General features: G+C 64.6%; 52 protein-coding genes and 4 pseudogenes (1 of these 56 running past the window's edge). 24 read left to right on the forward strand and 32 right to left on the reverse strand.

The genetic code is table 11. The features are described 5' to 3' along the window. Positions 1-1,070, reverse strand: a pseudogene (locus J3476_RS02115) (SAM-dependent DNA methyltransferase); the annotation flags it as partial. Positions 1,071-1,347: 277 nt separating this feature from the next. On the opposite strand from J3476_RS02115, the gene J3476_RS02120 reads away from it, so the two are divergent. Together J3476_RS02120 and J3476_RS02125 are read left to right on the forward strand one after the other, a co-directional pair. Continuing rightward, complete coding sequence (locus tag J3476_RS02120) at positions 1,348-1,506, forward strand: hypothetical protein (protein WP_207064965.1); 159 nt, start codon at positions 1,348-1,350, stop codon at positions 1,504-1,506. Next, positions 1,503-3,953 (forward strand): ATP-binding protein, encoded by a 2,451-nt coding sequence (locus J3476_RS02125; RefSeq protein WP_207064966.1) that lies wholly within the window; start codon positions 1,503-1,505, stop codon positions 3,951-3,953. Before J3476_RS02120 ends, J3476_RS02125 begins: the two co-directional genes overlap by 4 nt. Before the next feature lie 635 nt (positions 3,954-4,588). Here J3476_RS02125 and J3476_RS02130 read toward each other — a convergent pair. Both J3476_RS02130 and J3476_RS02135 read right to left on the reverse strand, forming a co-directional pair. Continuing rightward, positions 4,589-7,711 (reverse strand): RND family transporter, encoded by a 3,123-nt coding sequence (locus J3476_RS02130; protein WP_011856887.1) that lies wholly within the window; start codon positions 7,709-7,711, stop codon positions 4,589-4,591. A 330-nt stretch (positions 7,712-8,041) separates the two neighbouring features. Continuing rightward, the gene (locus J3476_RS02135; protein ID WP_011856886.1) at positions 8,042-8,677 is read right to left on the reverse strand and encodes a TetR/AcrR family transcriptional regulator; all 636 of its coding nucleotides are present in this window, start codon (positions 8,675-8,677) and stop codon (positions 8,042-8,044) included. 104 nt (positions 8,678-8,781) lie between these two features. Here J3476_RS02135 and J3476_RS02140 point away from each other — a divergent pair, with 104 nt between their 5' ends. Then, positions 8,782-9,651, forward strand: coding sequence for a metal-dependent hydrolase (locus tag J3476_RS02140; RefSeq protein WP_011856885.1), 870 nt, complete (start codon positions 8,782-8,784; stop codon positions 9,649-9,651). Positions 9,652-9,784: 133 nt separating this feature from the next. Here the strand turns inward: J3476_RS02140 and J3476_RS02145 are convergent, their stop codons facing one another. The 4 genes from J3476_RS02145 to J3476_RS02160 are packed head-to-tail and all read right to left on the reverse strand — an operon-like array spanning position 9,785 to position 12,557. Continuing rightward, entirely contained in the window at positions 9,785-10,675 is an 891-nt protein-coding gene (locus tag J3476_RS02145; protein WP_011856884.1) for an alpha/beta fold hydrolase, read from the reverse strand. A gap of 58 nt (positions 10,676-10,733) precedes the next feature. Next, positions 10,734-11,186, reverse strand: a complete 453-nt coding sequence (locus J3476_RS02150; RefSeq protein ID WP_011856883.1) for a PaaI family thioesterase — start codon at positions 11,184-11,186, stop codon at positions 10,734-10,736. Then, positions 11,171-11,332: a hypothetical protein gene (locus tag J3476_RS02155; protein ID WP_156442342.1), complete on the reverse strand. Its 162-nt coding sequence runs from the start codon at positions 11,330-11,332 to the stop codon at positions 11,171-11,173. Before J3476_RS02155 ends, J3476_RS02150 begins: the two co-directional genes overlap by 16 nt. Before the next feature lie 28 nt (positions 11,333-11,360). Continuing rightward, the gene (locus J3476_RS02160) at positions 11,361-12,557 is read right to left on the reverse strand and encodes a cytochrome P450 (RefSeq protein ID WP_011856882.1); all 1,197 of its coding nucleotides are present in this window, start codon (positions 12,555-12,557) and stop codon (positions 11,361-11,363) included. A 73-nt stretch (positions 12,558-12,630) separates the two neighbouring features. On the opposite strand from J3476_RS02160, the gene J3476_RS02165 reads away from it, so the two are divergent. Both J3476_RS02165 and J3476_RS02170 read left to right on the forward strand, forming a co-directional pair. Further along, positions 12,631-13,227 (forward strand): TetR/AcrR family transcriptional regulator, encoded by a 597-nt coding sequence (locus tag J3476_RS02165; protein WP_011856881.1) that lies wholly within the window; start codon positions 12,631-12,633, stop codon positions 13,225-13,227. Continuing rightward, positions 13,224-14,273 carry an LLM class flavin-dependent oxidoreductase gene (locus J3476_RS02170; RefSeq protein ID WP_011856880.1) on the forward strand — a complete coding sequence of 350 codons (1,050 nt, stop codon included), beginning with the start codon at positions 13,224-13,226 and terminating at the stop codon, positions 14,271-14,273. The genes J3476_RS02165 and J3476_RS02170 overlap by 4 nt, the downstream gene beginning before the upstream one ends. A gap of 48 nt (positions 14,274-14,321) precedes the next feature. Here the strand turns inward: J3476_RS02170 and J3476_RS02175 are convergent, their stop codons facing one another. The 3 genes from J3476_RS02175 to J3476_RS02185 form a co-directional block, all read right to left on the reverse strand. Beyond that, positions 14,322-14,786: a DUF6188 family protein gene (locus tag J3476_RS02175; RefSeq protein ID WP_024449209.1), complete on the reverse strand. Its 465-nt coding sequence runs from the start codon at positions 14,784-14,786 to the stop codon at positions 14,322-14,324. Positions 14,787-14,864: 78 nt separating this feature from the next. Then, complete coding sequence (locus J3476_RS02180; RefSeq protein ID WP_011856878.1) at positions 14,865-15,536, reverse strand: TetR family transcriptional regulator; 672 nt, start codon at positions 15,534-15,536, stop codon at positions 14,865-14,867. Continuing rightward, positions 15,533-16,045: a PaaI family thioesterase gene (locus J3476_RS02185; protein WP_011856877.1), complete on the reverse strand. Its 513-nt coding sequence runs from the start codon at positions 16,043-16,045 to the stop codon at positions 15,533-15,535. The genes J3476_RS02180 and J3476_RS02185 overlap by 4 nt, the downstream gene beginning before the upstream one ends. A 102-nt stretch (positions 16,046-16,147) precedes the next feature. Between J3476_RS02185 and J3476_RS02190 the strand changes: the two genes are divergently transcribed. Further along, a complete protein-coding gene (locus tag J3476_RS02190; protein WP_011856876.1) occupies positions 16,148-16,840 on the forward strand; it encodes a TetR/AcrR family transcriptional regulator in 693 nt (230 codons plus the stop codon). Between the two features lie 349 nt (positions 16,841-17,189). Here J3476_RS02190 and J3476_RS02195 read toward each other — a convergent pair whose 3' ends face one another. The 3 genes from J3476_RS02195 to J3476_RS02205 all read right to left on the reverse strand — a co-directional run bounded on the left by J3476_RS02195 (position 17,190) and on the right by J3476_RS02205 (position 20,102). Beyond that, positions 17,190-18,320 (reverse strand): hypothetical protein, encoded by a 1,131-nt coding sequence (locus tag J3476_RS02195; RefSeq protein WP_286182518.1) that lies wholly within the window; start codon positions 18,318-18,320, stop codon positions 17,190-17,192. A gap of 332 nt (positions 18,321-18,652) precedes the next feature. Beyond that, positions 18,653-18,985, reverse strand: coding sequence for a helix-turn-helix transcriptional regulator (locus tag J3476_RS02200; protein WP_024449211.1), 333 nt, complete (start codon positions 18,983-18,985; stop codon positions 18,653-18,655). Continuing rightward, positions 18,975-20,102, reverse strand: a complete 1,128-nt coding sequence (locus J3476_RS02205; protein ID WP_046363131.1) for a tyrosine-type recombinase/integrase — start codon at positions 20,100-20,102, stop codon at positions 18,975-18,977. Before J3476_RS02205 ends, J3476_RS02200 begins: the two co-directional genes overlap by 11 nt. A gap of 398 nt (positions 20,103-20,500) precedes the next feature. On the opposite strand from J3476_RS02205, the gene J3476_RS02210 reads away from it, so the two are divergent. Next, positions 20,501-20,971: a hypothetical protein gene (locus J3476_RS02210; RefSeq protein WP_207064967.1), complete on the forward strand. Its 471-nt coding sequence runs from the start codon at positions 20,501-20,503 to the stop codon at positions 20,969-20,971. Between the two features lie 1,531 nt (positions 20,972-22,502). Further along, the gene (gene ripC / locus J3476_RS02215) at positions 22,503-23,594 is read left to right on the forward strand and encodes a peptidoglycan hydrolase RipC (protein ID WP_213449639.1); all 1,092 of its coding nucleotides are present in this window, start codon (positions 22,503-22,505) and stop codon (positions 23,592-23,594) included. A 20-nt stretch (positions 23,595-23,614) separates the two neighbouring features. Here ripC and J3476_RS02220 read toward each other — a convergent pair whose 3' ends face one another. Next, complete coding sequence (locus tag J3476_RS02220) at positions 23,615-24,412, reverse strand: alpha/beta fold hydrolase (RefSeq protein ID WP_083407547.1); 798 nt, start codon at positions 24,410-24,412, stop codon at positions 23,615-23,617. Positions 24,413-24,468: 56 nt separating this feature from the next. Further along, entirely contained in the window at positions 24,469-25,314 is an 846-nt protein-coding gene (locus tag J3476_RS02225) for a F510_1955 family glycosylhydrolase (RefSeq protein ID WP_073683295.1), read from the reverse strand. Positions 25,315-25,550: 236 nt separating this feature from the next. On the opposite strand from J3476_RS02225, the gene J3476_RS02230 reads away from it, so the two are divergent. Beyond that, complete coding sequence (locus J3476_RS02230; protein ID WP_073683356.1) at positions 25,551-26,246, forward strand: DUF305 domain-containing protein; 696 nt, start codon at positions 25,551-25,553, stop codon at positions 26,244-26,246. Between the two features lie 17 nt (positions 26,247-26,263). On the opposite strand, the gene J3476_RS02235 is transcribed toward J3476_RS02230, so the two are convergent. The 3 genes from J3476_RS02235 to ripA all read right to left on the reverse strand — a co-directional run bounded on the left by J3476_RS02235 (position 26,264) and on the right by ripA (position 29,962). Then, positions 26,264-27,448, reverse strand: a complete 1,185-nt coding sequence (locus J3476_RS02235; RefSeq protein WP_073683294.1) for a cell wall metabolism sensor histidine kinase WalK — start codon at positions 27,446-27,448, stop codon at positions 26,264-26,266. Then, positions 27,445-28,191, reverse strand: a complete 747-nt coding sequence (locus J3476_RS02240; RefSeq protein ID WP_067952909.1) for a response regulator transcription factor — start codon at positions 28,189-28,191, stop codon at positions 27,445-27,447. The genes J3476_RS02235 and J3476_RS02240 overlap by 4 nt, the downstream gene beginning before the upstream one ends. A 367-nt stretch (positions 28,192-28,558) precedes the next feature. Beyond that, positions 28,559-29,962, reverse strand: a complete 1,404-nt coding sequence (gene ripA, locus J3476_RS02245; protein ID WP_073683293.1) for an NlpC/P60 family peptidoglycan endopeptidase RipA — start codon at positions 29,960-29,962, stop codon at positions 28,559-28,561. A 340-nt stretch (positions 29,963-30,302) separates the two neighbouring features. On the opposite strand from ripA, the gene J3476_RS02250 reads away from it, so the two are divergent. The 6 genes from J3476_RS02250 to J3476_RS02275 all read left to right on the forward strand — a co-directional run bounded on the left by J3476_RS02250 (position 30,303) and on the right by J3476_RS02275 (position 35,675). After that, positions 30,303-30,665, forward strand: a complete 363-nt coding sequence (locus J3476_RS02250) for a BlaI/MecI/CopY family transcriptional regulator (RefSeq protein WP_024444607.1) — start codon at positions 30,303-30,305, stop codon at positions 30,663-30,665. After that, positions 30,665-31,585, forward strand: a complete 921-nt coding sequence (locus J3476_RS02255; RefSeq protein WP_073683292.1) for a M56 family metallopeptidase — start codon at positions 30,665-30,667, stop codon at positions 31,583-31,585. The genes J3476_RS02250 and J3476_RS02255 overlap by 1 nt, the downstream gene beginning before the upstream one ends. A gap of 333 nt (positions 31,586-31,918) precedes the next feature. Next, the gene (locus J3476_RS02260) at positions 31,919-32,335 is read left to right on the forward strand and encodes a hypothetical protein (protein WP_073683291.1); all 417 of its coding nucleotides are present in this window, start codon (positions 31,919-31,921) and stop codon (positions 32,333-32,335) included. Between the two features lie 102 nt (positions 32,336-32,437). Next, positions 32,438-33,556, forward strand: coding sequence for a PLP-dependent cysteine synthase family protein (locus J3476_RS02265; RefSeq protein ID WP_073683290.1), 1,119 nt, complete (start codon positions 32,438-32,440; stop codon positions 33,554-33,556). After that, on the forward strand, positions 33,553-34,818 hold the full coding sequence (locus J3476_RS02270) for an MFS transporter (RefSeq protein ID WP_011856854.1): 1,266 nt from the start codon (positions 33,553-33,555) through the stop codon (positions 34,816-34,818). The genes J3476_RS02265 and J3476_RS02270 overlap by 4 nt, the downstream gene beginning before the upstream one ends. A 242-nt stretch (positions 34,819-35,060) precedes the next feature. Continuing rightward, positions 35,061-35,675, forward strand: a complete 615-nt coding sequence (locus J3476_RS02275; RefSeq protein ID WP_073683289.1) for a response regulator transcription factor — start codon at positions 35,061-35,063, stop codon at positions 35,673-35,675. 62 nt (positions 35,676-35,737) lie between these two features. Here the strand turns inward: J3476_RS02275 and ripB are convergent, their stop codons facing one another. From ripB to merA, 8 genes and pseudogenes are all read right to left on the reverse strand, one after another. Then, positions 35,738-36,484: an NlpC/P60 family peptidoglycan endopeptidase RipB gene (ripB, locus tag J3476_RS02280; RefSeq protein WP_073683288.1), complete on the reverse strand. Its 747-nt coding sequence runs from the start codon at positions 36,482-36,484 to the stop codon at positions 35,738-35,740. Positions 36,485-36,970: 486 nt separating this feature from the next. Continuing rightward, the gene (locus J3476_RS02285; RefSeq protein WP_099961880.1) at positions 36,971-38,194 is read right to left on the reverse strand and encodes an Ig-like domain-containing protein; all 1,224 of its coding nucleotides are present in this window, start codon (positions 38,192-38,194) and stop codon (positions 36,971-36,973) included. Between the two features lie 366 nt (positions 38,195-38,560). After that, a pseudogene (locus J3476_RS02290) lies at positions 38,561-38,983 on the reverse strand (sterol desaturase family protein); the annotation flags it as partial. A gap of 939 nt (positions 38,984-39,922) precedes the next feature. Next, positions 39,923-40,771, reverse strand: a complete 849-nt coding sequence (locus J3476_RS02295; protein WP_024444598.1) for a cytochrome c biogenesis CcdA family protein — start codon at positions 40,769-40,771, stop codon at positions 39,923-39,925. After that, positions 40,768-41,322 carry a redoxin domain-containing protein gene (locus J3476_RS02300; protein ID WP_024444597.1) on the reverse strand — a complete coding sequence of 185 codons (555 nt, stop codon included), beginning with the start codon at positions 41,320-41,322 and terminating at the stop codon, positions 40,768-40,770. Before J3476_RS02300 ends, J3476_RS02295 begins: the two co-directional genes overlap by 4 nt. Next, positions 41,315-41,605: a hypothetical protein gene (locus J3476_RS02305; protein ID WP_005148657.1), complete on the reverse strand. Its 291-nt coding sequence runs from the start codon at positions 41,603-41,605 to the stop codon at positions 41,315-41,317. The genes J3476_RS02300 and J3476_RS02305 overlap by 8 nt, the downstream gene beginning before the upstream one ends. Before the next feature lie 32 nt (positions 41,606-41,637). Beyond that, positions 41,638-42,279, reverse strand: coding sequence for an organomercurial lyase MerB (merB, locus tag J3476_RS02310; RefSeq protein ID WP_005148656.1), 642 nt, complete (start codon positions 42,277-42,279; stop codon positions 41,638-41,640). Positions 42,280-42,305: 26 nt separating this feature from the next. Further along, a complete protein-coding gene (merA, locus tag J3476_RS02315) occupies positions 42,306-43,709 on the reverse strand; it encodes a mercury(II) reductase (RefSeq protein WP_005148655.1) in 1,404 nt (467 codons plus the stop codon). A gap of 56 nt (positions 43,710-43,765) precedes the next feature. On the opposite strand from merA, the gene J3476_RS02320 reads away from it, so the two are divergent. Continuing rightward, positions 43,766-44,155: a heavy metal-responsive transcriptional regulator gene (locus J3476_RS02320; protein WP_005148625.1), complete on the forward strand. Its 390-nt coding sequence runs from the start codon at positions 43,766-43,768 to the stop codon at positions 44,153-44,155. Between the two features lie 138 nt (positions 44,156-44,293). Further along, positions 44,294-44,935: a cadmium resistance transporter gene (locus J3476_RS02325; protein ID WP_079481877.1), complete on the forward strand. Its 642-nt coding sequence runs from the start codon at positions 44,294-44,296 to the stop codon at positions 44,933-44,935. Positions 44,936-45,347: 412 nt separating this feature from the next. Here the strand turns inward: J3476_RS02325 and J3476_RS02330 are convergent. After that, a pseudogene (locus J3476_RS02330) lies at positions 45,348-45,737 on the reverse strand (AraC family transcriptional regulator); the annotation flags it as partial. Between the two features lie 461 nt (positions 45,738-46,198). Further along, positions 46,199-47,023: an alpha/beta fold hydrolase gene (locus J3476_RS02335; RefSeq protein WP_024444594.1), complete on the reverse strand. Its 825-nt coding sequence runs from the start codon at positions 47,021-47,023 to the stop codon at positions 46,199-46,201. Between the two features lie 156 nt (positions 47,024-47,179). Between J3476_RS02335 and J3476_RS02340 the strand changes: the two genes are divergently transcribed. The 7 genes from J3476_RS02340 (at position 47,180) to J3476_RS02370 (ending at position 54,301) form a co-directional block, all read left to right on the forward strand. After that, the gene (locus J3476_RS02340; protein WP_011856847.1) at positions 47,180-47,392 is read left to right on the forward strand and encodes a heavy-metal-associated domain-containing protein; all 213 of its coding nucleotides are present in this window, start codon (positions 47,180-47,182) and stop codon (positions 47,390-47,392) included. Further along, on the forward strand, positions 47,389-48,360 hold the full coding sequence (locus tag J3476_RS02345) for a hypothetical protein (RefSeq protein WP_024444593.1): 972 nt from the start codon (positions 47,389-47,391) through the stop codon (positions 48,358-48,360). The genes J3476_RS02340 and J3476_RS02345 overlap by 4 nt, the downstream gene beginning before the upstream one ends. 40 nt (positions 48,361-48,400) lie before the next feature. Then, positions 48,401-50,686 (forward strand): cation-translocating P-type ATPase, encoded by a 2,286-nt coding sequence (locus J3476_RS02350; RefSeq protein ID WP_073683355.1) that lies wholly within the window; start codon positions 48,401-48,403, stop codon positions 50,684-50,686. Between the two features lie 26 nt (positions 50,687-50,712). Next, entirely contained in the window at positions 50,713-50,991 is a 279-nt protein-coding gene (locus tag J3476_RS02355) for a YHS domain-containing protein (RefSeq protein ID WP_024444591.1), read from the forward strand. A gap of 70 nt (positions 50,992-51,061) precedes the next feature. After that, positions 51,062-51,391, forward strand: a complete 330-nt coding sequence (locus J3476_RS02360; protein ID WP_011856766.1) for a metal-sensitive transcriptional regulator — start codon at positions 51,062-51,064, stop codon at positions 51,389-51,391. 55 nt (positions 51,392-51,446) lie between these two features. Continuing rightward, on the forward strand, positions 51,447-53,579 hold the full coding sequence (locus tag J3476_RS02365) for a heavy metal translocating P-type ATPase (RefSeq protein ID WP_024444590.1): 2,133 nt from the start codon (positions 51,447-51,449) through the stop codon (positions 53,577-53,579). A gap of 215 nt (positions 53,580-53,794) precedes the next feature. Then, the gene (locus J3476_RS02370) at positions 53,795-54,301 is read left to right on the forward strand and encodes a pyridoxamine 5'-phosphate oxidase family protein (protein WP_064280685.1); all 507 of its coding nucleotides are present in this window, start codon (positions 53,795-53,797) and stop codon (positions 54,299-54,301) included. Between the two features lie 34 nt (positions 54,302-54,335). On the opposite strand, the gene J3476_RS27790 is transcribed toward J3476_RS02370, so the two are convergent. The 4 genes and pseudogenes from J3476_RS27790 to J3476_RS02385 all read right to left on the reverse strand — a co-directional run. Further along, complete coding sequence (locus tag J3476_RS27790) at positions 54,336-55,220, reverse strand: hypothetical protein (RefSeq protein ID WP_082909142.1); 885 nt, start codon at positions 55,218-55,220, stop codon at positions 54,336-54,338. Between the two features lie 234 nt (positions 55,221-55,454). After that, entirely contained in the window at positions 55,455-56,417 is a 963-nt protein-coding gene (locus tag J3476_RS02375) for an AAA family ATPase (RefSeq protein ID WP_064280684.1), read from the reverse strand. Between the two features lie 878 nt (positions 56,418-57,295). Continuing rightward, positions 57,296-57,628, reverse strand: a pseudogene (locus J3476_RS02380) (DUF3703 domain-containing protein); the annotation flags it as partial. Positions 57,629-57,665: 37 nt separating this feature from the next. Next, positions 57,666-57,671 carry the end of a cation-translocating P-type ATPase gene (locus tag J3476_RS02385; protein WP_064280683.1) on the reverse strand. 2,130 nt of this gene lie beyond the right edge of the window, so 6 of the gene's 2,136 nt are visible here — the last part of the coding sequence; its start codon lies beyond the right edge, outside the window; it ends in the stop codon at positions 57,666-57,668.

Consider the following 57,671-nt stretch of genomic DNA (forward strand, 5'->3'; position numbering starts at 1 on the left):
ACGCCAAAATTTCGCATAAAACACGGGTCTGCCACCCGAGAGCCTAGGGGGTCGGTCACGGTCGCTTCGACGACACGGTCGGCGAGCCAGTCCGGCGTGTAGTACTCGCCCAGCCGGCGGCGCTCGGTGGGGGCGATTACCGATTCGTAGAGGATCTTCAGCACGTCGTGTTCAACCTTTGTCCAGTCGAACCGTGCGATGCGCCTGCCGAGTTCGACGACGAACTCCTGCCCGCCCTTGACTTGCACCACCCAGTCAAAAAAGTCTGCCTCGACGACGCCGTGGATTTGAGCCTGTTGAAACTCCGACCCGGATGTCAGTTGCATCGGCGACAGGCCACCGCTGGGAGATACGTCCCAGCCGACCGCTGCGTGGGCGATCAACTCAGCGGTGATCACCAGCAGTGTGTGGTTGATGAATAGGTTTGGGTCGTCGACGAAGTTCTTGCCGAACGCGGTGCGCAGCAGCTTTGCCCACAGTTCTCGCTTGAGCTTCACCTCCGGGTCGTCGACGTTAGCCTCGAAAAGCGCGGCCAGAGAAGCGTGGTCGAGCCGGTGGCCCGGGGAGTCGGCACCCAACCGGTCCTGGATCTCCTGCGGGGTTGGTTTGATCTGCTCCCGTGTCGCCATCACCGATTCCAGCCAGACAAGAAGCTGAGCGACGTCGGGTGCGCTGGGGTTCAGGACCAGCTCGGAGACGAAGACGAGAGCGTCGCCTTCCAGGTTGTAGAGCATCCAACCGGTGCCGTCGGTGAGAATGCCGACGTAGCGTGTGCCCAGCTCTTTGTGCCGCTGTTGAACGTAGCCGGCGAGCTGCTGTTCGTAGTCAGCGAGGTTGCCGACGGTGAGGTCCTTCTTCACCTCGATCACGACGTGCCCGGCCTCGATATCGATACGCCGTCGTGTGCCGTCAGCGACCTGGGATTCGATCTTCACAACGTCGTCCGGATCGAGTCCGAGACCGGCGGTGGTCAGCAGCATGTAGATGTCCGCCTGGGTCTCGGCCTCCGCGCGGATCGGCTTGCGGCGGGCGAGGCGGCCGACGGTTTCGTTCACGAGTTCGCTGGGCACGTGACGACCATATGCAGTGGTACCGACACCCGTGTTGATAGTCGACTCCCGGCGTGGCAAACCCCGGCGCGCCTTCTTTAAGCAATGCAGACTGCCGCACAGGCGGAAGGTCTGTTGCGTCGTATCTAAACCGGCCGGCAAGCAGGGAGATCCTCCCGAGGTTTGCTGTTAGCGAACACGCTGCATGTTTGCTGAAATTGACGCTACGGTGATCGAACCGCTGGGGAGGCGGGGTAAACCGTTGGCAGGGGGTCGAGTGTCTCGAATCGAGTCTGAGGTGCTGCGCACCTTTACGCAGCGCCTGAACGAGGTCGACGAGGTGGTGCCCGCGGCGGTCGCAGCACAGCTGGGCGCGTTACTCGGTGCCGACAAGTTGCCCAAGGCTGACGTACTGGTCGCGTTGTTTGCCGAAGAGACCGGCGACCGACGCGCGTGATCCAGATTAAAGCCATTCACGTTGAAGAGTTTCGCGGCATCCGGTTGCTGGATTTGCGACTAGATGGCCAGTCGTTCGTCGTTGCCGGGCCAAATGGCTCTGGCAAGAGTGGCGTCGTCGACGCGATCGACTTCGCGCTAACAGGCTCCGTTGCTCGACTGAGCGGCGCGGGCACCGGTGGAGTCAGCTTGGCCAAACACGGCCCGCACGTGCACCAACGCGACAACCCTGCCGCCGCATCGGTGGCACTGACGATCGTGGACAGCGCGAGTGGCCAGACCGGCGTGCTGACGAGGTGCGTGAAGACTGCCGCAACCTACAAGCTGGAGCCCGACACCCCCGAACTGCATTCCGCAGTGGATTGGGCTGCCCAGCATCCCGAGCTGATTTTGTCGCGGCGCGAGGTCATCAAGTATGTGTACACCGAGCCGGGTAAGCGCGCTCAGGAAGTGCAAGCGCTGCTGAAGCTCGACCGCATCGACGAGACTCGCCGGCTCTTGCGGACCGCGATGGCTAGGTCCGCCAGTGACGAAAAACAGGCGACAACCGAGGTTGGCAACGCTGAGGACGCCTTGCGCCGTCATCTCGATCTCACAACGCTGCTGGAATCGCAGGTCCTCGGCGCAGTCAATCAGCATCGTCAGGTCCTCGGGATTGCGCCGCTGGACTCGCTGCAGCCCGACACCGACTTAACCGTCGGGGCTCAGGTTGCCGGTGAGCATTCCTCCTTCAACAAAGCTTCCGCACTCCAAGATGTCAACGAGCTGAGCGCCTTCGCTACGGATCACCCAGAGTTAGATAACGCCGCCCTGGACCTGGCGCAGGCTTTGGCCGAACTGGAGGACGACCCGAGCATTCTCCACGCCCTCACCCATCGCGAGCTCATCGAGGCTGGGCTGCCCCTGGTCACCGAGGCCGCGTGCCCATTGTGCGATCAGCCATGGGAGGACGCCGAGACGCTCCGGCTGCACCTGCAGGGCAAGCTGTCGCGCTCGGAGGCGGCCAAGACGCTGGAGCGTCGGATTCTGCTTGCGGCAGCGCGGTTGAAGGGGCAGGTGCAACGGGCAGAGGCGTTGATTCGCGCCGCCCAACCCCATGCGCTGAAGGTGGGACGTAACGACGACCAAGCTGTGCTTGTCGACTGGCTAGCCGATCTGGCCGCTTTCGCCGCCGTACTGGACCATCTAACGACCATCCGTGAACAGGCGACGCGAGTCGGCGCCAACCCATTAGCCCTTCCCCCTGGGTTGACGGCCCTGCTTGCCGGGGTGCGGCAAGATATCGAGGCGCTGCCAGACCAGAGCGCCACCGCCAACGCTCGCAGTGCCCTGACAGTCGCTCATGAACGGTGGACCCGGCTGCGCCAGGCCCGGGCCACACACATCAAAGCAAGCGCAGCCCACAGCACCGCCAAGGCGGTCTACGAAATTTACAACGACGTGGCAGACACCGAGCTGACCAGGCTTTACACCACCGTGGAACACGACTTCAGTGACTATTACCGCCGCATCAACGCAGACGATGAGTCGTCGTTCAAGGCTGGTTTGGCTCCGTCGGCCGGGAAGCTGGATCTCGAAGTCGATTTCTACGGACTGGGCATGTTTCCTCCAATGGCCTATCACAGCGAGGGCCATCAAGACGGTATGGGAGTGTGTCTGTATCTGGCACTCATCAGGCAGCTACTGCACGACGACTTCCGCTTAGCCGTACTGGATGACGTAGTTACCTCCGTCGACACCAATCACCGACGCCAGTTCTGCAGTCTGCTCAAGGACGTTTTTCCGGACGTTCAGTTCATCCTGACCACCCACGACGAAGTCTGGGCCAGGCAAATGCAGTCCTCAGGGCTCATCGGGTCAAAGGCCCACGCCCGATTCCACGGCTGGACCGTCGATCGCGGTCCGGTGTATGGCCAGGGCGAAGATCTCTGGACGCAGATTGACGCTGACCTCGCTGACGATGATGTGCCCGGTGCAGCTCATAAGCTCCGCCGTAACCTCGAAGCGTCGATGGCAGATATCGTCGCCGCGCTGCAGGGCAAGGTGATCTACCGACCCGATAACAATTACGAACTTGGCGCCTTGTTTTCGGCGGCCAAGGGTCGCCATGGAGACCTGCTCAAGAAAGCTGGGAGTTCGGCCGATAAATGGAACAACCAAGCTGGCAAGCAACAAGTTGAAGACCTCAAAGCGGCCCGCCAACAGGCGATGCTTGCGCAGGATGAAGAGAATTGGGCTATCAACGCCTTGGTGCATAACAATGATTGGGCCTCGATGTCGAAGGCGGACTTCGCTCCGGTGGTCGCGGCCTGCAAAGACTTTCTGAAACTGTTCAAATGTACGAACAGCGCTTGTGGCGGGTGGCTCTACGTCAGCGGTTCACCAGGCCGTGAAGACGCTCTGCGCTGCCCGTGCGGGGCGTTGAATCTGAACCTGCGGACGAAGTAGCGGAGAACTTCCGTCTGGGGAGTCAGTTTCGCGGCGCAACGCTTCGTAGCGATGGTCTCCCCGCAACAACTTTCGCTATCCGAGCCACAGTCTTTAGCGGCCCAATTTTGGCGCGTTATTGGAGCAGGGCGAGCCCGAATGGTGTCATCACGCTCAGTTCCGCAGCCCCGCGCGCACGCGTCGAGGTGTTCGAGGTTTGGCCACCGTCGCCAAGGAAACGGAGCCTTCCAACGGCCCGCCAGGCTGCTTCGCTTCTCGGCTTCTTCCACCGAAAAGCGGCGCGTCGAGCATGAGCGTCGGAGGCTGAGCATGATTCAGACGCCAACGCCACCACCGGTTTTTGAATATGTCAGACAGCGGACGCCTTGAGGTGCACCGGCAGGTATAGAACATCGACTGCCAGTGTGCGCCTTTCGCGATGGCAAATCGAGCGTCTCCTACCAAAGATGTCTGACGTCGGGGGTCCTCGCCATCCTCGCGCCGTGGGGAGGCCGCGACGCGCCGGCTTGGCGGCGTTCCGAATATCGTCCGTCGATAACCGGCCGACTGTACCGGCGCAGGGGTCGTATTCATTCGGGGTGAATACGCCTTCACGCTGGTCGGCATGTAGCGCCGGGTATTGCTCTGTTCGCTTTTCACCTCTCCTGGACCAGCACGTGAGGTGCGTCCTTAATGCCTCCTGGGTTGGTCTGACCGGGTCGCGGGTTTGTTGCTTTGGTGGGCCACCAGCTGGCTTCGCGTAGGAGTGTGGCGATGGCGGGCACGGTGAGGGTGCGCACGAGGAAGGTGTCGAGCAGCAGCCCGAAGCCGATGATGAGGCCGGCTTGGATCATGATGGCGACTGAGCCGACCATGAGGCCGAACATGCTGGCGGCGAATATGAGGCCAGCGGAGGTGATGACGGCTCCGGTGTTTGCCACGGTGCGCAGGACGCCGACGCGGATGTTGGTTCCGGATTCTTCGCGGAGCCGTGAGACGAGCAGCATGTTGTAGTCGGCGCCGACGGCGACGAGGATGATGAACGCCAGCAGCGGTACGGGCCAGGCGATTTCGTGGCCCAGTCCCCATTGGAAGACTACGACGCCGATGCCGAGTGATGCGAGGTAGTTGAGCACGACGGTGCCTAGTAGGTAGAGCGGTGCTAGGAGTGCGCGCAGTAGTAGGACCAGGATGACGCCGACGATGATGATGGTGGCGATGGCTAGTTGTGCGAAGTCGGCCCAGAGGAGTCGTTGGATATCGGAGTTGACGGCGGGGAAGCCGGCTACGGACACGGTGGCGTCGGCGAGTGACGTGTTGGGTCGTGCGGTGTTGGCGGTGTCGGTGATGCGGCTGGCGAGGTCCATGGCTTCAACGCTGTATGGGTCGTGGCTGCTTTCGATCATGAACCGCGCTGTTTTGCCGTCCGGTGAGAGGAATTGTTCGGCGACGTCGGTGAATTGCCGGTTCTCGAATGCGTTGGCGGGCAGGTAGAAACCGCTCGAGGAGTCGGAGTCGGCCGCTGCGCGCGAGGAGTTCTGTAGTTGGGTGGCGATCTGGCTCATGCCGGACAGCATTTCGATGTTGCTGTCGGCGAGGGTGCGGACGCCGGTGGCGAGTGCTTGGGCGCCGGAGGCCAGCTGTCCGATTCCGTCCTGCAATCGGCGGAGATTTGTGGTCAGGTCGGCGGGGTCACCCAGGGCTCCGAATGCCTTGTCCAGTGAGGCGACTGCGTTCTGGACGTTGGCGAGGGTGCCACCAACGGTGGCATTGGTGGCGGGATCGTAGCGGTCCCCGAGGTCGGCGATTTGGTTGAAGAATCCGTTGTCGCGCAGAGTGACCAGGATCTGGACCTGGTTGCGGATTTGGGCGCATTGTGGGGTGGTGGCGCACCAGGGTGAGGTGTTGAGGGCGCCGACGAGTGGGTCGAGTTGAGTGATTGCGTTTTGGGCTTGGTTGGCCAGCGGTCGTAGTCCTGGGCCGGATTGGATGGCTTGGTCGACGGCGGGGGCAGTGGCGGAAAGTTGTTGCAGCAGCGGCCGGAATTGGTTGACCTGAGTTCCTGCGGATTGGGCTTGGGTGAGGATTCCGGCTAGTGGTGTGAAGGCGGTGCGCACGGTGCTGTCGAGTTGGGCGAGGCCGTCGGCGAGCTGGTCGGCGCCGTCGGTGAGTTTGGTGAGGTCGTCCTTGCGGGAGTTGCCCTCGGCGACGGCGCCGGCCATTTTGTCGCCGATCTGGCCGTTCTGCCAGGCCAGTTCTGCTTGGTCGAGGCGCTCTCCGGTGGGGCGGGTGACTCCGGAAACCTTGGTGACGCCGGGGATCTGGGAGACGCGGGAGGCCATCTCGTCAAGATCGGCCAGTCCTTTGCCGGTCCGCATGTCGGTCGGATTTTCCACGACGAGGAATTCGCTGATGACGACGTCTTTGCGGAAGTGGCGGTCCAGCAGGTGGTAGCCCAGGTTGCTGGCCGTGGTGTCTGGTTGGCCCTTGCGGTCGTCGTAGCTGATTTTGATGGTTGCTGCCGCTGCCGACAGGGCGAGCAAGATGACCAGGCTGACGATGAGTAGTGGCACGGGACGGCGGACCACGGCGACGGCGACGCTGTTCCAGTAGCGGCGGGTGCGATCGGGTTTGGGTTCACCGATGCCGCGTTTGGCGGCTAGCGACAGCACCGGTGGCAGCAGGGTTACGGTGGCCAGAAATCCGAACAGTACGGCGATGGCACACGCGGGGCCAAGGGCGGCGAAGACGCTGAGCCGCGCGAAGACCATGGCCAGGAACGCGAGTGCGACGGTGGCGGCGGAGGCGAGGATGACGCGCCCGATGCTGGCGGTGGCGTGGATGACGGCCTGATCGGCGGGTACTTGGGCGCGGCGCTGTTCGTGGTATCGGCTGATCAGAAATACGGTGTAGTCGGTTCCCGCGCCGAGCAGGATCGCAGTCATGAAGGCGACGGTGAACTGGGAGACGGGCATGCCCATCTCGCCGAGGGCGGACAGCACGCCGCGCCCGACTGCCAGGCTCAACCCGATTACTAGCAGCGGTAACAGCGCGGTGAACACCGACCGGTAGACGATCAGCAGGATCAGGGCGATCACGCCCGCGGTAGCGATTGAGATCAGCAGCAGGTCGTGCTCGGCGGATGCGATCATGTCGCTGAAGGTTGCCGGTGGTCCCGTCACTTGCACAGTCGTGGTCGAGCCGGTGAAGACCTCGGCGGCGATGTTGCGCACCGCGTTTACCGATTCGGCGGCCGTGGGGTCTCCGAGGGTGCCGGTGACACCTACGGGCAGGTACCAAGCTTTGCGGTCGGCGCTGACTGCCTGGGCTTCGGTAATCGGATCGGACAGTAGGTCCTGCACCAGCAGGACGTGGTTGCCTTCGCCCTGCAACCGGCGCACGAGTTCGCCGTAGCGCTGCCGTGCAGTCGGAGTCAAGCCATTGGGGTCTTCCATGGCGACGAACACCATGGTTTTTGAGCCTTCTTCGCCGAAAGCGGCGCTCATGCGGTCAACCGTCTGCAAGGACGGCGCATCGCGAGGGATGAGGTCCACCGACTGTTGGCGCACCACGGTTTCTAGCTGGGGGAACAGCAACGCGAGGACGACCGCGGCGCCTAGCCATACCCCGATGACCAGCGCTTTGTGTCGGAGGGTGAATCGGGCTAGCGCTGCCAACCGTTCGCTGTACTCGCGGGTTTCGGCCGGGTTGGGGGATCCGTTGTCCCGCTGGCCACGGCGCGTGGCCTGGCCTGGGGAATCTGCAGTGCCGTCGGTCACTGGGCCTCCACTAGTAGCGAATCGTAGCGATACTATCGGTATCGCTACGCTACCGCATGTAGTGCAAGTGGTGGCGGGGCCGTCGTCGCCAGGCCGCGCAAAGCGCGCGGCTGGCGAAGGGGCCGGCGACCGCTATCGAGTCGGGACCGGGCCGACGGTCGCAGTGGGCAGAGGAATGATCGAACACTCAGTGGGTTTCTGGAAGCCAGGGCTGACGCTGTAAGTCGACGACACTGGCCTTGGATGCCGTTCAGGGTCTTGCTGTTGCTGTTCTCGGACGTTGGTCGTCGGGCGCACGCACGGCCACATCGCGTAGCGGGGCCGCTAGCTCTAGGTTTGCGCTTCGGTTGTGGCCGACTGGCCCGTGTTCTGCAGCAGCACGTAATTGCCTAGGCTGCCCAGGAAACCTGCGCAGTGCTGAACGAGTTCATCTGTGGTGAATTCCAGTTCTCCGTCGAGTCGGCGGCGCAAGACTTCGAATAGCCCTCCCACGCCCAAGGTCGAAGCCAAATGGGCAACCCCCACGGCAGAGTCGGCGATGTCGAGGTGAAGTCTGGCTTCGCGCAAGACAAGGTCGGTGAAACCTGCCATTAGTTCGCTGCGTAGCTCTCGGAGCAGCGGCTCGGTTGCAGATTCCACGAACAGGATCCGACCCAGCCGCGGGTCGTTGTCGATCATGCCGACCAGCCTGCGGATTGGCGCGTACGCCAATACCTCCGGTGGCTCGCCGGCATCGGGGATCGCGTCGACTATCACCTCCTGGAAGGTGGCATAGAGCTGCTGGTAGACAGCCCGCAGGAGTGCGTCTCGGTCGGAGAAGTGCTGGTAGAAGTACCGTGACGTGACACCCGATTCAGCGCAGACGGCAGTCACAGTGGCGGCGGCAACGCCGCGCGTGCCGATCAACTCCGTTGCGGCCTCGATGAGACGGGTGCGCCGGTTCCGGTGACGCTCCTCGGCGGACATTCCGCTATACACCCGCGCCGAAACCACGTGGATAGCTTGCCATCTAATTCTGACAAGGCTTAGAGTCAGATTGACCGCGCGTCCTTGGCGAATGGGAGAACAACATGAGCGACGATTCGTCCACACGGCCCACCGCACGGGTCGTCCCGAAGCCCCGCCGTGTTCGATTCGATATGCCTGCTGGGACCAGTCGGCAGCACTTCGTTGATGGCGACTTGGTGATGAGCCACTTTGTGTCCACCTTGTCGGCCACGTTCCCCGAAGGCGAAGACTTCTTTATCCGGTCAGTCCGCGAGTACCGGGACCACATCAGCGACGCTGACCTCAAGGAGGCGGTCAAGGGGTTTATCGCACAAGAGGCCACCCACCGACACCAGCATCGGCTGCTCAACGATCGGCTTCAAGCAATGGGCTATCCCACCGAGGGGATCGATCGGCATGTCAAGAAGCTGGTTGGCCGACTTGAGAAGCGTTTTTCTCCCAAGATGCGCCTGGCTGTGACGGCCGCCCTCGAGCACTACACGGCGACATTCGCCGAGATCATTCTCACCAGCGACGAAGCTCAAGAACTGATCGGCGACACCGAAGTGCGGCCTATTCTGCTCTGGCACGCACTGGAAGAATGCGAGCATAAGGCCGTTGCTTTCGATGTCTACGAGACGGTCGGTGGAAGCGAACGCACCAGGGTCTGGGGGATGCGGATCGCCAGCCTCCTCTTGTTCAGCGAGTTGGTCATCCAGACCACCCGCTCTCTGGCTGGTGACCGTTCCGCCTACAACCCGGTGCGCTTGCTGCGCAGCCTTCGAGCCTTCCGTCATAACCCGCTATTCAGCCCAGCAGCAATTGCGCGCTTTCGCTCCTACACCCGCGCCGGATTTCATCCCGACGACTGGGACAGCGCAGAAATCCTCGAACGCTGGACCAAGGAACTCTTCGACGCCGATGGTGGCCAGCAAGTGCGTAGTGGCGTCTAGCTCGACCAGAGCCCGGCACAGTTCAAAGTCGGCCTTAACCGAAGAACACTTCATGGGCTCCGCTTCGCGCGCTGTGAAGTCAAGATCGGTTCTGACTACTGGCCGATCGATGGTGCTCGACCAACGTCGCGACCTACAGGAGGTTCCGGCCGAGGAACTCGGTGACGGCGCAGCCGAAGGCGTCGTTGTCGTCGCCGGCGATCATGTGTCCGGTGCCGGATACGTCGACGGTCTCGGCGTGGGGAACCAGTTGCTTGAACTCGTCGACGGTGGCTTGGGAGACCACGTCGGACAAGAGGCCCCTTACGAGAAGTGTTGGGGCATTGACCCGTCGGGCTCCGTCGATCAGCAGGTGGCTGATTGCGTCGAATTGCTCCGTTCCCGTGGTCGATTCGTCGCGGAGAAAGTCGAAGTTGGAGTGAATGAATGCCGGGTCCCACCGCCAGATCCAGCGGCCGTCGTGACGCTGCCGTAGCACCTTGCGCAGGCCGTCGACGTTGGCCGGGCGCGAGCGATGGGGGTTGTACGCGGCGATCACCTCTGCGGCGTCAGAGAGGGTGCTAAAGCCATCGGGATGTGCGGCCATGAACGTCACCACGCGACGGGCGCCCTGGAATTCAAGTCGCGGGGTGACGTCGACCAGGACGACCGCCGCCCACGACGCCCCGGATGTCAACAGATGCGTGCCGAGCACGGTCATGCCCCCAAGGGATGCACCTACGACCGCAGGGGCGGTATAGGCGCTGAAGTGCTCGCGCACGGCGAGAAGATCGGTCGCGAGTCGCTCGATGTCGTACCTGCCGGCTGGGTCCCAGTCGCTGTCGCCGTGACCGCGGGTGTCGTAGGCGACGACTGTGTATCCGCATGCGTGGAGGCGACGCGCTGAAGTGCTCCACGCGTGCCGGTTCTGGCCGCCGCCGTGCAGGAGCAGCACGACGGGACGGGCGTCATCGTGGCCGTAGCAGTCCGCAGCCAGGGCGATCCCGTCCTGGGTTCGGACCCGATGCTGCACGGCGGAGGTCATGACACCTTCCTGGCGAGATCGTCGTCCGCCCGAAGCGTGGGCCCGGCAGCAAGCGCCTTCATAGTGCGTTGCCCGCGGCGTTCACGATCGTGACCGTGCCCTGGGCTACGCAGACGGCTTTGTCGCCGTTGCTAATGTCGATGCGCGCCACTCCACTGCGCTTGCCCAGCGACACGATGTCGGTGACGGCGACACACACACCGGTGGACACGGGTCGCAGCAGGTTTAGCTTGAATTCGGTGGTGGCGACCCATGATCCGGCCGGAATGACGGGGTAGAACACGACTCCGAGACAGTGGTCGACCATCGCCGATAGACATCCGCCGTGCAGGGTGCCGAAGGGTGTGAGCAGTTCGGCACGGGTTTCCATCTCTGCCACCAGCCGACCGGCGGCGAGTTCGGTGTGCCGAAAGCTCAGAAACCTCGACAGTCCACCTGCTGTGTTCGGCGATCTGAGCAGCTGGTCGGCGATCTGCTCATCGAAGTGCGCGAATGTCACTGCCACCACCATGCCCCTTTCTCCTGTCCGGTCATGGGTCGATCACCGTTCGAGCCCGCGAATCGTTTGAGCATGTCGCCGAATGCGCCGAGGTCGCCGTGCGCGGCGGAGTGCTCGATATCGACGGCGATGAAGAACCTGGCCGCGCGGTGATGCACACGACGCGTCGTCGAGGAGGGGCACGGGCTAGACCGGTGTGGTCCAAGTGATGGGCAGCGATGTGTAGCCGCGGATCGGTCCGGACCGCAGCCGCCGCGCCGATTCAAGATCGACCTCCCAGTCGGGCACCTTGTCCAACAGAGCATCCAGAGCGATGCGGGCCTCCATCCGCGCCAGTGCCGCGCCCAGACAGAAGTGGATGCCGCGACCGAAGGCGACCTGGTGCTCACTGGTGCGCTCGATGTCGAACACGTCAGGATCGGGGAAGGCGCGCTCGTCGCGGTTGGCCGACCCGAACAGCAGCAGCACCTTCTCACCTTGACGCATGGTCGTGTCGTGCAGTGTGACGTCGCGGGTCAGGGTTCGTGAAAGTCCCTGTGCCGGTGAGTCGTAGCGCAGCAACTCCTCAACTGCCGGCCCCAATAGTGTTCGATCGGCGGCCAGGCGTCGGCGGGTCTGCCGATGCTGGGCCAGCACGACCGCGGAGTTCCCCAGCAGATTGGTGGTGGTCTCGTAGCCCGCGACGAGCAGCAGCGCGCAGAAGCCGAGGACTTCCTCGTCGGTCAGTCTGATCCCGTCGACTGTGGCGTTCGCCAACGCCGACATCATGTCCTCGCGGGGGGTTTGGCGGCGGTCGGCGAGGAAGTCGGTGAAGTAGGCGTAGATCGAGGTGGCGGCGGTCAGTGCGTCGGTGGTTTGTCCGTGGTTGACGTCGACCTGGACCAGTTGGCTCGACCACAATCGGAACTGATCACGATCGGTGGCGGGAATGCCCAGTAGATCGGCGATCACCGCGGCGGGCAGGATCGCGGCGAAGTCGGTCACGAAGTCCGCCGAACCAGAGCCCTCGTCGAGGCGCTCGAACAACTCCGCGGCCATCTGTGTGATGGCGCCCTGCAGCCCGGCCACCCGCCGGGGAGTGAACGCCCGGCTCACCAGGGCACGCAACTGGTCGTGGCGCGGAGGGTCCATCACGATCATCATCGGCAGGAACGAGCCGATGAAGTCCGATCCCGGTGGGGTGGGGAAGATGCCGTCCACCGAGGAGTACGTGCCGTGATCCAGTGCTGCGGCCTGGACGTCGGCGTGCCGGCTCAACACCCAGGTATGGGATTCCTCGGCGCGGTACACCGGAGCCGTGTCACGCAACGACCGATACGTCGGATAGGGGTCGTTGAGAATCGAGGCGTCGAACGGGTCGTAACGAATTTGCACCGAGACCACCAAGACCTCCGACCACCAAAGTAACGACGGTTTAGACTCGCAGTCTAAACCGGCCGAACGGGACAGGGGGGCAATGCGCAAGATTCCACGTCAGATCTCTGACCGGCTTCCCGCCGCGGCGGACTTGTTCGCCGAGAAGGGGCTCAACGACTCCAAGATCGAAGACGTCGCCGCGGTGACCGGTGTGCCGAAAGCGACGCTGTACTACTACTTCGCCGGTAAAGAGGACATCCTTGCTTTCCTGCTCGAAGACCTCCTCAAGGACATCTTCGATGCTGTGACCGCGATCGTGCACACCGGCGGCACCGGTGCCGAACGCCTCGAACTCGTGATCCGCGCACAACTGCGGGCAATGGCGCAGCGGCCAGCGGTATGCCGTGCACTCATCGGCGAATTGGGACGAGCGGCCCGCATGCCGGCTATCGCCGAGATGATCAATACCGCCTACCAACAACCCGTCGAAACCCTGCTCATCGAAGGGGCCCGCGACGGATCCCTCGTCGCTCAGCCCGATGCGCGATCGACGTCGATTGCGCTGTTCGGCGCGGTCACCATCAATGCACTCATGTACCTGGTCACCGATAACCACCTCGACGAGACGGTGGTCGCCAGCACCCTCAGCGCCGTCATGTTCGACGGGCTGCGCCCGCGCACAGGAGACCAGTCATGAGCACCTACGGCCTGTCGGTTCTCGGCGCGGATCTGAAGTCACTGGCCCAGACCGCCCAGGCCGCTGATGCGGCCGGGTTCGACGCCGTATGGGCCTCGGAGTTCTATTCTCGGTCCGGATCGATCTCCATGGCCGCGATGGCCAACAGCACCCAGAACTGTCGGATCGGTTCCTCCATTCTCTACGGCGTCGGCCGAAGCCCCCTGGTGCTGGCCACCGAGGCGCGCGACCTCGACGAACTCTCCAACGGACGACTGGTACTCGGCATCGGCAACGGCACCAAACGGATGATGGGCGACTGGCACGGCGTGCCCGACACCTCCGCACCCGCCCTGCGGATGGAAGAACTCGTGATGCTGCTGCGCCGGATATGGAACCTGCATGAAGGCCCGATCCATCACGAGGGCCGTTTCTACAGAATGAATCTCACCCCGACCGGCGACGTGGGACCCTCCAGCAGGCCGATCCCGATCGTCACTGCCGGTGTCCGGCCCCGGATGTGCGAGGCGGCCGGGCGGGTGGCCGACGGCCTAGCCGGACATCCGCTGTTCACAACCACCTACGTCGAAGAGGTCGTCCGGCCCGCTATCGCCAGGGGCGCCGCGCACACCGGCCGCGACCCCAATGACGTGGAAATCATTTCCATGGTGATGTGCGCCATCCACGACGACGCCGAGGTCGCCAGGCGCGAACTGGCGCAGCAGATTGCGTTCTACTCCTCGGTCAAATCCTACGAGACGGTACTCGATGTGAACGGCTTCGCCAGCGAAGGCCGAGCCATCCGGCAAGCATTCGCCCAGCGCGATTTCCCGGCGATGTTCGCCGCTGTGTCCGAGGAGATGATCGACGCCATGGGTGTCGCCGGGACGGCGCACGAGGTCCGTGAACAATTGAGACGGTACAACGGCGTCCTCGACCACATCATGCTGTATTCACCATCGGTCGGCATCACTGCCGAACGCGTGCAACAAAACCTCGACAGCATCATCCGGGAATGCTCGCCCGCCTCGATGTCGCCAGGGCGGTCCTGTCCACGTTCAACCTGATCCACGTATTGCCGCCCAAGTCGACCCGTCGCAGTGTCCGCGGCCGGATTAGTGGGTCTGCCGCGCCGACCCCGCCGATGATTGCCTGACGCTGTTGACGATGTTGGCGTCGTCGGTGTCGGGGAGGTCATGGCGGACCACGCGTACCCGTCCTTGAGGTAGACAGGCCATGTAGCCGTGGCGCATGCCATAGAGCTCCCACGCTGTCTGTTCAGCGTCGGGATCGACATCGATGCGATGTCCGCGCGAGAAGCTCAGGTGTAGCCCTCCATCGTCGCTGGACCAGGCCTGGGTGCACAGTGCGCCGGCGAGGTTCAGCAGCGGGCGTTCGTGGGTCGCGATCCTGAGGGGGTCAATACGCACCGCCTCGATGGGGTAGGTGCCGACGGCAGGAAGCGTCAATAGTAGGGGGCAGGAGATGACGATTTCGTTGTAATCATCGAAATCCAGAACCAGGCCGCCGTGCAGCGAGAGGCGTTGTACGACAAGGTTTTCGATCCATTGGGTGTACATGGCAGTCTCTTTTCGACGCATCGTTGAGCCGTATCCCCAAAGAGTACGCCAAGTATCGCTGCGATACCAGCAGTATCGTTACCGGTAGACGGCTGGCCTAGCAGCGCTGGTCACGACGCGCCTGGTGGCTCGGTCAATGCGGTCGCGGGTGTCGGCGGCTGTCGCGCGGTGGCCGCTGAAGGCCACGAGGTTGGCCAGCCAGATGTCGGAGATGATCCCAGCCACGTGCAGATCGGTAGGAGTGGGCTCGCCGCCCCTGAGCGTGCGGGCCAGCAGGATCTGGATCTCATCGGCCGCGCGGTCGAGTTCCGCGGCGGCGCGGGTATCTGCGACTGCGAAGGCCCGTGTCATGGCCGTCGTCAGCCATGGGTCGCGCTGCCAGCGGTCATGCAGATGTGCGGTGAGCCGTTCGAGCCGTTCCAGCGGTGTGCCCTCACCACTCGCCCAGTCCCCGGCCGAGTCGAGTCGACGGAACTCGCGCGTCAGCGCTGCCACCAGCAAGTGGGTTTTCGCCGGGAAATAGCGGTAAAGCGTGCCGACGGCGATGCCGACCCGCTCGGCAACTGTCCGCATCTGAACCGCCTCGTAACCACCCGCCGCGGCCACGACCAAAGCTGCATCAAGAATGGTCTCCCGGCGCCGTGCGGACGCGCGTGAACGCGACGCGTTAGCGGCTCGCTTCTCTGCAGCGACCGAGTTCGCTTCCGAAGGCGGGGTTTTCCCGTGGCTGCGCGCCTGAGGGACAGTCATGACGGCTCCGGGTCGAGGCCGCCGCGGCGCGAGAACTGCTCCAGAAGATCGCCGAAAGCGCTGACATCGCCGTGTGCGGCGAAGTGCTCAGGGCTGACGACAATGAACACTGCACTGGCGGTGAAGCGGGCGATCCCACCCTCACCCGTGCCTGTCGCCGTGACATGCAGCGCCCGCCCTTCACGAGAGACGATGTGGGCAGTAATCCGGTGGGTCTGATGCAGCGGCACCGGCCGCAAATATTCGACCGTCAGGGTGCGGGTCACCGCCGGGGTTCCGGCGATCCACAACGTGAAGCCCAGGACGTCATCACATGCCGCGGCCACTGCCCCGCCATGGGCCAGGCCCGGGGCCCCGATATGGCGCTCATCGAACGTCACATCGGTGTACACCGCGTCGCCGCTACGATGCACCACCAACCGCAGTCCGTGGGGGTTGTCCGGGCCGCAACCCATGCATGTCGTGGTGTGCGAGGGCAGCCGCTCGGGCGGCAACAGGCTTTCGGGCACCGTCACCCTCCAATACGATCGGTTTCGCTGCGCTACCGTTAGTACCACACTGCTAGACTGCCGTGACAGCATCGCGTGAAGATCGACCGCCGAGGTGAACGAGTGAGCGACAGTCAGGCAGTGCCCGTCCCTGACGACGACGTGGACCCTCGGCTCATCCGGTCACGCACCCGGCTGCTGGATGCTGCGGCAACGCTACTGAGCACCGGTGGGGTGGAAGCGGTCACTATCGATGCCGTCACCAAAGCATCCAAAGTGGCCCGAACCACGCTGTACCGCCACTTCCACAGTTCGTCGCATTTACTGGCAGCCACGTTCGAACGCCTACTTCCACAAGTGACCACTCCGGCACCGACCAGCGGACCCCTCCGTGAGCAGCTGATCGAATTGCTCAGCCGCCAAGCCGCCCTTTTCAACGACGCACCGCTGCATGTCACGACACTCGCGTGGCTCTCATTGGGGCCCACCGGCTCCAATGCCCAAGCGGAAGACCGCCACACATCCGGGGCGCTACGGACCCGAGTTGTCGATCAATATCGTCAACCATTTGACGCCGTACTCACCAGCCCAAAAGCTCAAGCCGAACTCAACGACTTCGACCAGGAACTGGCGCTTTGCCAACTCGTCGGACCACTCGCCTTCGCCCGAATGACCGGGCTTCGCACTATCACTCACAATGACTGCGCGAACATCGTCGATGACTTTCTCGCCGCCCACCGCAACACCGACAGCGACGCCATAAAATCGAACATCGCCACCAAGAAGACGGGCCGCCCGGCGCGCTCAGCTCGCTAGGCACAACGAAATCACAATGTCGAGCCGGCTGGTCTTCGGGCCCTTTTCGCCTCTCGCAAATCGCGTCGGTGATGGCATCGAAGGACCATTCGTCGCCATCATCGGCGAGGCCGTACGCTGGTTTCCGTTCCACAGCGAGGTGCGGAGACTCGCAGCAGGGTAGTGAGCTACCCGAAGTGCAGGTCACCCGCGGTTCGGCGTCTCAGACGCTTGAGGGCGCGCAACTGCTTGAACCCGTTTCTCGATTGCTTGACTTGTGGCGAGGAGGATTGACAAAGAACAACTTTGACGAGAGCAGGCGAATCGTGGCCTCGGCGGCATGGAGTGGTTACGACATCGCTGTTGCGAGTTAGCTCCGCCTTCGATGCGGCATTGATCTGCCGCGTTCGGTGACGTAATCGGTCCAGTCGCGGGCGGCGAGTTTGGCCCAGGCGGCTGCGTTCTTGGTGGTGATCGCGAGCAGTTCGGCCAGCACGGGTGCGGGCATGTCGCTGGCGAGCTGGAAGAGGGCGGCTTTGCGATGTTCGTAGGGTTTCACCCCGACCGCGACGAGCTGGGTGCGGATGTTCTCGGTGGACAGGTGGGTGCCGGGAAGTCGGCCGGGGAACAGCCAGCCCGTATGGGATGGGGTGTAGCGGCTTTCGCATTGCTGCTCCAGATGCTCGCGGATGAGGTCGTCGAGTAGGGGAGGCATTTGGATGGGGATGGCGGCGAAGACGACATGCACGGCGTGATCGTCGGAGATCGAGATTTGGCTTGATCGCAGGGCGACGATGCGCGAAAGAGGTTGGGCGAACAACAATGTGAGCAGTCCCGCGATGCGGGTTTTGCGGCGGATTGTGTCGTCGTGCAGCAGCCGCCCGACGGCGGCCCACCGCTGGGAATCCGAGACGGTTACCGAGGGAGGTGACCGTGGCGGATCGGTGACCCTCAGTGTGGTGTTGATGCGGGATTGGCGTAGCCAGACGAGGAAGGCGTACTCGGCAGTGAGCGGCCTCCGGTGGAGCGCCTGGTAGCGCTCCAGCATCTCCTGTGTCGCTGTCGCCGGAGTGGCGTCGTGGGTGTGCAGAAACGCCATGAACTGAATCGCCACGCGGACGCGACGACGGCAGGCATCGGTCATCGATCTCGTCAGCCGGTTCTCGTGGGAGGCCTTGCGCATCTGGCGCAGTACATGCCAATGCGCGAATCGGCGAATGATGGCGGCGTCTTCGGCCGGAAGCTCGGCTACAACGTCCTCGATCCAGGGCAGCATCCGTTCGACGCGGATGTCGATCGGGCCCAGAACGCCGACCGCGACCAGGAGGCTGCGCAAGTAATCGTGGGCTCGGTCCGAGGGAAGATCGCTGAAGGTGTCGTGGCTGATTTCACGCGTTCCGCAGGCCATGTCGCGAAGGAGCTGCGGGCCGGTACCGGGCTTCTTTCGCAGCCACCAGAGCACCGTCTGTGGGCGGTCGGCGTTGATCAGTTCGTCGAACACGGGCCGTAGTCGGTGATGAATCGTGCCGCTGATCGGGTCGGTGAGCAGCTCGGTGAGGCGCTCGCGTAGGAAGCAGCGGGCGCATCGGTAGAACCCGTAGGGGTGTTCTTCGCGGCCGCATTCGCTGCAGGTGAAGATCGATGCGACACCGGCGCAGGAGGCGCACACGATGGCATCGTCGAGCTGCCACGCCAGTGGCCGCACGGTCTCACACCGCGGGCATTTCTCGGGGTGATAGTGCCGTCTGCGACGGCATGCGACACAGATGCGACGCCCGTGCGTCAGTGGGGTTAGCCGGATGGTGCTTGCACACTCCCAGCAGGCCCGCTGAGTCACTGGTTGTCGTGGGGGCGGCGGATGGTGGCGCGGATGGGTCGCAGGTCGCCGATGCCGGGTCCGCTGTCGTTGACCGCGGGCGCCTCACGGACTTGTTCGGCGACGAGCTCGAGCAGGTCGTTGGGCGTGCACGACAAGATGTCGCAGAGGGCGGCGAGCAGGTCGAGATTGATGCGCTGCGGGGGCTTGGTCGCGATCCGGTGCACCATCTGTCGGGAGATCTCCACGCCACGCTCGTGCAGCGGTGCGACAAGGTCGGTGGTGGCGAACATTCCGTTCTGGGCCATCAGCTGACGCAGGTTCCACCGCAGCACGGTCCTAGTGCTCATCTCCGCCTTCACCTGTCGTCGTGGATGATCCGTAGACGCGGCGCAGCGCCGCCTGCAGTGTTTTGGTCTTGAAGTCGTCGGACACCGAGGTATAGATCGCGGTGGTCGAGGCATACGAGTGCCCCACCTGTTCGGTGACGAACCGCTCCGGATAACCGAACTCGATCAGATGGGTGACATAGGAGTGCCGCAGGCAGTGCAAGGTGAGCTCGGCAGGCAGTCCCGCTTGCACCCGTGCGACGGCGAATCGCCTATCCATGGTCTTGGTCGCCACGCGCCGTCGACGCTCGGTCAGCCAGAGCTCTTGACGGTTCCCGGGGCTGAGGAGTGGGCGGCCGTGGTCGACCCATTGGCGCAGTCCGTCGATCACCCAGTCGAACTCCGGAACGGCGAGCACGGTGCGACGCCTGGGAGAGCTGCCGCGACGTGATTTGGCGTAGCGAACGTGGACGGCGCCGAACGTGCCCCAGGCCGGCATCCGCGAGTTCGGACGCAGGTCGGCGAGATCGAGATAGCACAGCTCGCGGCGGCGTAAACCGAAGGCGTAGGCCGTCTTGATCATCTGTGCGTCGCGCAGCGCCGCGAACGCGCCTTTGTTCCTGGACCGAGCGAGAACATCGACGCGATCATCGAGGAAATCGAACAATGTTTCCAGTTCGTCGTAGGTGAACGGGCGACGCGCGGGCTTGCCCTCGTAGTCGACCAGATGCGCGGCGGTGTTGTAGTCGTGACAGACCTGCGATGGGATCCGTCCGAACCTGTTCTCGCATTGCGCGATCCAACCGTAGCGGCTATCGAGTAGGTAGTCGCAGAACATCCGCAACGACATGTGATAGCCGCGAATGGTCGACGGTGCTTTGCGTTCCGGGCCCGACATCAAAGCGGCCGTGAAGTCTTCGACATCGCCGGCAGTCCAGTCCCACGGAGGCGCCCCGGCGAACTCTGCGAACCGCCGCACCAACGCCAGCCGCGGCTCGATCGTGGCCTCAGCAGCGAGTAGCCGAGACGCCTGTTGACGACCCCACCCAGACAGCATCGCTTCGAAGACTGCGCTGGCCTCGTCCAGGTGAACCACGCCCGAGGCAAGAACCAAGTGCGCCGACCCCGGAACGCTCACAAGAGAACCTCCATCTATCGTCAACTTAGAGTTGTCAATGACAACCGCAAGTTACCACACCTGCGAGCGAAATCCGTCTACCAGGAGGAACACGAAAGTGGTTCAATGAAGCGCATCCGGCGCTGGTCCCATGCGCCAGATATACGCGTCAACTTCAGGTTGATTCGCGACCTTCAGGCCCGGAGTGCAAGAGGTGTGTGGTCTGCGGTGGGGCGACGGAAGGGGGTCGTACGGCTGGGAGCTGAGTGGGCGGTGCGCGGTGGTGAGGGACGCGGGCTACGGGCGCGGTGGAAGTGACTGGCGGTAGACGGATGCGGTGAAGGCGAAAAAATTGGTGAGAGGCGAATGTGGCTGCGGTGGTGGCCCGGTCGCCGGTGAACCTTCTACTGTCGGCGACCATGACAGCAGCAACGTCCAAGGTGGAAGCCAGGCGCCGGGCACGCGAAGCGACCCGACGCGCCAACGAGGAACGCGCCGCGCGGGATAAGGCGAACATCGATGACGCCGCAGACTTTCTCGTCGCGGTCGGCAAGGTCGCCGAAGCCGAAACGTGGAAGACGGAGCGCTTGGCCCAGCTGCGCGCGCAGGTCGACGCAGAAGCGGCCAAGCGGGTGGCCGGCCATCGGGCCAAGGCCGGCGCGGCGGTCGCACGTATGCAGGGCCGTGGTGAGACGCTGACGACCATCGCCGCACGGACCGACGTCGGAATCGGGATCGTCCGCACCATGGCACGGCATGCTCCGAAATCCGAGAAGCGGACCGCCGGGAATGGTTCACATGCACAAGGTCTGGAGGCATTGTCCGACTCGACCGCCCAGGGGATTGCCGCCAACGCTGGCCAGCCTCCGGCGGACGCAGCCTCGGCGTGACGCACTGCGCAACGGTGCATTGAGGCCGGTGGTGCACGACGATGCGCACAGCCAGGGTGCCGGGGGTCGGCGGGTGCGTGGGCCGTCATGGAGGTGCGCCGTTACGCCGGTCGGGCCGCTGACGCACGCGCCGGTCGCGCCCCTGGTGCTGCGAACCGGCCTGTGCGTCCGACTACACCAGGTCTGCCCAACGCGGTGGGGAGCGCTCGACGTGGCAGGGGCTGCGCAGCGGTAACGGGAACACCCGGGAGCAGGGTTACAGCACCAGTGGAGCGGGCCGCGGTGGCCGCGCTGAATGTCAGTGCCGGCGAATAGGTTCAACGGCCATCTGAAGCGCGGGACAGCTGGTTGTTGATCAGCGTGTGCACGCTGCCGAGATCACGCGCCTTCACAGCCATGTCGTCTGCGGCCCAGCGGCTTCGGACTGCAACATCTGGACCGGCGCGATCGGCGCCGATGGCTACGGTCAGCTCTACCCGACCCGCGAGCGTTCAGGACTGTGCGTTCGCCCGCACCGCTACGCGTTGGCGATCGTGTCCGGTGTGGTGGCCGCTGGGGTGCTCGGGCTCCACGAATGCGACAACCGGTGTGCGTCAAGATCTCGGCGGCGACAGAACCCCATCAGCACGTCGGTCGGCCCGCAGGGTGACAACATGGAGCGGATGGCGCGGATGCGTCGCGGCGGCGGCCGATATGCGGTGCGACGCCTCGACGGTCGCGGCATTCGACGGGAACGGTCGGCGACGCTGCGTGAGGCGGTGCGCCATGGTGGGACGCGGCTGTTGTGCAGGCGGCGCTGCTCGGTCATCAGGCCACGCTGTGGTGACATACGTTAGGGCCCCTGGAGCCGGTGCGTGTGGGACCGGGTGCGGCGAGCTGGATGGTCTGGCGCGTGGTGTCGCAGTGCCGAGCTGGGGGGCTGAAAGGGTGTGCGGCGGTGGTGTCGCGCGCGGGCGCTTAGCCGCGCTGCAGGAGTACCGCGTCGCGGGACGACAGCACCGTGTTGGCGTCTAACCACACGGGCGGCGCAGAAACTCCGGCGTGCGGCCCAGCAGATGCGGTGCTGCCCGATCGGCCGTGGCCGTGGCCGGTGAGATCGACGCGCGGCGTGTCGCTCAACGCGCAAGCTCGAAAGTGACTGCTCGACGCGGCGGGCAAGAATGCCTGAGGTAAGCGAGAGTTGCCTTGCCGCGTTTGATGGGTGCGATCGCATTCTTCTGAGCTCTCGTAGCACCTGCCGTTGGCCAGAACGGTCGCGTGGTTGGCCGGGTGGCGCGGATGGTGCCTGCCGGGTGTCCTCGTCATCGCCCCTGTATCGGATGTGCCACGCCGTGCTATTCGGGGATGCTGGGCGGTTCGCTTCGAGTGGCGAGGACACAGGTCACCGGATTTCAGGGCCCGTTCCGGCCTCAGTGGATGGACCGGTTGTTTCGCAAGGCCCGGCTGGACAGCGGCTGCCTGGCCTCGTAACCTAACCGTGACCTACGTATCTAGTACGTACTTGCTTACTTTGCCGAAGGTTTTCGCTGTTGTGACTTCATCTGTGCTTGCGGTCCTGCCGCGCGCGTTGGGTAGACGGTTCGTCTGCATTTTGGTGGCTTTCGGCGTTTTTGCTGCGCTTTTGGCAACCGATGTGCGCGCTGATCCGGCGGCTGATGCGCTTGCCGAACTGACTGAATTGTCGCGTCTGGCGGAGCAGACCACCGAGCAGATTCACACGGCGCAAATCGACCTTGACGAGAAGCTCGCAGCGCAGCAGGTTGCGGAGAAGGGGGCGGATTCGGATCGCATGGCCGCGGATGCAGCGGCGGCCGATCTGGTGAGGTATCAGGCTGCAGTCGACAGGTTGGCCGCGGCTGCCTACATGGGTGGGCGCACGGATACCTTGGCGGCGGCGTTGACGGCGACGTCCCCTCAGGATCTGATCGATCAGCTGGCAGTCCAGAAGACGGTTGCGTCGGAGCTGACTGTGCAGATGGCTGCGTTCCGGTCGGCCAGTGCGCGGGCCGCGGCAACTGCAGAGCGGTCTGCGAAGTCGGCAGCCCAAGCACGGAGTGCGGCCGATGAGGCGGCGGCAGTGCGGACCGACCTGGAGGCCAAACAGCGTCGGATGGCGGAACAGATTGCTGCTGTGCAGGCCCGCTACGACTCTTTGACGCCTGATCAGCGAGCGATTCTGGCTGACCCTGGCCCCGCGCCGCCTCCTTTGCCGTCGACTCCGCCGGTGAGCGATCCGAGCATCGTTGCTATGCCGGGCCCGGCGGGCGGGGCCTCCTCGGGGAACGGTGTTGCGGTGGTCCAGGCGGCGCTGACACGGGTGGGGTCGCCTTATTCGTGGGGAGCCACCGGTCCGGATGCGTTCGACTGCTCTGGGCTGATTAAGTGGGCGTTTCTGCAGAACGGCAAGTCGTTGCCTCGGTCGAGTCAGGCGCTTGCGCAGGGCGGGCAGCCGGTGGCGCTTTCAGACGTTCAGCCCGGCGACATCGTGACCTTCTATGCTGACGTGTCTCACGCGGGGATTTACATCGGCGACGGGTTGATGGTGCACGCGTCGACGTACGGAACGCCGGTGAAAGTGGCGCCGATCTCGTCGGCACCGATTCACAACGTGCGGCGGTACTAGGCCGCCGCCGCGGCGCTGCGTCAATCGTTGAAGAAACGGCTGGTGATTTCCGTCCACTTGCGGATCTCGTCGATGGTGTGAGCGACGTGCAGCGTCGAGTCGGGGATCAGCTCAGCGAGGCGCTCGGCGGTGGAGATGGGATGCAAGGGGTCGGTGTCCCAGGCCAGCACCAAGGTGGGCTGGCGGATGGAGGTCAGCCGATTGGGGTCGGGTAGATCGGAGGAGCCGACTCCGCGCAGCGCGGCGGAGACCACATCGTCGTCGACGCCGGGTTCGAATTTGCCGTGCCGGTAGTTGGCGAAGATCGGCAGTGGGGGAGCTTCGGCCCATTGTTGTCGCCAAGCGGTTGTTCCAATGGAGTCGATGAGGTCGGCGGTGTCGAAGTACCACTGGCGCAGTTGATCGGGCCCTGTTTCCCAGGCGACGGGAGGGATCACCAGTGCCAGCCGCCTGAATCGGCGAGGAGCGTTGAGGGCGGCGTGCAGTGCTGCAGCGGCTCCGAGCGAGGATCCGGCGAAATCGATGGGTTCATCGAGGCCGGCCGCGTCCAGGACGCGCAGGAGATCGTTGGCTGCCTGCTCGAAGCGATAGTCCTCGGGTTCTGGTCGGCCCCGTGATGCGCCGTGTCCGCGTTGGTCGTAGGTGATTAGACGGCGGCCCTCGGCGATAGTGTCGATGTCGAAGATGCCCAGGCCGCGCACGATCTGCCGGCTCATGAGCACGCCGTGCCCATAGCCGACTGGCACCGTGTTGGGTGGGCCGCTGAGCTGGTAGGCGATGGTGGCGCCATCGGTGATGAGAAGGTGGTCATCCGGCATTGCGGCTCCTCAGATGCGTTGGTGCGGTATTGCGTGGGGTTTCGGGTGCCAGCCGTCTATTCCACAGCGGTGAGGACGTTCACCGTGGCACCGTTGTCGGTTGAGGTGTAGATGGCGGTATCAGTGGCGATGTAGACCTGACCGTTGCCCGCGGCGAGCAGGGCCTGGGGTTTGTTGTTGAGCGAGTGGCCCGGCTGCCAGGTCTGCCCGTCGTCGGCGCTGGTGTACAGCCGTCCTTCGAGGTCGGCGCCGAGCAGGGGACCGCGGTCGGGCCAGCTGATGAACAGCAGTGCCGGCGCACCGGTGACTGCGCTGAACGTCCTCGCCCCGTCGGTGCTTCGGAGCAGCCCTTGGCGTGCTGTCGCGAGGATCTCATCCGGGGCATCCGGTGATATTGCGAGGTCGACGGCGGGGACTTCTGCGCGCTGTTGCCAGGACCGCTGATCAAAACTAACCATCACGGTGCCGGATTGACTGTCGTGACCGTAGACCCGTCCGTGGCGGTATTTGAGCGCGTGGAAGTCGGCGCTACCGTGCAATGACAGAGGTTCCCAGGACTGGCCGGCGTCGCTGCTTTTGATCAGGCCGAGGTGGGGCGGTTGTTGGCGATCGGCGGGGTCGGGGTGGCCGCTAGCCAGGAATTCGTCGGGGCCGGCGACGGTGAAGCCCATGAAGTCCTGCGAGAGCTCACCGACTCGTTGTGGCGCCTGATCTTGCTCAACGGTGTAGAGGCCGTAATGAGTTGCGACGTAGAGCTTGTCGTCAGATGGGTTGATGCCGAGGCCGTGGATGTGCACCATGCCCGGCACGACGGCGGGTGGCGGGCTTTCAGGGGCGTTCGACGAACAGGCCGCGGCCAGAGCCCCGGTCAGGGCGATGGCGAAAAGGTTGCGGATCAGCACACGGACACCTTCCGGTCACGAGATCTACGTAGTTCAATAGTAGGTGGGCGGTGCGTGAGGTGGCTGCGCCTCGGGTGGCGCGACCGCGAGTGACAGACCGGGGGAGTCGTCTTCATCAAATCTTCATCGGATCACGAACCGACCCATACTCGGATTGCTGAGGCTGGGGTGCGGCGGCGCAAGGGCTTGCCGTGTGGACGCATGGTGTCACGAAGATGTTTGAGGAAGGATGTGCGATGCAGCACAAGCGTTTTGGATTCGGGCTTGCGGCGCTTGCGGCGTCGGCCCTGTTTGTCAGCGGCTGTTCGAATGCAACGAACGAGTCTCAGTCATCGTCGTCGAGCACCACCTCGGCAGCAGCGTCGGCGTCGGCTTCGCCCAGTGCTGCGAGCAGTGACGCTGCCCATAACGATGCTGATGTGACGTTCGCTCAGGGCATGATCCCTCATCATCAGCAGGCGATCGAGATGAGCGACATGCTGCTCGGCAAGCAGGGAGTTGATCCTGAAGTAGTGTCACTCGCCAACGAGATCAAGAACGCTCAGGGTCCTGAGATTGAACAGATGCAGGGCTGGCTGCAGGACTGGGGAGTGTCCTCGTCGACGACGGCCCCCAGCACCGCCGCAATGCCCGGTCATGACATGCCTGGCCATCAAATGCCCAGCGAAGACATGGGTGATATGCCGGGTATGAGCGGCGGCGGTATGGGCATGATGTCGGAAGCCGATATGGCTGCACTGCAGAACGCGCAGGGCGCCGAGGCTAGCCGACTCTTCTTGACCCAGATGATCGAGCATCACAAGGGCGCGATCATGATGGCGCAGCAGGAAGTTGACAACGGCCAGTTCCCGGCGGCAGTCGAGATGGCGCGCAATATCGTGTCTTCGCAGCAAGCAGAGATCGACACGATGCAGGGAATGTTGGACAAGTAGCGCGGAGAGGGCACTAGTCAGCGACGCGCTGAGTCAGCCGTCGCAGGGTGGTGTTCGCTGCGTATCGGGGTGATGGGCAGGGCGATGGTGAATGTTGCGCCGGCGCCGGGTCCAGCACTGGCTACCGAGATCGATCCGCCGTGCGCTTCGATGAGCGCTTTGGCTATGGCGAGCCCGATACCGGCGCCGCCATGCTCGCGGTCGCGGGCGGTGTCTGCCCGGTAGAACCGTTCGAACACTCGGGTGACGTGCTCGGCGGTGATCCCTTCTCCGGTGTCAGCGACAGCGATTTTTACCTGGTCGCCGTCACGAAGACAGTGAAGGTGTACCGACCCGCCGGGCGGTGTGTGCCGTAGCGCATTCTCCAGCAGGTTCCCCAACACTTGAGACAGTCGTTGTTCGTCGGCCCAAAGCGGCGGTAGCGGTTGCGGGAGGTGTACGTGCAGTCCGACCCCCTTGGCGTTATAGCGTTCTTGTGCTGCTGCGACGCACTGGCGGGTTAGGCGGTCCACGTCGAGGGAGGCGTAGGACATAGACACCGCACTTTCCTCGGCCTTCGCCAGCGCGGCGACGTCATCGGAGAATCGCACCAGCCGACGGGTTTGGTCGCGCAGCATGGCTGCTGTCTGGGGTGTCAGGGAGCGCACGCCGTCTTCGAGTGCCTCGATGTAGGCCTCGAGTACTGCCACGGGTGTGCGGATCTCGTGCGCGAGGTCTCCGAACAGTTGCTGTCGTGTCGAATCGACGGCTTGAAGCCGGGAGGCCATTTGGTTGAATGCGGTTGCGAGGGCGTCGAAGTCATCGCCGAGGCGCGGCGGTGACACGCGGATGTCGTAGTTCCCTTCAGCGACATCGGTGGCCGCGGCGGCGACTTCGGTGATGGACCGTTGGAGGCGTCGACTGACGTAGAAGCTGACCGCGAGGGCGGCCAGTGCTGACACCGCTAAAGCGCCTCCGATGGAGATCACCGTTGCGTAGCCGTAGGCCTCTTCGGCGTGGACTTCTTCCAGGGAGTCCATCGGGACACCGGCACGGTGGAGGTGTTCGCGGAACAGCGGTGGGCCGACCACGGCAGCGACCACCGCGGTCGTCGCCGCTCCGGCCGCCAGCACGATGGCTTGGGCCGCCAGGAGTCGCAGGCCGATACCGGGACGGCCCGGCCGTCGACGCCGGCGAGGGGTCGACGTAGGTGGGGGAGTCACTGTCCGGTTCCCATCCGGTATCCGACACCTCGAACCGTGGCGATGTAGCGGGGGCGTGCGGCGTCGTCGCCGAGTTTGCGTCGTAAGTGTCCGATGTGGACGTCGACGAGGTGTTCGTTGCCGACCCAGGGTTCGTCGCGGATTATTTCGAGAAGTTGTCGGCGGCTCAGCACGATTCCTGGCCGCGCGGACAGGGCTTCGAGAATGTCGAATTCGGTGCGGGTCAACAGGATTAGTTCGTCGTCGATATGTACCTCGCGGGCGGCGACGTTGATGCTCAGTGCGCCGAAGCGGCGCGGCGGGGCTGTCTCTCGTTCGGCGGGTGCGGCGGCTGTTTGCAGGATGCGGGGTCGCCGCAGCATGGCGCGGATGCGCGCGACCAGCTCGCGGGGACTGAAGGGTTTAGTGATGTAGTCGTCGGCGCCGACGGTGAGGCCGAGCACGGTATCCAGTTCGGTGTCACGGGCGGTGAGCATGACGACGTAGGCGTCGGAGAAGGTCCGCAATTGCCGGCAGACCTCGAGTCCGTCGATGCCGGGTAGGCCGAGGTCAAGGATGACGACATCGGGATCCAGGTCGCGTGCGACGGCGATTGCGTCGACACCGTTGCCGGCGACGACGGCTTCGAACTGCTCGCGTTCGAGATAGCTGGCCACCACTTCGGCCAGGGGGAGTTCGTCGTCGACGACCAGCGCGCGGTATCCCTTCGCGCTCTCAGGCGCGCCCAGGTGGTGGTGCTGCATGTCCATATGGTGCCTGCTGGTGCGCCCGTAACCAGGTATGGCTGACCGGGCGGCTCGATCTTCAGCAGATCTTCACACGACTCATACCGTTTTCCTCCTGCGGTGGGGTGAGGCTCACTGTGAGGAGGGCCTGACATGCGTTGGCTGATGGACGTGTGCCCGAACAGTCTCGGGTGGCAAGCGTGGCTGATCCTGTGTGCCGTGGTCGTGGTGCTGTGGGCGGCTGCGATCGCCGGCGCGACGGCGCTATTTAACGCCTCTCGCTGGCCGCGTCGTTCGGGGCGGCCTGACGTGCCCGAGGAGGCCGATTCGCAGGGGCCGCACCGCGGCGCACTGACCGGTCCACCTGCGCGGCATCGCGGCGACGTCAATATTCGATCAAGCGGGTGACGTAGGGCGTCATGCCGGAGGTGCGCACGGGCGAGATCTTGACGACCGACCCGGTGTAGGGGGCTTCGATCATCATGCCGTCGCCCAGATACATCGCTTCGTGCTGGCTGGCGTTGGGGCCGTAAAAGATGAGGTCACCGCGTCGCATCTGTGACGAGGGGATCTTGCGGCCTGCGTTGTATTGCGACCCGGAGTAGTGGTCGAGTTTGATGCCGACGCCGGCGAAGGCATACAGCATCAGGCCCGAACAGTCGAAACCCACGGTGTTGGCGCCCTGGTCGATGCCTCGTGACGGGCCGTTGGCGTTGCCGCCGCCCCAGGAGTAAGGCACGCCCAGTTGTGACATGGCGCGGCGAATCACGAACTCTGAGGCCTGGCGGCCGTAGAGGCGGGGGATGCGTCCGTTGGTGATGCCGGGATCTGCGGCGGCGGTGACTGGAGACAGAATGCCGAGTTTGGTGAGGAACTTGCGGCCCATGTCGGCCGTCAGCTGCGCCGAGGTCGCCATGATCTTGAGGACGGCATTGATGATGGCCACCGGGTCGCCGGCCACGTTAGCGCTGGGCACCATCGGCAGCGTGGTGTCCCACAGGCCCCCCTCGGTGGCGCCCCCCGGCGACGTGGTGCCGCGGTCCCAGGGAGCGCCGGATACCGGCACAGTGCCGGGTTGCGCCGCACTGGGCGCGGCGGCTGTCGCCGCCACCGGTCGGGCAGCTTCCAGTCGAGCTTGAGCGGAGTCGCGTTCGGTAGCGAGCCGTTCGACCTCGCGTCGCTGTGCGGTAAACGTCTGCTGGGCGTCCCGGAGTGCGGCTACCGCGTCGTCTTGCCGGCGTTGGGCGTCTGCGGCGGCGCTCTCGGCGCGCGCCCGCGCTGCCGTCGCAGCAGAAAGCTTGTTGGCCTGATCGGTCTGCCGACGCAAGAGGTCGTCGTGGACCCGCTGGAAGCTGATGGTGAGGGTCTGCTGGGTCGAGGCCCCGGCCAGGATCTCCTCGGGACTTTGTGCCAGCGGCAACGCACCCGACGGCCCGTTCATATAGGTCGACGCGGCGAAGCGGTCAAAACGGTGTTGTGCGGCCTCGATCGCGTGTTGGCTGGCGGTAAGGGCTTGGTCGCTGGCAACAACGTCGCGTCGGGCCTGCGCGAGGGTGTCGCGAGTGGCCGCGATTTCGACCAGGGCACGGTTGACGCCCTCTTGCTTGATCTGGATGTCGCTACCGACGTCGGCCATCCGCTGGTTCGCTTCGGCGACCGCCGCAACCAATGAGGGAACGTCGTCGCGGTCGGGGCTGCCGTCATGCCCGGCAACAGCGGTACCCGGGGCGCTGAGCACCAGTGCCGGCATTAATGCGAAGAGACTCAGAAAAGAAGTGAGGCGCCGCATCGAATCTCCTCAGCTGGGGTGAGCGTTGTCGAGCCGCGCATCGAAGCCGAACGGCACCCGCGGCGCTCCTACTACCGAGCTAAGTACGTAGCACGATAGTACGTAGACGGAACGTACATCACTTTGGTATCAGGAGGAACGTCTGTCACAGTCTCAGGTCGGTTACGACTGTGCGCCACGGGCGCTAGTTTCACGCGCCGCGGCCGGTAGTGCAGATGCTGGCCCTATGCGGTCGAGGTGAGGCGTATCGCGGCTTTTCCCAGCTCGGCGGCTACATTGGGGGCTGAAGAGCTCGGGGCGCGAGGAGGCCAGCTCGTCGCGGAGAGCGGGAGAGGCGCAAATGGAACAGCGAGGATTCGGCGACCTCGAAGCGGTGGTCATGGATTGCGTGTGGGATTACGCCGAGCCTGTCACGGTGCGTGAGGTTTTCGACGAGATCTCTCAACGGCGGCAGATCGCGTACACCACCGTGATGTCGACGATGGACAACCTGTACCGCAAGCGCTGGTTGCAACGTCAGCGCGATGGGAAAGCGTACGTGTATCAGGCGTCCATGAGCCGCGAGGAGCGTTCCGCGCGTTTGATGAAGGCCGCGTTCGACGCCGGCGGGGATACAGATGCGGTGCTGGCGTTCTTTGTTGAGCAGATGAACGCCGAGCAGTCCGCTCAATTGAAGGCGGCTCTGCGCAAGGGGCGTCGGTGATGACCGCCGCGCTGTGGCTGCTCCTCTACGGCAGCGCGCTGGCCTGGTGGGCGCCACCGGTCCTGAGGCGGATGACCCGTCACGGCATCAGCCCCCATATGGGAGTGGCCGCCTGGCTGGCCACCGTCGCCGCGACGCTGACGGCGTGGCTCGTCGCGCTGATCATGGTCATCGGCGCAACGACGGACAGTATTCGTACGGGCGCGGTCGTGACGCTGTGCCTGGAGCTGTTTGGCTTCTCCGAGCACACCCCCATGGCCGGACGAATCGGTTCCGTTGTTCTCATCGCGGTAGGAACCCTGACGTCAGGGTTCGTCGTAATGCGGATCGGTCGCTGCTTGTCGCGGCTGCGGGCGCGAAGTCACGAGCACGCGCGTGCCGCGCGGATCGTCGGCCGACCCACCGACCATCCCAATGTGGTGGTCGTGGAGGCCGACCGGCCTGCTGCCTACTGCGTGGTCGGACGCCCGAACGCCATCATCGTCACCTCCGCGGCGATGAAGTCGTTGAACCGATCACAGCTCAAAGCGGTTCTGGCGCATGAAAACGCGCACATCTCAGGGCGCCACCACCACATCCTCATGGCGCTCCGCGCTTTGGGGGGCACACTGCCGCGGCTTCCGCTTTTCGCGACGGCCCCTCATCGTGTGGGTGAACTGCTGGAGATGTGCGCTGACGACACCGCCGTGCGCCGCGTCGGCACGCATCCGCTGTTGGCTGGATTATCTGCTCTGGCCGGAGAACACCCGCCTGCACGGGAAGGCCTCGCCGCGGCGGGAACAGCGGTCATCGCGCGAGCGCAGCGCCTGCTCACCCCCACACGCCGGCACGTGCGATGGCGCCACCGCATCTGCCTGGCAGCCGCGATCACCGCCATGCTCGCCACACCCGCCCTCATCCAGGTGCTCTGCCACCACTAGCGCCTCAACGCCCGCCGCACGTTCCGCAGGTGGAGCCAATGCGCGTAGGCCGCCAGCAAAGGAAACACCGCTTGGCGCGCGGGCCGATAGAGCGCAAATTATCTACGTAGTAAAACCGTAGATGATCTGCGGTACAAGCAGCGCAACGATCTGTTGTATCTCCTTCGCGGAACCTCCAAAAGGGCGTTTTCGCAAGGGCATCGGGCGAAGTCGATCGTGCGACGGAACGGCCGGATGGCTCGGCGCAACGGCGGTCGCGCTCTGATCACAACCCGGCATCGGCTAGGGGGCCGAGCCTGAATTCGCCGATCCGCTGCTACAGTCGGCAACATCGTGAAGTACTTCGACGCGAACTCTGGGCAACGCCGCCGCGCCATCGTCGCGGCGTTGATCGCGTTCTGGACCGTCATCGTCGGAGCCGAGTGGGCACTGCCCGGCGTGAATGCGGCACCTACGCACGGACCGCACACCCTGGCCGCCAGTGCGGTCGGCGCGCCGATGTCTGTCGAGCTCGACCACCCCCACCTCTCCCAACCCGACGCCGAGTGCACGCCCGACACCCTGGCCGAAGCGATCCTGCCGCGGGGAACGGTCTCCCTGATCGCGCTCGCGTTGGGCCTCGTCGTGGCTGTACTTCCGCTGCTGTGGTGCCAGGCGGCGAAGGCGCCTATCCGCGGTCCACCACGGAACGCCCGCGCCCTGCGCACCGGCCGCGACGTGCTCGCCCACCTGTGTATCGCGCGCCGCTGATCGGCTAGCGTCAGGCCCCGTCGTCTTCGACGGTGGCCGGTGACCGCTACCTGCCGTCAGTCGCCGTGCTTCGTCGCGGCCTCACAGAAGCGACATTCATCGATGAATCCTGCCCTGCCAATCCGCCATGCACGCACTTCCCACACCCGATCGGCACAGCCACAACGCGGCCGCAACGAGCGGCCGGCCACCATGGTCGGCCAGACCCCTGTCTTGAGAATCGGCGCACCGTTCACGTCAGAAGAGCGGGGCTTTTGGGCCAAACTCGAAGGCTTCAACCCGGGAGGAATGAAAGACCGACCCGCGCTACACATGGTCGAACGCGCCCGCTCCCGCGGGGCACTTACCCCCGGCGCCCGCATCGTTGAATCCACCAGCGGGACGCTGGGATTGGGTCTCGCACTAGCCGGAACGGTCTACGGGCACCCCGTCACCTTGGTCACCGACCCCGGGATGGAGCCGATCATTCAGAATATGCTCGCCGCATTCGGCGCCGACATCGAATTGGTCACTGAACCGCACCCACAGGGAGGCTGGCAGCAGGCTCGCCGTGACCGCGTGCAGAAGATCTTGGCCACCGACCCGCGCGCGTGGCATCCCGATCAATACAGCAACCCCGATAACGTCGAGGCCTACCGCGGGCTCGCGTTGGAACTGAACGAACAACTCGGCGCCGTTGATGTCCTGGTGTGCTCGGTGGGCACCGGAGGCCACTCGGCCGGCGTCGCACGCGTCCTCCGAGAATTTAACCCGCAGCTGCGGCTGATCGGCGTCGACACGGTGGGCTCGACGATCTTCGGCCAGCCCGCGGCTTCTCGGCTCATGCGAGGCCTGGGATCGAGCATCTATCCCGGCAACGTCGACTACCAAGCGTTCAACGAAGTGCATTGGGTTGCCCCCGCGGAGTCGGTGTGGGCATGCCGCACCCTGGCGGCCACCCACTACGCCAGTGGCGGCTGGAGCGTCGGTGCGGTCGCCCTAGTTGCAGGCTGGGTCGCACGCAATAGCCCTGCCGGAGCCACTGTCGCAGCGATCTTCCCGGACGGCCCGCAACGCTACTTCGACACCATCTACAACGACGACTACTGCCGCGCCCACGGCCTGCTCGACGCAGCGCCCCCGAGGCATCCCGCCACCATTGAGGACCCGATGACCCAGACAGTCACGGCGTGGACGCGATGCACCACCGTTGTCGACCCCACCGAGGTGCAGTCACGATGACCCTGCTGTCAGCCTTCCGCAGCTTTGGTTGGCCCAGCCGGATGCTGATGATCAACCAATTCGGCATCAACCTGGGCTTTTACATGCTCATGCCTTACCTGGCCGGCTACCTCGCCGGCCCGTTGGGGCTGGCCGCGTGGGCCATCGGCCTGGTGCTGGGTGTACGTAACTTCTCCCAGCAAGGCATGTTTCTCATCGGCGGCACTCTGGCAGACCGGCTGGGCTACAAACCGCTCATCGTCTGCGGATGTGTCCTCCGGACAGCAGGATTCGGCCTGCTCGTCTTCGCTGAATCGCTGCCGGCGGTTCTGATCGCCTCGGCAGCAACCGGCTTCGCCGGCGCCCTGTTCAATCCTGCGGTGCGCGCCTATCTGGCGGCCGACGCGGGCCCACGGCGCGTGGAAGCCTTCGCGGTGTTCAACGTGTTCTATCAGGCGGGCATTCTGGCCGGACCCCTTGTCGGGCTGGCCTTGATGTTCGTCGATTTCCGAATGACAGCTGCCGCCGCAGCGGTCGTGTTCGCAGCGCTGACCGTGGCCCAACTCTTAGCATTGCCCCACCGCGCCGCGGGGACACCTGATGAGAAGACATCGGTGCTGCAGGACTGGCGAACAGTAGCGGCCAACCGCTCCTTTCTGCTCTTCGCGGCGGCCATGATCGGGTCGTATGTTTTGTCATTCCAGGTCTATCTGGCATTGCCGCTTCAGGCGCGAGACCTGTTTCCGCGCAACGATTCCGTTGTCACCGCCATGATCTTCGTGGTCTCGGGTCTGGTTGCTGTCCTCGGCCAGATGCGGATCACACGATGGTTCGCCCACCGCTGGGGCGCCGGCCGCTCGCTGGTGATCGGCATGCTGATCCTCGCGGCGTCGTTTTTGCCGCTGATCGTGCTGCCCGATGACACCAGGGCAGGCAGAGTCGCCGCCGCGACCGCGCTACTCGTCGCCACGGCGGTGCTGGCGGTCGGGTCGGCGGCCGTCTTCCCGTTCGAGATGGACACCGTCGTCTCATTGGCCAACAACCGTCTCATCGGAACGCACTACGGCTTCTACAACACCATCGTCGGAGTCGGCATTCTTGTTGGCAATCTGGCCACCGGCTCGCTGATGCAGGCCGCCCGAGATCTCGGGCAACCCTGGCTGCTGTGGGTTCTGCTGTCGGCAATCGGGCTGGCCTCCGCAGCGGCCTTGTTCCGGCTGGACCGACGGGGCCGACTTCAACCCGAACAGCTGACATCCTCTGGCGCGCAAACCCCCCGCTGAACACCCGAAGACGCGAACATGCCCGACACCCCATATCGCCATCTACGTAGTAGCTACGTAGATGGCGATATGCTGGTTCCAGCATCCGCGCGGACACCTTCACGCCGTGAATGGCCCACGCTGGCAAGGAGACTGCCACGACCATCGAGCCGCACCCCGCTTCGGGCAGCGTTGCCTCTCCGGCGATAGCTGCTGGGCGCATTCGCGTTCTGCTGGTTGAACCTCGGCGCATCTACGCCGACATGTTGGCCGGCACCCTGCGCGCCGAAGAGTTCGCCGTCGACGTCGCACGCTCAGATGCTGCAGCGCTCACCGCGGTGCGCGACGATGACCCCGACGTGGTGGTGGTGTGCCTGGGATCATCCGCGCACGGCGCCGTCGTCCTTGACCGTGTTCGCCAGGCCGCCCATTGCGGCGTCGTCGCGCTCGCCGACACAGAGATGGCGCCACTGATATCGCGCGTCGGAGTGGTTCCCATCGGCTCCCGCGACATACTCAACACGCGAATACGGCAGACACTCAGGCATTCTCACCAACGCAGCGAGGACGGCGGCGCCCAGCGACGCCACGTCGACGATCTGGTGATCGACGTGGGGGTCCGGCGGGTCTATCAGCGCGGCAACGTCATATCGCTGACTCGAACGGAGTTCGCGATCCTTCGGGTTTTGTCCGATGATCCAGGGGAGCCCGTGACGTGCCGACGACTTCAGGAAGTCCTTTGGGGGGCGACGCAGCCCGGCGGGCGGTCGGCACTGGGCGTGCACATCGGCAATCTACGTCGCAAGCTCGGTGACGCCCCGTCTTGTCCGCGCTATGTCCGGACGGTCCGCGGCATCGGCTACTGTCTGGCCGGCTGAACCGTTACCCGGTGCGGACAAGGCTTTTGGCGGGAGGAAGCTGTTGGCGGAAGCGTTCGGGGTCAGGTCTCGATAATCCGTATGACGTAGGGTGTCATCCCGGCGGTACGCACCGGTGAAATCTTGATGGGAACGCCGGTTTGTTGCGCCTCGATCATTTTTCCGCCGCCGAGGTAGATCGCTTCGTGTTGGCTTCCGCCGGGCCCCCAGAACAGGAGGTCACCGCGTTTAGCTTGCGCGGGAGGTACCTTGCGGCCAGCGTTGTACTGGTCGCCGGACCATCGCGGCAACAGTACTCCGACGCCGGCGAAGGCGAATCGTGTCAGTCCTGAGCAGTCGAAACCGACGGTGCCTGCGCCTTGGTCGACACCGCGACTAGGGCCGGTGAGGCTGCCCCCTCCCCAGGAGTAGGGAACGCCGATCTGCGTTCCTGCCCTGCGGATAACGTATTCGATCGCCTGGGCACCGTAGAGACGGTTGCCGCGGACGCTCGTTTGGGGGCTTGCCGCGGGACTGACGAGTCCGAGACTGCCCAGGAAGCTACGCCCCAAATCCATCGCAGTCTGGGTGGCAACGGCCGTCGCCTGCAAGGACGCGTTGGCGATGGCAACCGGATCGCCGGGCGCTCCCGCACTGGGGATCTTGGGCAGGAGTGGATCCCACGGACCGCCTGTCGGCTCGGCGGAGGCTGCTGGGGTGCACGCCAAAAGTACCGTCGCGACGACGGCAACGATCACCCCAGTCAGGCGAAAGCCGGACGCAGATACGCGGCCTTCCTCCGGGCGGGCGCATCGGGCCATCGGTTCCATATGGCGTTCTTTCTTTCGGCTGTCGGAGCGCCGGTGATTGGTTTCGCCAAAAAAGGCGAAGCAGAGCGTTCCGTACTGTGCAGCAACGATGTACGTAGCGAATACGTAGATCAGCCTAACTCACATATGCCTCATCAGTAACACCCGCAACATAATTACAGTGCTGGAATTTCGGCGGCTGGAATTGCTAATGGCTTTTGCGAATGGGTGTTTGACAGTGTCGGTCGTCGATGCCGGGACTACGAAATAGTCGGTGGTCCGGACATGTGAAAACGCCGTTACCTGAGGACGGCAAACCAAAGGTGTCGTAGCGGAAAGGGCTGCGCTACCTGTGCTGCGTGGGCCCCACGGCGCGCGATGCTCGGGTGACGCTCGGCAGTTCGCAACCCGGTTCGGTGGATGCGAGACGTCCTGCTGACACGCGTAACTGGTGCCACGAGGTGACTGGGAGGCGGCGGTTGTGAGTCTCCGCTTCTGCTCTGTGTTTCAGAGGTTGGCGTTGCCGGCTTTCCACTGATCCCAAGGGATGTTCCAGTCACCTAAACCGTCTGTCCCCGACAGCGTGGGGCCGGTGGTGTTGATGACCTCAACGATGTCGCCGCGTCGGGTGTTGTCGTAGAACCAACGGGCGTTGGCCGGATTGACGTTGAGGCATCCGTGGCTGACATTGGCGATGCCTTGGCTGCCCACCGACCACGGTGCAGAGTGCACGTAGATCCCGCTGTAGGACATCTGGGTCGCCCACTCCACCTCGGTGCGGTATCCGTCAGGAGAGTTGACCGGGACTCCGTAGGTGGACGAATCCATCACCAGAAACGAGTAACGATCTCCGATGATGTAGGCGCCGTTATCGGTCGGGGTCTTGGCTTTACCCATGGAGATGGGCATGGTCTTGACGATCTGACCATTGCGCCGCACAGTCATCGTTTTGGTGGCGTCATCGGCGGTGGCGATGACCTCGTCACCGATGGTGAACCGGGTAGTGACGTCATCCTGACCGAACAGCCCGTCACCGAAGTTGACGCCGTAGGCGTTGACCGCCACCTCTACTGTTGTTCCCGGTTTCCAGTATTCGGCTGGGCGCCAACGTACTTCGCGATTATTGAGCCAGTAGAAGGCTCCCTCGACCGGGGGGGTGGTGGTCACGTTGATCGCTTGCTGCGCCGCAATCCGGTCGGTGATGTTTTCATCGAAGCGGATCGCGATGGGTTGGCCCACGCCAACCGTCTCGCCGTCGTTGGGCAGGACGTAGGGCATCGTTAAGTTGTCGGGCGAGTGGGTTTCGAAGGTCGCTGTCGTAGTGGTCGCGCCGCCCAGTCCAAGGGCCTGGGCATGAAGGGTGTACTGCTTGTTGTAGCCCAGCGGCTCGGCAGACGACCAGGACACGCCATCGGGGCTGAGCTGTCCGTCGACGAGATCGCCGGCTTCGTTGGTCAACGAGACTTGGCCGAGAACGCCGTCACCGGCGGACACGGTAACAGGGGAGTCCACCGCGACACCGATCGCTCCGTCGGTCACCGACGCCTGCAATTTGGGCACTAGCAGGTCGGCGAACGGGGTGCCTTTATCAGTGATGACCTCGGGCTGGGGCGCGGCGGCCGGCGACGAGCTGCACGCGGCCGCGATCAGCAGCACCGCCATCGCCAGGACGGCCGTCCGCAGCCACTGCGCCGTCCTGCGAAACGGTGGGAGGCAAGTCGCCTGCGGCATCAGTGTGGTCTCCGTATCCGAATGTTGACATCGCTGATGAGCGGGCACTGCGTGCGCCGCGACAGCCGTTCGCGGGCGGCGGTGCACCGTTCACGGATATGGTTCAAGTGTGCTGATGCGTCATTTGGCTTTCTTAGTCCTTCGATGAAGATTCAGTAAAGACGCAGACTTGCGCACTGGTCTGCCCGACATGGCATCCGGCTAGCTCTGGCAGGCGCCGAACGGGCTGCCGATCCTTTGTTCGTCGATCGTCGGACCGTGGCGCGCAATAGGCCACGTAGAAGGCTATGGGTCTAGTACGCGTTCTGGGCTGATCGGGAACGCTTGAGGCAATCACGGTCCGGGAGCGCTAGACGCTGGTCCCTCTCAGCCCTGCTCCGGTGTCGGTCTCGTCGCGGTGGGGTCCTTCGTCGCGGTGGTGGACTTGAGGCTGCACCCTCCGGCGGGGGTGAAGGGGTGTATCAGCTGCCGCCCGTACGCGGTGGGGTAGTCGGGGTGTGCGGCCATGCCGAGCTGGGTGGAGTCGAATCGGCGGGTGGGGTTATAGGAGTAGGTGCGCATGAGGTGGTCCCAGACCAGGATGAACAGCCCGAAGTTGACGTCGCCGATGCCGGCCCACTTGAGGTGATGGAAGCGGTGGCCTTCGTTGAGAGCCAAGACGTGCTTGGCGGGGCCCACGCGGTAGTCGGCGTTGGAGTGCTGCAGCAGCAGCTGGATCGCCACCGCGATTGCGAGCAGGGAGGCGACGTTGACGGGCAGACCGATCAGGATGAGCGGTGCCACACCAGCGGCTCCCGCGAACGATCGCACCGTTCCGTTGGGAAGCCGTATCGTCCTACATCGACAGGCTGGCCCGCGCCAACCATATCGGCGTCTCCACACTGCGCGGCCATGTCGCCGAATCATGCGCAGCCCGGCCGCGACCGGACTGGTTGGCCGTCGTCAGCGGCCAACCTGAGCAGGTAATCCGGTCCCGTCTCTGCGGGCTTGCTGGCGACCCCACCGCGCTCAAGCAATATCTCCGCCGCCCTTTGTGTCAAAGATGTATGGCACGCAAGGGAATACACGAACCCGTCTACTGCTACCTGCCTGCACATGTCTCCGTATGCCACCGTCACCGACGCTGGATCGGTTCACCAACGCGCGTTCTTGACGACCAGGTGGATCTTCGTGACCGGCCCACGGTGCTCAGTGCCGGGCGCACGCATCGGCGCTTGGCCCGTCAGTATTCAGAGGTCGACCTTCATGACGCCTTGGGCGACGCCCGCCACATCCTGGTCTTCTGGGCTCACGCAGAGCGTCACGTGGCGGCGGGGATTCTGCAGAATGGCCTAGAAGCGCACGTGGTGGCCTACCCCGATGTGATCGCCGTAGCCGCAACATTGCTCACAGCTCGCCCTCGGGTTGAACAGCCCAGGACGCCAACGGAACCCGCCTGGCCGACGCTACTGCTCGACCGCATCAACGAACGCACCGGCGCCCACCATGCCGACGCCACCCCCGTCGAGCAATGGGCGCAGTACCGACGCCTATTCGCCACTGCCGTATTGACGACACGCTCAGACGGCGCAGAACTGGCGTGTCGCGCTTAGGGGTCGGCAGTCTTGAATGTGCCTTATCAGTAAGGCACTTGTGGTGTGCATCTGACTGTGTCCGACGGTTGTATCTATCGGCTTTCTAATCGTTAGGGACAGTGGTATCTGGCTGGGTGTATCGGCCGGTGAATCATCACCGGCGGCGCTGCTTGCCGGTGATTGGCCGGCGGTGGGTGGTCCAGCACGCGGCCACCGCGCTGACCACCACAGCGAAGGCGGCAATGACGCTGGCCGGGAGGGCGTGGTCCTGCAGCCATCCGGTCGCGGTGGCCGACCAGCCGGTGAGCAGGTTGCCGCCGCTGGCGGTGTGCCCGGTGGCCGCGGGCAGCCAGTACCACGCGAGGTAGGCGCCGGTGGCGATGAGGACAACGGCGGTGACGCGGGTCCCGTGGCGGGCGAGGATACCCAGATGCCGGGTCAGGGCCGTGCCGGCGATGGCGGTGCCGACGCTGACCAGCATCAAGATGGTGGCGGCACCGGCTGTGTATGCGGTGAACACTGCCAGCAGACCGCCCCATCCGCTGGTGGCCTGGGCCTGGGCGATCACCGCGAGCAGTACCCCGAAGGTGCAGGACAGTGACGCCAGGGCGTAGCCGATTCCGGCCGCGAGCACACCACCGGCTGTTGGGGAGTCCGGCCGATGACGCGTCCGGGCAGGCATACGCAGACCGATGGTGCGGCCGGTGAGCATGAAGCCGCCCAAGATGGCCAGGGTGAGCCCGATCGTGATCCCGAGCCAGGGAGCAGCCGTCACCAGGGTCCGGGCACCGGCACTGATCGCGATACCGGCGAGGGTGAGGGTGCCGGTGAACCCGATGGTCAGGACGGCCCCGGTGCGCAGTGCCCGGGCCAGCCGCACGAGCACCGCATCGGTGCCGCCGGTGGCGATGGTGCCGGTGATCCACGCCGGTAGCAGCGCGAACCCGCAGGGGTTGACCGGGGCGAGCATGCCAGCGGTAAACGCGAGCGCGAGCAGGTTCACCGTGCGGCGCTGCTGCCGAGGGCGGCCAGGATCTGATCCTGGGACGGGGCGTGGCCGCGGTAGCTGATCTGCCCGGACGGGTCGATGACGAGGGCGGTGGTCGGCGCGGTCACCTGGTAGCGGCTGGTCAGGGCCCCGTTAGTATCGACGACCGCGGGCAGGCTGGTGCCGCCGATCTGGTCCAGGAAGTGGCGAACATCGGCGGGTTTCTCGGTGGGGACGATGTCGACGGCTAGGAACTTGGCGCTGCCTCTGGCTTTCTCCACGGCCGCCCGAGCAGCGGCCAGGGATTTACCGCCGCCGACGCATTCGCCGCACCCGTAGGAGAAGAACAGGATCGCGGTCGGGGCGGCAGCGGGCAGTTCGACGGTTTTGCCGTCCACCGTGGTCAGTGTCGCCGCCGTCGCCTGGGTTGTGGCGTTGGCGTGTGGCGGTGAGGTCGGATTGCTGGTTGTGGCCGATTGGCCGCACGCGGTCAGCGCGCCCGCTGCCAGCATCACAGCCGTAACGCCCGCCCACCTGTGGGGTGTAAACGAACGCGTTTCAGACATTGTCGATGCTTCCTTTCGTCAGGTCGTCGAGCGTGTGCGTCGCGGGTGAATGGCTGTCGGCGGGACAGCAGTGATCGCCGCGTTGACCGCGGCGGGCGAAGGCGACCACAGCCGCCAGCAGCAGCGCGACGGCTGCCCCGATGACCCATGGATTCTCGAGCAGTCCACACACGGCGGCGAGCGCGCCGCCGGCGATCAGGACTGGCGCGGCGCAACACAGGGCCGTCACCAGCACCGCTGCCGCACCCAGCAGCACGGGATTTCTTCGTGGACGTTGATTCATTGATTTCTCCTCATCAGGTTGGGTGCGGCTGGTCAGCTGCAGCAGCCGGGGTGGGCAGTTGGCGGGGTATGGAGCTGGGTAAGGATTTGTGTGGTCAGGGCTGCGCCGAGTTGGTGGGCCTCAGCGACGCTGACGATCTGACCTTCGGGGTGCTCGGCGAGCCACGGCGCGGCGTCCTGCGCGCAGGTGAAGTAGTGCACCTGGTTGCAGAATGAGGACCGGATCGAGGTGAGGTCGTCGGGGTTGACCAGCGAGACCACCGCGGTCTCGGGCTGCACGCTGGTGACACCGTTTTCGCCGACCGAGACCCTGATCGGGTGCCCGCTGACGGGTGATTCGGATTCGATGCTGGCGGGCCGGTCCAGGATGGTGGGAAAGATGAGGGTGTCCAGGGCGCACCAGGTGTAGAGCTCTTGGCCGGCCACGGTGAATCGGTGGCGGGTCGGGCGCAGGGTCAGGCCCTGGCCGACGATGCGGCCCTGCTCGTCGTATTCGGTGTCGGGTACCGCGGCCAGACGCCGGGTCACCTCGTCAACCGGGAGGCCGACGGCCGCGGCGAGCGCCTCCACGGTGACCGGCTCGCCGGCGGCGAGCAGCCGCAGCAACGGCACCAGCATCGTCGGGTCGAGCCCGGACTCTTCCGGAATGGTCAGGCGGTCAAGGAAATTGGGCATCAGGAACCTTTCGAGTGAGCCATGCGTCAGGATGCGCAGCAGGACAGTCGGGACATATCGGCGCTGAAGGACTGGGCGGCGATTTTGATGCCTTCGGCCATGGTCAGATACGGGGCCCAGGACCCGGCGACCTGGTCGACGGTCATCGCGGCGTCGAGGATGTAGACCGCGGCGGCGGCGATCTCGCCAGCATCCTTGGCGACGGCGGTGATGCCGTGGATGCGGCCGGTGCCGGCGTCGGCGACGAGTTTGATGAAACCGCGGGTGTCTCGGTTGACCACCGCACGCGGCACATGTTTTAGCGGCAGCACCCGGCAGTCGCACCGTGTCCCGGCGGCGAGGAGCTCGGCCTCGGTCGTCCCGGCCGCACCGACCGCGGGGCTGGTGAACGTCACGCGGGGCAGATGGCGGTAGTCGACCCTGCGGCCGGCGTCGGTGAAGATGTTGTCGGCGACCATCGCGCCGTGATGGGCGGCGACGTAGACGAACTCGCGGTGCCCGGTCACGTCGCCGGCCGCCCAGATCCGTGGGTTCGACGACTGCAGCCCGTCGCTCACCACGACCTCGTTGTTCTCGCCGGTTTTGACCTGCACCGCTTCGAGATTCAGGCCGTCGGTGTTCGGACGGCGGCCGGTGGCGACGAGGACTTTCGCGGCACGGAACTGCTGCGTTCCGCCGGTGATGGTCGCGGTGACCGTGACCTGATCGTCGGCCTGCTCGACCTCGCTCACCGTGGCGCGGCGCACCACCCGGATGCCGTCGTCGGCGAACACCTCCAGCAGCGCCATGCCGACTTCCGGCTCTTCCTTCGATGCCAGCGTGGAGCGGACCAGCACCGTCACCGTTGACCCGAGCCGGGCGAACAGTTGCGCCTGCTCCAACGCGACGTAGCCGCCGCCGATCACCAGCAGCGACTCCGGGACCTCGGTGACTTCCATCGCGGTGGTCGAGGTCAGGTAGGCGACGCCCTCGAATGCGGGCGGGATGACTGGGTTCGCGCCGGTGGCGATCAGGTAGTGCTCGGCCTCGATGGTGGCATCGCCGACCTCGATGACGGGCGCGTCCGGGGTTCCGGCGAACCGCGCTTGGCCCTGAATGCGCTGCCAGCCATACGATTCGGCCACGTTGAGGTACTTCTCTGAGCGCAGCGACTCCACCAGATCGTGCGTGCCGGCGATCAGGGCCGCCATGTCCACCGGGCCGGCCGTGGTGGCGATCCCCGGGAACCGGGCAGTGTCGGCTGCGGTATGCCGGGCCTCGGCCGCTGCGATCAGGGCCTTTGACGGCACGCAGCCGGTGTTGACACACGTGCCACCGAAGATGCCGCGCTCGATCATGACGACGGACTTGCCGAGCGCGGTAGCGCGGATCGCCGCGGCCATCGCCGCGCCGCCGGAACCGATGACCGCGAGGTCCAATCCCTGACTCATGCACCCATCCTTGACCTTCAAGTAGGCTTGAAGGTCAAGTGTTCTGAGGAGACATCGTGAGAATCGGGAAGCTCGCCGAGGCGACCGGGGCCACCACCGCGACGCTGCGCTACTACGAAGACGAAGGCCTGCTCCCGCCCGCCGAACGTTCCCCGGCGGGGTATCGCGACTATGCCGCCGACACGATCGCCCGGGTCGGCTTCATCCGACGGGGACAGGCCGCCGGGTTCAGCCTCGCCCAGATTCGGCAGATCCTCGACATCCGTGACAGCGGCCACGCGCCGTGCACGCACGTGCGCGACCTGCTCGACATCCGACTGACCGACCTCGACGAGCAGATCAGCGCACTGGTGGCACTGCGCGAGACCATCGCCCGGCTGCGGCAGGGCGCCGAAAGCGTCGACCCGGAATCATGCAGCGCCGATGACGTATGTCGATACCTCTAGGAGCCACCTCCGTGGCACCGGAGGCATGTATTTCGTCAAGTCCGTTGACCCCGGCAGTCGTCATGAATTTCCGCCCCACTGGAGGTCGTTGGTGCGCGGGAGCGCGGGGCCTGCTGAGCAGTAGGCTCACCCGATGCGGTGGGATTTCACTCGAAGCTGGTCGCATTGGCCGTGCTGAGCCCAGCCACACTCGTTCAGGCGATCGCCACCTTCGCCATCACCAATATCGACGACATCGTGGTCCTCGCGGTGATGTTCGGCCAGGCGCCCGGTCATCGTGGCGCAGCCATCCGAGTGACCGCCGGTCAGTACCTCGGCTTCACCGCCATCTTGGCAGTTTCGGTCGGCGGCGCACTCCTGGGTGCCACGCTGCTTCCTCCAGCCGCACTGCCGTACTTCGGGCTGCTGCCCATCGTGTTGGGGCTGCGGGCGGCATGGCTGGCCTGGCGGGATCGCCGCACCCAACCGGCGCCGACCGATGATCCCGCAACACTGTTGACGCCTGGCACCTGGCAGGTCGCAGTCATCACCTTCGCCAACGGCGGCGACAACATCGGCGTGTACGTTCCGATCTTCGCCGTCTCAACGATCGCCACCATCGGTGTTTACATCATCGTGTTCCTCATCGGTGTGGCCATCTGGTGCGCGGCCGGCCGATATTTCGCTTCCCACCCGATCATCGCCAAAGCACTCTCACGCTGGGGCCACATCGTTCTGCCCGTTGCACTGATCACAATCGGGGCCCTCATCCTCATCAAAGGCGGAGCGTTCGCCCTCTAGCTCGGAGCAACTTCACCACTCAGGGCCAGGAGGCGCTCCTGCATCGGCATGTGTTGGCGTTCAACCACTTTGGTGATGTCCCGGCCCGTATCCGCTATGACAATCTAAAACGGGCGGTGGCCAAGGTGCTCAAAGGCCGCAGCCGGCACCCGAACTACCAACACGAGCGAGCGCACCACAGAATCATGATCGTGTGTCACGAGAGACACGATCACAGTAGTTATACCGAAGACGTACCCGAGCCAACGGAATCGACAGGAGACCATTCCGGCTACCCTGCTGCGCTCGCAGCCGGGCGCGGAAGCAGGGTAGCCCCAGATTCAATGAGAAACGTCGCGATCGAAATTCTCATCCAATCTGGGGCAATGCAGGTCAGACTAGTAAATGTGCCCCAGATTCAATGAGAACGGACATCGATCAGCTCGTCGACCACGACGGCCAACGGACGTCGGCGGGTGAACGTCAACACCGGAGCAACAGTCCAGCCGGACCGAAGCGCGCGCAGGTGCGCCGAGCGCCCTGGGGCAGACTCCGGTTCCAAGAACACTACGGTGCCCTCCGGCGCGCCGACTTCGACTCGGTGTGGCGCATCGGCGGGCACGACCACCTTGGTGCCGCGATGCTGGTTGCCGTGCTCGTCACGCATCGTGAAAGGTGTTGTTGCGGTGACAATCTGGACGGCATGGTGGGCGTGTAGATCGGTGGTGCCAATCGATCCGGTGAACGCCAACACCCCAGGTCGCAGCAGTGCAGTCCCGCCCCAGTGCGGTTCACCGGTGATACCACCGCCATCCCGCATCATCGCCACGAATCGATGCTACGGCCTTCCATTAATCGACTTACCGCGGCGCCAGCAACGGGGAACATCGAATCAGGCGTGGAGCCATCCGCCGCCACGGGTAATGCAGGATATGCGCCGTGGGCCAGTCACCCACCGCCGCGCCTAGCTCGGGCTGCCCTTGTACCGTATACCCCTCAGGGGTACCTTCGTTGTATCACCCGGGGCGGGTAGCCCGACGACTGGAAGGCGTATCGCTGGTGAGCGTACAAGAAAGATTTCGGCAGCTCGTGCAAAGCCAGACCGCACGGTCGATCGCCAAATGCATCGCTTTGTGCGCGGTGGGTCGTGTCACTAGTGGGCGCCGCTCAGGCAAGGCCGGCGAGGGAAAGTCCTGCTGCGGCTGACAGCACCGCGACAGGCTGCCCCCGAGCGGCTTGCCGCCGGAGCGTGAGGCCCCTCACTGCTGCCGCCGTCCTTAGTGCCTAGTCTTTATGGACCCGAGTGTCCCGGTCCGATGTTCTGCGAAGGAAGTTCTCGATCGCTGGGCCGAAAGCGTGTGCCATGTCCTCAGCGTTGACGAATTGGCGGGACATCGAAACTTCGGCGAGGACCCCTCGTGGAAGGACATCGGCGAGGCTGTGGGCCAAGCACTCGGGGTGACGGATGTCGTCGCCGGCGATGACGAGCGTCGCAGTGTCGATGCGCCGGAGGTCCTCGACCGTTGCAAAGGCGCGGTCATGACCGATTGACGCCGCGGCCGCCGCACTGTGGGCGTCAGCGCGCGGAATAGCCTCAGCGACCAGGTTGGCGATCAGCGGCTGAAGATCAGGAATGAACAATTCCCAGGCGGCCTGCAGACCGCGGGAACGGGCATGCTCGGCGAAACGATCCATCAGATCGGTGTCTGCGGCTTTGTCCGCATCGTCCTCTATCGCTTCAGCACTGATGACCACCGCCGACCGGGCGATACGGGGGTGCTGGAGGCACGTCCGCAAAACGATGGTGCCGCCCAGTCCGGCGCCGACAAGGTGGGCGCAGGTGTCATCGAGCGCGTGAACGATCGCAATGACGTCGCTGACGTACTGATCCCATCGGTGCAACGTCGGGTCGGGACAACGCGATGCTCCGTACCCTCGAATGTCAGGCAACGCAACGCGATACCGGCCAGCGAGCCGGTCAGCAAGCGGTCGCATGCTGTAGTGATCCGGACCCCCACCATGAAGCATGATGATCAGTTCGCCGCGCCCGACGACCTCCCCCATGAGGGGCCAGCCATCATCTCCGACGTGCAACGCGCGCACCACCAACTGATCCCTCCCGTCGTTCCGGGATAGCGCTACGCGCGTCGACACCAAACCAATGACCCCGGAAAGTAACCCTTGAAGCATACCCCCAAGGGGTATATGCTCTCTTACGTATACCCGGTAGGGGTATCTACACCCGTCGAGGATAGGAGATTGGTGATGAGCACGAGCACGTACGCCGTCACAGGAATGACTTGCGGACATTGCGAGCTGTCGGTGCGCGAAGAGGTCAGCGAGGTCGCCGGAGTTGAAGACGTCGAAGTTAGCGCCAAAACCGGCACCCTGATCGTGACGTCGAGCCGTCCCGTCGACGACGCGCAGATCCTCAACGCCGTCGACGAGGCCGGCTACTCGGCGGTGCGTGTCGCATGAACGCCGCGGGACGATTGACAGCGTTTGGCGCCGGACTGGCAGTGGCGTTCACGGCTGCATACGTCACCGCCGCAGCGGTCGTCCCTGATACCGCGGCGACATCTCCCCAGACCCAAACTTCCGATGCTGCAGCGGATCACAGCGCGCCGCCGACCGAGCAGGCGTCGCCAGTCGATCCCTTCGCCGACCCGCCGGGGTTGTCGTTGGCCGAAGACGGATACGTCCTGAGCCCGGTGCGGTCCCCCAGCGCACCCAACGATCGGGGAACGATGAGCTTCACCATCGTCGACCCGGGCGGCACGCCGCTGCTGGACTACGCGACCGTGCACGACAAGCAACTGCACCTCATCGTGGTCCGTTCCGACGGCCAGCACTTCGCCCATGTACACCCAAGGCTGGACGCGGCCACCGGCACGTGGTCAACGCCGTGGACGTGGAACGCCGCCGGCACCTACCGCGTGTTCGCCGACTTCCAACCCGCAGGGGCGGGCAGCGCCAAACTCACCCTCACCCGAACCGTGCAGGTGGCCGGCGCGTTCGTCCCGGCGGTGGCGAGTGCCACACGCACCGTGGATGACATCGCCGGATACACCGTGAAACTGGACGGTGCACTCACCGCGGGCGTCTCCCACCAACTCACCGCGACAGTCACGCGCGACGGCCGGCCGGTGATGACCTTGCAGCCCTACCTGGGGGCTTACGGCCATCTCGTCGCCTTGCGTGAGGGAGACCTGGCGTATCTACATGTGCACCCTGAGGGGGCCGAGCCGGTACCGGGCGGCACCGGTGGGCCTGCGGTGTCGTTCGCGGCAACCGCACCCACAGCGGGGCGCTACCTGCTCTACCTCGACTTCAAAGTCCAGGACACCGTGCACACCGCCAGCTTCGTCGTCGACGCCGCACCCGGTGGCACCAACGAGCCCGCGCCAGAGCCATCGCGTGACGCCGGCCATGCCGGCGGGCACTGAGCTATCCCGTCCGAATCAGAAACTGAAAGGCAGTGGCTTCATGACGACATCGACACCGGTGTCTGGCCCGAGTGTGGAACTTCGCATCGGGGGAATGACCTGCGCCTCCTGCGCCAACCGCATCGAGCGCAAGCTCAACAAGCTCGACGGCGTGGCCGCGACAGTCAATTACGCGACGGAAAAGGCCACCGTCACGGTGCCTGACGGATACGATCCGGCGCTGCTGATCGCCGAGGTGGAGAAGACGGGCTACACCGCCGCGCTCCCGACACCGCGCACGCCGATGCCCTCCGACGCATCCGGTGACACCCCGCACGCCGCGGACACCGCCGACCCCGAACTGGCCTCGCTGCGGCACCGCCTGAGGGCCTCGGCCGTCCTGACGGTGCCGGTCGTCGCGATGGCGATGATCCCGGCGCTGCAGTTCACGTACTGGCAGTGGGCGTCGCTCACGCTGGCGGCCCCCGTCGTCGTGTGGGCAGCATGGCCATTCCACCGGGCCGCCTGGGCCAACCTGCGACACGGCACCGCGACCATGGATACGCTCATTTCGCTGGGCACCGTGTCAGCGTTCCTGTGGTCGCTGTATGCGCTGTTTCTGGGCAGCGCCGGCACGCCGGGTATGAAGCATCCCTTCGCGTTCACCCTGGCGCCGTCGCATGGCGCCGCCAACATCTACCTCGAAGTCGCCGCCGGCGTAACCACGTTCATCCTGGCCGGACGCTACTTCGAGAAGCGGTCCAAACGGCAGGCCGGAGCGGCACTACGAGCCCTACTCGACCTAGGCGCCAAAGACGTATCCGTCCTGCGCGACGGGACGGAAACCAAGATCGCCATCGAAGAACTCGTGGTTGGCGACGAGTTCATCGTGCGCCCGGGGGAGAAGATCGCCACCGACGGCGTGGTGGTGTCCGGTTCCTCGGCTGTCGACGCCTCGATGCTGACCGGCGAAGCGGTACCCGTGGAAGTCGCTACCGGCGACACCGTGGTCGGTGCCACCGTCAACGCCGGCGGTCGGCTGGTGGTGCAGGCCACTCGCGTCGGCTCGGACACCCAGCTCGCGCAGATGGCCCAGCTGGTCGAACGCGCCCAGACCGGCAAGGCCGAAGTGCAACGCCTGGCCGATCGCATTTCCGGCGTCTTCGTACCGATCGTCATCGCTATCGCCGTGATCACCCTCGGCGCCTGGCTGGGCGCGGGATTCTCAGTCGCCGCCGCGTTCACCGCAGCGGTCGCGGTCCTCGTCATCGCCTGCCCCTGCGCCCTCGGGCTGGCCACGCCCACCGCCCTGCTGGTGGGCACCGGTCGCGGCGCACAAATCGGCGTGCTGATCAAAGGTCCCGAGGTGCTCGAATCCACCCGCAAGGTTGACACCGTGGTGCTGGATAAGACCGGAACCGTCACCACCGGCAAAATGACGCTGGTCGATGTCATCACAGCGCCGGAAACCGAACGCGCGGAGCTGCTTCGACTGGCCGGCGCCCTGGAGAACGCCTCCGAGCACCCCATCGCCCAAGCCGTCGCCGCCGCGGCGGCCGAGGAACTCCAGGCCCTGCCCGTTCCGGAGGACTTCGCGAATGTCGAAGGTAAAGGCGTCCACGGCATCGTGGATGGACACGCCGTCATCGTTGGGCGCGAATCACTGCTGTCCGACTGGGCGCAACACCTCAGCCCGGATCTGTCCCACGCCAAGGCCCGCGCGCAAGCCCAGGGAAAGACCGTGGTAGCGGTCGGGTGGGACGGGCAGGCGCGCGGTGTACTCGTCATCGCTGACACCGTGAAATCGACGAGCGCACAGGCAATCTCGCAGATGCGTGACATTGGGCTGACCCCCGTGTTGCTCACCGGCGACAACCAAGCCGTCGCTCGACAGATCGCCGCCGAAGTCGGCATCGACGACGTCATCGCCGAAGTCATGCCCGAAGGCAAGGTTGACGTCATCGCACGCCTCCAAGCCGAAGGCAAGACGGTCGCCATGGTCGGCGACGGAGTCAACGACGCGCCCGCCCTCGCCCAAGCCGACCTCGGTCTGGCGATGGGCACCGGCACCGACGTCGCCATCGAGGCCTCCGACATCACCCTGGTGCGCGGTGATCTGCGCAGCGCCGTTGACGCGATCAGGCTGTCCCGCGAAACACTGTCGACGATCAAAACCAACCTGTTCTGGGCGTTCGCCTACAACGTCGCAGCGATCCCCGTCGCAGCACTGGGCATGCTCAATCCGATGCTGGCCGGAGCCGCAATGGCATTCTCCAGCGTCTTCGTGGTGGGCAACAGCCTGCGCCTGCGCCGCTTCAAAACCACTTCCGCCGACACCACCAGTTAAATCACCGCCACCTGTGAGGAGAACCAATGTCCGAGAATCAGAACCGCACGTCAGCCTGCTGCTGCAGCGGCGCAGCCGACAAAATCGATACCTCACCCATCGACCCTACGGCGAGGAACCTGCTTGACCTCGGATCGCAGAACGAGACCACCTGCCCCGTGATGCCCGGCACGCCGGTGAACAAGACGGTCGCCGAAGCGGCGGGACTATTCCGTGACTATCGCGGTCGGCGTTACTGGTTCTGCTGCAAGGGATGCGGACCACGTTTCGACCGCGACCCCGACAAGTATGCCTCCGCCGCATGACCGCGACCCTCGTCGCGCACTCCTCGCCGGGCACCCGAAGTTAGTCACCACCACGCACAAGGAAAGCGTCATGACCCACGCCGACAACACCAGGCACTGCCCCTCAACAGGCACCACCCACCACGGCTACATCACCGATAAAGACAAATACCTCAAGCGGTTGAAGCGCATCGAAGGCCAAGCCCGCGGCATCAGCAGAATGATCGAAGAGGAGCGGTACTGCATCGACATCCTGACCCAAACAGACGCGCTCACCAAAGCCCTCCAAGGCGTCGCGCTGGCACTGCTTGACGACCATCTTCGCCACTGCGTCCGTGACGCCGCCGCCACCGGCGGACCGGCCGCTGACGCCAAACTCACAGAAGCCTCTGAAGCCATCGCCCGCTTGGTGCGTTCCTAACACCCACATCATCAATGCGCGTCGACTGAAACGCGAAGTCCCCTAAGGAAAGAACATGACAAACCGCGATGACCACGGCGTAGCAACATCCCACCCTGGCGGGCACGCCCACCACCAATTCCCCAGCGCACACCCTGACACCCACCCACACGGCGAACACCACGGCCATGACAATCACACCGGCCACACTGGCCATAGCGGCCACGGCGGTGACCACGTGGCCCAATTCCGCAAGCTCTTCTGGATCAACCTGATCATCGCCATACCGGTCGTCGCGTTCTCGACCATGTTCGCGATGCTGCTCGGTTACGACGTCCCCGACTTCCCCGGCGCACGCTGGATCGCGCCCCTGCTCGGGACAGTGATGTACGTCGTCGGTGGCCGCCCCTTCCTCACCGGTGCGCTGAACGAGGTCCGTTCCCGCAAACCAGGAATGATGCTCCTGATCGGACTGGCGATCACCGTCGCCTTTTTCGCGTCCTGGGGCGCGAGCTTGGGCCTGCTCCACCACGAGCTGGAATTCTGGTGGGAACTCGCCCTTCTCATCGTCATCATGCTGCTCGGCCACTGGGTAGAAATGCGCTCGCTGGCCCAGACCACCTCAGCGCTGGACTCACTGGCCGCACTACTTCCCGACGAAGCCGAGAAGATCGACGGCGACCGCACCGTCACCGTCTCGCCGACCGACCTGCACGTCGGCGATGTCGTTGTAGTCCGACCCGGCGGCAGCATCCCTGCCGACGGCAAGATCGTCGACGGACGCGCCGACATGGACGAGTCCATGGTGACCGGCGAATCCCGGCCCGTTACCCGCGGCGTCGGGGATCCCGTCACAGCCGGCACCGTCGCCACCGATTCCGGGCTTCGGGTCGAGATCACCGCCACCGGCGACGACACCGCCCTAGCAGGCATCCAACGCCTAGTCACCGAAGCGCAGAATTCGTCCTCGCGTGCCCAGCGCCTTGCTGACAAGGCCGCCGGCTGGCTGTTCTGGTTCGCCCTGATCACCGCCGCGATCACCGCGGCGGCATGGACAATCGTCGGCAATCCCGATGCCTCGGTGGTAAGAGCGATCACCGTGCTGGTCATCGCCTGCCCTCATGCGCTGGGCCTGGCGATACCACTGGTCGTGTCCATCGCCACCGAACGCGCCGCCAGAGGCGGCGTCTTGATCAAAGATCGGCTGGCCCTGGAAGGTATGCGCACTGTCGACGCCGTGCTGTTCGACAAGACCGGCACCCTGACGAAAGGCGAACCCACCGTCACCGCCGTCGAGGCGACCGGAGACGACGACGGCGACATCGTGCTCGCGCTCGCCGCCGCCGCCGAGACCGACAGTGAACACCCCCTGGCGCGGGCCATCGTGAAAGCCGCCGAGGATAGGGGATTAACGGTGCCGCGCGCCAGCGGCTTCTCGTCCTCTCCTGCCGTCGGTGTGACTGCGACGGTCGACGGGCACGAAATCCGAGTGGGCGGCCCCCGACTTCTCGAAGAAGTCGGCGCCCAGGAGGTCCCCGCGGCCACCGCGTGGCGCGGCGAAGGCGCCATCATTCTGCACGTCATCCGCGACGGAGAGGTGCTCGGCGGCCTGCGCTTGGCCGACGAGATCCGCCCCGAATCCCGCGAAGCCGTCGATGCGCTTCACAAGCTTGGCGTGCAAGTCGTCATGATCACCGGCGACGCCGAAGCCGTCGCCAATAGTGTCGGCCACCAGCTGGGCATCGACCGGGTGTTCGCGGGGGTGCGCCCCGAAGACAAGGCGTCGAAAGTTGCTGCCCTGCAACACGAGGGCAAGAAGGTTGCCATGGTCGGCGATGGAGTCAACGATGCCCCCGCCTTGGCGCAGGCCGATGTCGGCATCGCCATCGGTGCCGGCACTGACGTCGCCATCGCTTCCGCCGGTGTCATCCTGGCCAGTTCCGACCCCCGCTCGGTGCTGTCGGTCATCGAGCTGTCCCGCGCCAGCTACCGCAAGATGAAACAGAATCTCTGGTGGGGCGCCGGGTACAACCTCATCTCTGTGCCCCTGGCTGCTGGTGTGCTGGCACCCATCGGCATCGTGCTGCCCATGTCGGTCGGCGCCATCCTCATGTCACTGTCAACGATCGTCGTCGCGCTCAACGCGCAACTTCTGCGCCGCCTCGATTTGACGCCCGAGGCGAGCACCCGCGCCGTTCTCAACCGTTAGGGGACGGCCCACCATGTGGAGCATCCGGCGACCATGTGAAGTTCGAATCGCCGCTCCCAACCATGTGGAGCTTCGCACGAAGAAAGCAAATGCAGTCGCCGGTCGAATTCTCAATTATCCGTCGACCGCCGGTACCTTCGGATGCGCCGTAGACGGCGTGTAGCTGAGCGACAAGCCACCCAATCGGAGCCGGGGAAGCGGAGGAAGGAGCACCAGTGACCGACCTCGCCACTGTCGAAAATTCGATTCGACGACGGTCGTTCGGCACCCTGTCGACGCTCGATAGCAGCGGCAACCCCCACGCGACGGCCGTCACGTACGCAGCGGCCGGTGAAGGCACAAACCTGACGTTGTACATCACGACCCGTACTACGAACGTCAAGGTTAAAAACATTCGACGACGCCCACAGGTAGCCTTCGTCATTCCCGTGCCGCACCGCTTTCTCCCCATGATGCCGCCGGCAGCTGTGCAGTTTGCGGGGTCGGCCACAATACTGAACCACGAAAACGCCGACGCGCGAGGGGCATTCCACGCGGACTGGTTTCTCCGTCGCATTCTCGCCGCCGAGGAGCGCATCGTCTCTCAGCGTGCTGAGCTGTGCTTCATCGCAGTCCGGCCGAGGCGATGGTTATCCACCTACGGCATCGGAATGTCGGCCCTCGACATCGTGCGTCATCCGGGCGACGCCATCGGGCGGGCAGACCTGACGGGCGGAAACTAGCCGTCAGGCCGTGGATTGGCCATACAGACGTAGGTCAATGCACATGGTCGTGGTCTTGGTGGTCGTCTAGCGGCGTCGCCGCTGGAAGCGGCTCGCTGATGGGCACGGGCGTAGCCTGCTCAGGCGCGCCGCCAGAGCCAGCGCCTGGTGCAGGAGCTTCGACTGGGCGCACGGCAGGCGGGGAAGACGTCGGCTCCAAATCGTAATTGTGATGGTCGTCGACGTGTTCTGCACCGGTTCCGTGATCATCGGAGGCGGGCTCCCCAGCGGGCGCTGCAGGGGATGGTTCAGGATGGCTGTGATGGTCGTCAGTCTGCTCTGCACCAGGTCCGTGGTGATGAGCCCCTGCTTCAGCGCCGGCTGGGGCGTGGTGGCCGTGCCGTAGACCAGAGGCAGCGCCCACTGTGGACGCCAACGTGACGATCCCAATCGCGCCCAGGAGCACCATGGCACTGCCGAAGGCGGGCACCGGTTCTCCTTGAAGGCCGCGGTGCCAGACCCAGCCAGCGCCCATGACGACATAGATCTGAAGCAGCAACGCGCATAGGTCCGCGGCTTGGATCAGTTCGGCTTGACCGGCGTGGGGCCCGAGCGGCGCTCCCGCGGTTCTCGACACGGACCAAAGCGCAATAACGGCAAGGTTGACCATGATGCCAAGAGCTAGCACCGGGGTGGTGGTACGGGTGAGTACTAGCCGCGCCCACAACAGTTGGAACAGCGCGATTGCCGTAAAAAACAGGCCCGCTGGCATCCATTCCTGCCAGTGCGTGGGAACGACGGCGAAGTGGATTACAGAAGCGCCTAGTGAGGCGAGCGCGGCAAGCCGAGCCGCTAACCGGCTGTCGGTCTTCTTCGCTGTCCTAGGCGCCACCGAACAAGGATGACAGCGCCACCCTAGACACTGGCTGCACGAGGCCACATCTCAACCCGACCGAGATTCATTCGTCATCAACTACTGCCGTCCTACGTAGATGGATCGATGCGACCCTTCGTCTGCGAGTCTCAACCACCGCCGTTTGGCGATAACCAACACCGGCTTCTCTTGAGACCTCGCCGATGCGGCAGTAGCGCACGTCGCTGTTCGCGTCCGGAACTGGCTCAGATTGTCGACGGGACTACGCGCGTCACCGTGCGGGGCGCCGAAGGACAGAGGTCACATCTGCCTCATGGCGTTGCGCTGCTTGAGCTGTTCGCGCACCACATCCTCGATACGGCCATCGGGTAGCGACAACACATAGCGCCGCATGACATCCAGCGCAAACTCCTCAATGTCGGCGTAGCTGGCACCGGCAAGCTTGTCGGCGAGGGTGCGCGGCGCCATACCGAGGTTCCCGCCGAGCCGCATACGCAGCTGCTCGAGAAAAGTCGTGGCCTGTATGCGCGACGGGGGATGCAGTGCTAACCGCACCTGAAAGCGGCGCCATGCCGCGCGGTCGAGCAGTTCGCCATGGTTGGTCGCGCAGACGGCGACGACGTGGGAGGGCAAGCGATCGATCTGTAGGAGCAGCGTCGAAACGACGCGCTTGATCTCGCCGGTTTCGTGCGCGTCGGAGCGCTCCTTGGCGATGGTGTCGAACTCGTCGAAAAAGAGCACGCAGCGCCGAGTCCTTGCGAACTCGAAAACGTGATCGATTCGACTCGTTGTCTCTCCAAGAAAGCTAGATACAACTCCCTCGTAACGCACGGCGTAGAACGGCACCATCAACTCCGCTGCCAACACTTCAGCAAGCGAGGTTTTACCGTTACCAGGCGGACCTTCCAAAAGGATGCGGTTACGCGGTTCCAGGCCGTGGCTGCGGAGAAGCTCGCTACGGTGATGCTCCTCGATGATCTCGTTCACCGCCGCCGTGACGGCAGGCGCCAGATGCACCTCTGACAATCGCCGTTTAGGCACAATTTCGGTGACCAGATCAGCGACCTGGCGGGCGGTGTCATCACGGGCGAGCAGGCTGCGAGCACCGGCAGTGGTGATCAATTCGGACAGACGATCAGCCACAAGATGGTGCTGATTGTTGCGCTCCTCGGCGATGATCGCCTCCACCAGCATGCGAAAGCGGGCGACGTCGCCACGCTGCTGCGCCTCGACCAGATCAATCACTAGGTCAGACCTCGCCATGTGGCCCCTCCTTGCGCAATGCGCTCGCTCGATCATTGCAGATGCGTTCACCACCGCGGGTTCGGCGCCGTACTGTGTCGTGCCCGCTAGCAGCGCCAACAGCGCTCAGATAGTTGTCCGAGTTCTGCCGTAGTGTTCTTCGACCGCCCTGCGGCCACTGATCGCACGGGTGGCTTGTCGCCAGCTACCCGGGAGTGTCTCAGAGGCGTATTGGTGCGCCGGGCGGTCACGCTCGTCGGCGTTGGTCTAGTTCCGGACAGCAGGCCCCGCGACGCTCTGCGTGTCGGTGAGGCGAAGCTGCGTTGGCACGGCAGCAGCGCTGAGGTGTCGAGCTGGTCGCGGCCGTGACAGGCCTTCCGGTCACCGGTTTCGTCGTGGTTCACGTCGACAAAGACGCTGATGACCGCCGACATCGACGAAAGTGCATGGAGTTTCTTCTGCCGCACTTGGCGTTGATGCCGTGCCCACCGGCGAGCCGATCTTGGAGCTGGACACTCGGTCACTTCTGAGGACGTCGACCACGCGACACAGCGCGCCGAGGAAGCGAGACAGCGCGCCGAAACGCCCACCTGTCCGCAGCCCATCTCCACGAACAGGCCGGCGACGCACATCAGCGGGCAGCCGAGGTTCACGACCAAGCACCGTCAGCAGGCGTCGGAGACGTCACTGCGCACAAGGCCAAAGCTCAACGTCATCGCAGAGCGGCCACTTCCGATCGAGAGGCCGCTTCGCGCGACTACTACGACGCCGAGCAAGAACGTCACTAGTTGACTGTCTCGTTTCTGAAAATTTGAGACCAATCAGTTCCTGTCTTGATTCATCGAGACGAAGATTAGACCCCTGTCGTCTCGAACGGGTCTCGGCTTCACCCGTTGCTTGATGGCGGCGGCGAGGTCGTCTGGGATGGGCATGGGTGTCATGAGGCCCGCGTTGACGCGGCCGGTGTTGCCGACCGGGTAGCGGCCAGTCATCGAGCCGGGGGCGGCGACGATGAGGCGCAGGACTTGGCCGATGGCTTCGCGGCGGTCGTGTTGGCGAAGTGCGAGCGCCAGCATGGCGGCGTGGTTGCAGGTGTGCAACCAGGGACTTGGTTGGGAGACGATGTGTGCCCGCTCCAAGTGTCGCCACCGGGTCGCGGGGTCTGCGGCGTGTTTCGCGGCGGTCATTTCCGCTCGGTAGACCTTGCGGGCCTGCTCACTGATTCGTGGCATTGAGTTGGCTCCTGTCGTGGGGATGAGCTTGGTGGGGCTATCG

Origin of the sequence: Mycobacterium sp. PO1 (genome assembly GCF_017312405.1) — a bacterium.
Classification (GTDB): domain Bacteria; phylum Actinomycetota; class Actinomycetes; order Mycobacteriales; family Mycobacteriaceae; genus Mycobacterium.

What these genes read in the sequence shown, in the direction of transcription:
- J3476_RS02135 (WP_011856886.1), bottom strand. Translation starts at nt 8,677, where the DNA reads ATGTCCGCCGAGGAGCGTCACCGGAACCGGCGCACCCGTCTCATCGAG.
- J3476_RS02140 (WP_011856885.1), top strand. Translation starts at nt 8,782, where the DNA reads ATGAGCGACGATTCGTCCACACGGCCCACCGCACGGGTCGTCCCGAAG.
- J3476_RS02145 (WP_011856884.1), bottom strand. Translation starts at nt 10,675, where the DNA reads ATGACCTCCGCCGTGCAGCATCGGGTCCGAACCCAGGACGGGATCGCC.
- J3476_RS02150 (WP_011856883.1), bottom strand. Translation starts at nt 11,186, where the DNA reads ATGGTGGTGGCAGTGACATTCGCGCACTTCGATGAGCAGATCGCCGAC.
- J3476_RS02165 (WP_011856881.1), top strand. Translation starts at nt 12,631, where the DNA reads ATGCGCAAGATTCCACGTCAGATCTCTGACCGGCTTCCCGCCGCGGCG.
- J3476_RS02170 (WP_011856880.1), top strand. Translation starts at nt 13,224, where the DNA reads ATGAGCACCTACGGCCTGTCGGTTCTCGGCGCGGATCTGAAGTCACTG.
- J3476_RS02175 (WP_024449209.1), bottom strand. Translation starts at nt 14,786, where the DNA reads ATGTACACCCAATGGATCGAAAACCTTGTCGTACAACGCCTCTCGCTG.
- J3476_RS02180 (WP_011856878.1), bottom strand. Translation starts at nt 15,536, where the DNA reads ATGACTGTCCCTCAGGCGCGCAGCCACGGGAAAACCCCGCCTTCGGAA.
- J3476_RS02200 (WP_024449211.1), bottom strand. Translation starts at nt 18,985, where the DNA reads ATGAGCACTAGGACCGTGCTGCGGTGGAACCTGCGTCAGCTGATGGCC.
- J3476_RS02210 (WP_207064967.1), top strand. Translation starts at nt 20,501, where the DNA reads ATGACAGCAGCAACGTCCAAGGTGGAAGCCAGGCGCCGGGCACGCGAA.
- J3476_RS02220 (WP_083407547.1), bottom strand. Translation starts at nt 24,412, where the DNA reads ATGCCGGATGACCACCTTCTCATCACCGATGGCGCCACCATCGCCTAC.
- J3476_RS02230 (WP_073683356.1), top strand. Translation starts at nt 25,551, where the DNA reads ATGCAGCACAAGCGTTTTGGATTCGGGCTTGCGGCGCTTGCGGCGTCG.
- J3476_RS02240 (WP_067952909.1), bottom strand. Translation starts at nt 28,191, where the DNA reads ATGCAGCACCACCACCTGGGCGCGCCTGAGAGCGCGAAGGGATACCGC.
- ripA (WP_073683293.1), bottom strand. Translation starts at nt 29,962, where the DNA reads ATGCGGCGCCTCACTTCTTTTCTGAGTCTCTTCGCATTAATGCCGGCA.
- J3476_RS02250 (WP_024444607.1), top strand. Translation starts at nt 30,303, where the DNA reads ATGGAACAGCGAGGATTCGGCGACCTCGAAGCGGTGGTCATGGATTGC.
- J3476_RS02255 (WP_073683292.1), top strand. Translation starts at nt 30,665, where the DNA reads ATGACCGCCGCGCTGTGGCTGCTCCTCTACGGCAGCGCGCTGGCCTGG.
- J3476_RS02265 (WP_073683290.1), top strand. Translation starts at nt 32,438, where the DNA reads ATGAATCCTGCCCTGCCAATCCGCCATGCACGCACTTCCCACACCCGA.
- J3476_RS02270 (WP_011856854.1), top strand. Translation starts at nt 33,553, where the DNA reads ATGACCCTGCTGTCAGCCTTCCGCAGCTTTGGTTGGCCCAGCCGGATG.
- J3476_RS02275 (WP_073683289.1), top strand. Translation starts at nt 35,061, where the DNA reads ATGTTGGCCGGCACCCTGCGCGCCGAAGAGTTCGCCGTCGACGTCGCA.
- ripB (WP_073683288.1), bottom strand. Translation starts at nt 36,484, where the DNA reads ATGGAACCGATGGCCCGATGCGCCCGCCCGGAGGAAGGCCGCGTATCT.
- J3476_RS02285 (WP_099961880.1), bottom strand. Translation starts at nt 38,194, where the DNA reads ATGCCGCAGGCGACTTGCCTCCCACCGTTTCGCAGGACGGCGCAGTGG.
- J3476_RS02300 (WP_024444597.1), bottom strand. Translation starts at nt 41,322, where the DNA reads ATGTCTGAAACGCGTTCGTTTACACCCCACAGGTGGGCGGGCGTTACG.
- J3476_RS02305 (WP_005148657.1), bottom strand. Translation starts at nt 41,605, where the DNA reads ATGAATCAACGTCCACGAAGAAATCCCGTGCTGCTGGGTGCGGCAGCG.
- merB (WP_005148656.1), bottom strand. Translation starts at nt 42,279, where the DNA reads ATGCCCAATTTCCTTGACCGCCTGACCATTCCGGAAGAGTCCGGGCTC.
- merA (WP_005148655.1), bottom strand. Translation starts at nt 43,709, where the DNA reads ATGAGTCAGGGATTGGACCTCGCGGTCATCGGTTCCGGCGGCGCGGCG.
- J3476_RS02340 (WP_011856847.1), top strand. Translation starts at nt 47,180, where the DNA reads ATGAGCACGAGCACGTACGCCGTCACAGGAATGACTTGCGGACATTGC.
- J3476_RS02345 (WP_024444593.1), top strand. Translation starts at nt 47,389, where the DNA reads ATGAACGCCGCGGGACGATTGACAGCGTTTGGCGCCGGACTGGCAGTG.
- J3476_RS02350 (WP_073683355.1), top strand. Translation starts at nt 48,401, where the DNA reads ATGACGACATCGACACCGGTGTCTGGCCCGAGTGTGGAACTTCGCATC.
- J3476_RS02355 (WP_024444591.1), top strand. Translation starts at nt 50,713, where the DNA reads ATGTCCGAGAATCAGAACCGCACGTCAGCCTGCTGCTGCAGCGGCGCA.
- J3476_RS02360 (WP_011856766.1), top strand. Translation starts at nt 51,062, where the DNA reads ATGACCCACGCCGACAACACCAGGCACTGCCCCTCAACAGGCACCACC.
- J3476_RS02365 (WP_024444590.1), top strand. Translation starts at nt 51,447, where the DNA reads ATGACAAACCGCGATGACCACGGCGTAGCAACATCCCACCCTGGCGGG.
- J3476_RS02375 (WP_064280684.1), bottom strand. Translation starts at nt 56,417, where the DNA reads ATGGCGAGGTCTGACCTAGTGATTGATCTGGTCGAGGCGCAGCAGCGT.